We start from the raw sequence: 56716 nt of genomic DNA on the forward strand, positions 1-56716 counted from the left end.
GGGCGCCCCCGGCAGCAGCTGCTGCCGGGGGCGCCCTCGTCCGTGTGCTCAGCGGCCGAGCAGCCGTTCCGCGAGGTCCCGCACGGCGTCGGCGGCCCTGCGCTGGAGCTGCGGGCCGAAGGTGATCCGGGCCGCGCCCAGCTCACCGAGCCGGCGGACGGCGGAGGGGCCGTCGGGGGCGCCGACCGCGTTGACCGGGACCGGTACCGCGGCGGCCAGGCCGGGCAGGGTGTCCGGCGGGGCCATGATCGGATAGACGCAGTCGGCACCGGCCTCGGCGTAGAGCAGGGCCCGGGCCACCGTGTCCGCGGCGACGTCAACGGCGTCCGGGTCCCCGTGGATGTACGTGTCGATGCGGGCGTTGACGAAGAGGCGCCCGCCCGCGGCGGCGCGCACCTCGGCGAGCCGGTCGGCCTGCCGGTGCGGGTCGACGAGGACGCCGTCCGTCGAGTCCTCCAGATTGCAGCCGACCGCTCCGGCCTCCAGGAGGCGGTCGACGAGCTCGCCCGGAGCCAGGCCGTAGCCGGCCTCGACGTCCGCCGACACGGGAACGGAGACCGCCCCGGAGATCCGGGCCACCGCCGCGAACATCTCCCCGGCGGGCGTGTGCCCGTCGGCGTATCCGAGGGAGGCGGCGACGCCCGCGCTCGGGGTGGCCAGGGCGGGGAAGCCGGCCTCCTCGAACACCCGGGCACTCGCGGCGTCCCAGGGGCCGGGCAGGACCAGCGGGTCGCCCGGAGGGCGGCCGTGGTGCAGGGCGCGGAAGACGGACGCGGGGTCGTTCATCGGGGCTCCCGGAGGAAGAGGCGTGGGGGCGGGGCGACGGGGCGGGGCCCCCGCTCGACGAGAGGGGCCCCCGGCGCCCCGGTGCGGCGGCTCAGTGCTTGATGTCGCCGGGCGTGTAGTGCCCCGGGGTCAGCCTGGCGGTCACGCCGAACCGGTTCCAGGCGTTGATCACCGTGATCGCGGCGATCAGCTGGGCCAGTTCGGCCTCCTCGAAGTGCTTCTCGGCCTCGGCGTAGACCTCGTCCGGCACGAAGCCGTCCGTCAGGACCGTCACCGCCTCCGTGAGCCGGATCGCCGCCAGCTCCTTCTCCGTGTAGAAGTGCTGCGACTCCTCCCAGGCGCTGAGCTGGACGATCCGCTCCACGGACTCGCCCGCCGCGAGGGCGTCCTTGGAGTGCATGTCCAGGCAGAAGGCGCAGTGGTTGATCTGCGAGGCGCGGATCTTCACCAGTTCGAGCAGAGTCGGGTCGACGCCCTTACGGGCCGCGGCGTCCAGCCGGACCATGGCCTTGTAGACGTCGGGGGCGAGCTGGGCCCACTGGAGCCGGGCGGGGTGCTCAGGGGCGTTCCCGGTGGTCGTGTGGTCGTGTGTGTGCGTGGTCATGGGTTCGACGCTATCGGTGGGATGGCGCAGCGGTATGGTCCATTTCCATGACAGATTCCTGGGCCGCTTTCGGTGCCGACCTGCACATCGAACCGGTCGGCGCGGGCCTGCGCAGCGGGCTGATGGAGGCGCTGCGGGAGGCGGTGCGCACCGGGCGGCTGACGCCCGGCACCCGCCTGCCCTCCTCCCGGACGCTCGCCGTGGACCTCGGGATCGCCCGTAACACCGTCGCCGACGCCTATGCCGAGCTCGTGGCCGAGGGCTGGCTCACCGCACGGCAGGGTTCGGGGACCCGGGTCGCGCAGCGGGCCAGCGCGCCGGGGCCGGCCGCCCGGGGCGCCCGTGGCCGGCAGGTGCGCCGGCGACCCGTCCACAACCTGATGCCGGGCTCGCCCGACCTCTCCTCCTTCCCCCGCGCCGAATGGCTCAGGGCCGCCAGGCGCGGCCTCACCGCCGCCCCCGACGCGGCCTTCGGATACGACGATCCGCGCGGCCGGATCGAGCTGCGGAGCGCGCTGGCGGACTACCTGGCACGGGCGCGCGGGGTGTACGCGGACCCGGAGCGCATCGTGATCTGCTCCGGGTTCGTCCACGGGCTCACGCTGATGGGGAAGGTGCTGCGGCGTCACCGGGTGCGGGGGGTGGCCGTCGAGTCGTACGGGCTGGACATCCACTGGAACCTCCTGGCCGACGCGGGCCTGCGCACCCCGTGCATCCCGGTCGACGCGCTCGGGGCGGGGACCGGGGCGCTGGCGGGGACACCGGGTGCGGGCGCGGTGCTGCTGACCCCCGCCCACCAGTTCCCCACCGGCGTCCCGCTGCACCCCGACCGGCGGGCCGCCGCGGTCGACTGGGCGCGGTCCTCGGGCGGTCTGATCCTGGAGGACGACTACGACGGCGAGTTCCGCTACGACCGTCAGCCGGTGGGCGCGCTCCAGGGCCTCGACCCCGAGCGGGTCGTCTACCTGGGGACGGCCAGCAAGTCCCTGGCGCCCGGGCTGCGGCTGGCCTGGATGGTGCTGCCCGAGGACCTGGTGGAGGAGGTCTGCGAGGCGAAGGGCGGCTTCGACTGGATGTCCGGCGTCCCGGACCAGCTGACGCTCGCGGAGTTCATCGTCTCGGGGGCGTACGACCGGCACGTACGGGCGATGAGGCTGCGCTACCGGCGCCGCCGCGACCAGCTCGTCGACGCGCTCGCCGAACGGGCACCGGACTTCCGGGTGAGCGGCATCGCGGCCGGGCTGCACGCCGTGCTCGAACTCCCGGACGGGACCGAGCAGTCGGTCGTCCAGGCCGCCACCTGGCAGGGGCTCGCGCTGGAGCGGCTCTCGCGCTTCCGTCACCAGGACGCGGAACCGGGCCGCGAGGGGCTGGTCATCGGCTACGGCACACCGTCGGAGAGCGGCTGGGCGGGGGCGCTGGACGCCCTCTGCCGGGTGCTCCCGTAGGCGGGGGAGACCGGCGGCGCCGGAGGGAGCGGCAGCACCGGGTTTCGGCCGAAGCGGCCGTACATCTAATCTGACTGGCAATGGACGGTGGGCGGGCGGCACACAGAGGGACGCCGGCCCGCGGGTGACGGGGGAGAACAGCACATGGACAGGCGCAAGCTGAGGTCGGGCACCGTCGTGCTCGGCGGCATGGGAGTACTCGCGGCGACGCTCACCGCCTGCGGTTCGGAACCGGACCGGCGGTGCGTCGACCCGGTGACCCAGGAGATCCTGCCGAACTACGAGTGCAAGGACAGCACCGGCAGCGGCACGTACTACTACGGCGGCAGCAGCCACAACAACCGTGTCTCCGGCGGGAGTTTCAACAAGTCCGCGGTCGAGAGCGGCGGATTCGGCTCCTCCCACTCCAGCGGCGGCTGAGACCCTCATGGAGCGCCGCACCACCGAGCCGCGCCCCGGCTGGCAGCAGACCGTCGAGGAGCAGGGGCTGATCTACCCCCTGACCCGCTACCCGGACGGCTCCCTGCGCCCGTACTGGGACGAGAGCGCCTACTACGTCTTCTCGCTGCCCGAGGTCGAGGCGCTGGAGGAGGTCGTGGAGGAGCTCCACACGATGTGCCTGGCCGCCGCCGCGCACATCGTCGACCACGACCGCTTCGCCGATCTCGGCATCACCGACCCCAGGACGGCGCGCCTGGTCGCCGAGTCCTGGCGGCGCCGTGCCGAACTGCCCTCCCTGTACGGCAGGTTCGACCTGCGGTACGACGGGACCGGCCCCGCCAAGATGCTGGAGTACAACGCCGACACCCCCACCTCCCTGGTGGAGGCCGCCAGTCCCCAGTGGTTCTGGATGGAGGACCGCTTCCCCGGCGCCGACCAGTGGAACTCCCTGCACGAGCGCCTCGTCGACGCGTGGAAGCGGCAGGCCCCGCTGCTGCCGCCGGGCCCCCTGCACTTCGCCCACTCCGACGGCGACGAGCTGGGCGAGGACCTGATGACGGTGGCCTATCTGCGGGAGACCGCGGCGCAGGCCGGGATCGACACCGAGGCGCTCTCCGTCGAGCGGATCGGCTGGGACCGGCTGTCCGGCCGCTTCGTCGACGAGCGGCTCCGCTTCATCCGCAGCTGCTTCAAGCTCTATCCGTGGGAGTGGCTGACGACCGACCGCTTCGGCCCGCACGTCCTGGACACCCTCGACAACGGCGGGGGCACCGGCAGCACCTGCTGGATCGAACCCGCCTGGAAGATGCTCCTCTCCAACAAGGCCCTGCTGGCCGTCCTCTGGGAGCTGTACCCGGACCACCCCAACCTGCTCCCCGCCTACCTGGACGGCCCCCGAGGACTGGCCGGGCCGGGCGGAGCGGGCTACGTCGCCAAGCCGCTGCTCGGCCGTGAGGGCGCCGGGGTCACCGTCCACGGACCCGGCAGCGCGCCGGTACGCCGCGACGAGGCCTGCTGCTACCAGGAGCTCGCGCCGCTGCCCGACTTCGACGGCAACCGCGTGGTGCTCGGCGCCTGGGTGGTCGAGGACGAGTCCGCCGGGCTCGGCATCCGGGAATCGGCGGGGCTGATCACGGACGAGTACGCCCGCTTCCTGCCCCACGTCATCCTCTGAGCCCCGGGCGGCGCACCGGTCGGGGCGCCGCGGAGCCGGACCGGTTCAGCCGGCCAGCACGCCCCGGAGCTGGTCCAGGCCCCAGTCCAGGTCCTCCTTGCTGATCACCAGCGGCGGGGCGATCCGGATCGTGGAGCCGTGCGTGTCCTTGACCAGCACCCCGCGGTCCATCAGCTTCTCCGAGATCTCCCGGCCCGTCCCCAGAGCCGGAGCGATGTCGACCCCCGCCCACAGCCCCCGGCCCCGCACGGCCTCCACCGCGCCGCCCCCGGCCAGCAGTCCCAGCTCGTGGTGGAGGTGGTCGCCCAGCTCGGCGGCGCGCTGCTGGAACTCGCCGGTGCGCAGCATCGCGATCACCTCCAGGGCGACCGCGCAGGCCAGCGGGTTCCCGCCGAACGTGGACCCGTGCTCGCCCGGCCGGTGCACACCGAGGACCGCCGCCGAGGACACCACGGCCGAGACGGGCACCACACCGCCGCCCAGCGCCTTGCCCAGCACGTACATGTCGGGCACGACGCCCTCGTGCTCACAGGCGAAGGTCCGGCCCGTACGGCCCAGGCCCGACTGGACCTCGTCCGCGATGAACAGCACGTTCCGCTCGCGGGTCATCTCCCGCACCCCGGCGAGATAGCCCGGCGGAGGGACGAGCACCCCGGCCTCGCCCTGGATCGGCTCGATCAGCACCGCGACGGTGTTCTCCGTCATCGCCTCGGCGAGCGCCGTCAGGTCGCCGTACGGCACGATCTCGAAGCCCGGTGTGTACGGCCCGAAGTCCGCCCGTGCCTCCTGGTCGGTGGAGAAGCTGACGATCGTGGTCGTCCTGCCGTGGAAGTTGTCGGCCGCCACGATGATCTTCGCCATGCCGTCCGGGACGCCCTTGACGCGGTAGCCCCACTTACGGGCCGTCTTCACCGCCGTCTCCACGGCCTCCGCCCCGGTGTTCATGGGGAGGACCATCTCCATGCCGCAGAGCTCGGCGAGCCGCGTACAGAACTCCGCGAACCGGTCGTGGTGGAAGGCACGTGAGGTCAGCGTCACACGTTCGAGCTGGGCCTTGGCCGCGTCGATCAGGCGGCGGTTGCCGTGCCCGAAGTTGAGCGCCGAGTAACCGGCGAGCATGTCGAGGTAACGGCGCCCCTCGACATCGGTCATCCAGGCACCGTCCGCCGTGGCGACGACGACGGGCAACGGGTGGTAATTGTGCGCGCTGTGCGCCTCGGCGGAGGCGATGGCGGTGTCCGTGGTCGACACGGGATCTCCGTTCGTCGTGCGGCGTGGGCGGGGGTGGTACCCACTGTCTATCGTCGGTCGGATCCGGGGAACGGAAACCTTTCCCGCCCGGCGCGCCCCGCCCCGCGTCCCCACATCTTTCCCGCACCGGTTGCCGGAGATCGGTTCGACACCTGAGACAATGAGTGCATGGCCTCTGATCGACCCCGCGTGCTCTCCGGAATCCAGCCCACCGCAGGCTCGTTCCACCTCGGCAACTACCTCGGTGCGGTCCGCCAGTGGGTGGCGCTGCAGGAGTCCCACGACGCGTTCTACATGGTGGTGGACCTGCACGCGATCACCGTGCCGCAGGACCCGAAGGAGCTCCGCGCCAACACCCGGCTCGCCGCCGCGCAGTTGCTGGCGGCCGGACTCGACCCGGAGCGCTGCACGCTCTTCGTCCAGAGCCATGTGCCCGAACACGCCCAGCTCGGCTGGATCATGAACTGCCTCACCGGCTTCGGCGAGGCGTCCCGCATGACGCAGTTCAAGGACAAGTCCGCCAAGCAGGGTGCCGACCGCGCGACGGTGGGTCTCTTCACCTACCCGGTCCTCCAGGTCGCCGACATTCTGCTGTACCAGGCCGACCAGGTCCCGGTCGGCGAGGACCAGCGCCAGCACATCGAGCTGACCCGGGACCTCGCCGAGCGTTTCAACGGCCGCTTCGGCGAGACGTTCACCATCCCGGCGCCGTACATCATCAAGGAGACGGCGAAGATCTTCGACCTCCAGGACCCGGCGATCAAGATGAGCAAGTCGGCGTCCACGCCGAAGGGCCTCATCAACCTCCTCGACGACCCGAAGGTCACCGCCAAGAAGGTCAGGAGCGCGGTGACCGACACGGACACCGTGATCCGCTACGACGCCGAGAAGAAGCCCGGGATCAGCAACCTCCTGGGCATCTACTCCACCCTCACCGGCACCGCCGTCACGGATCTCGAGCAGAAGTACGAGGGCAAGGGGTACGGCGCGCTCAAGACCGACCTCGCCGAGGTCATGGTGGAGTTCGTCACCCCGTTCCGGGCCCGGACCCAGGAGTACCTGGACGACCCGGAGACCCTGGACGCCCTGCTGGCCAAGGGGGCCGAGAAGGCCAGGACCGTGGCCGCCGAGACCCTGGCGCGGACCTACGACCGGATGGGCCTTCTGCCTGCGAAGCACTGAGTCCAAGGACCCTGGCGGGACCACGGCCGGAGGGGCCACACTGACGTCGGCACGACCGACGTACGACCTTCGAGGATTGAGGAGAACGATGTGGGGACCGTAACGCTTGGCGTTTCGATCGCGGTCCCGGAGCCTTACGGCAGCCTGCTCCAGGAGCGGCGCGCGAGCTTCGGGGACCCTGCCGCGTACGGCATCCCCACCCACGTCACCCTTCTTCCGCCGACCGAGGCCGAGGCGGCCGACCTGCCGGCGATCGAGACCCACCTGTCCCAGATCGCCACGGCCGGCCGCCCCTTCCCGATGCGGCTGTCGGGCACGGGCACCTTCCGCCCGCTCTCGCCCGTCGTCTTCGTCCAGGTCGTCGAGGGCGCCTCGGCCTGCTCCTGGCTCCAGAAGCGGATCCGGGAGGCCTCCGGGCCCCTGGTGCGCGAGCTGCAGTTCCCGTACCACCCGCATGTGACCGTCGCGCACGGCATCGCGGAGGAGGCCATGGACCGCGCGTACGAGGAGCTCTCCTCGTACGAGGCGGCCTGGACCTGCGGTTCCTTCGCGCTGTACGAGCAGGGCGCGGACGCCGTCTGGCGCAAGATCAACGAGTTCCCGTTCGGGGGCGGCGGCAGCGCGCCCGCCGTGCCGGCCCAGGGCGGCAGCTCCATGGACCTGCCGTCCCTGCGCCCCTGAGGGCCGCCCGGTCCTGACACCGCCCTAGCGCACCGGCAGCCGCCGGAACAGCGGACGCGGCAGGTGCCGCAGCGCCGACATCACCACCCGCAGCGCCCCGGGCACCCACACCGTCTCCGAGCGCCGCCGCAGCCCCGCCACGATCGCGTCCGCGACCGCCCCGGGGGTCGTGGCGAGCGGCGCCTCCTCACGCCCCGCCGTCATCCGCGACCGTACGAAGCCGGGGCGTACGACCATCACGTGCACCCCGGTCCCCTGCAGGGCGTCGCCGAGCCCCTGCGCGAAGACGTCCAGGCCCGCCTTGCTGGAGCCGTAGATGAAGTCGGCCCGCCGGGCGCGTTCGCCGGCCACCGAGGAGAGCACCACCAGCGACCCGTGGCCCTGCGCCTGGAGCGCGCCGGCGCACACCAGGCCCGCGGAGACCGCCCCCGTGTAGTTGGTCTGCGCCACCCGGACCGCGGAGAGCGGCTCCTCCTCGTCCCGCGCCTGGTCGCCCAGGACCCCGAAGGCCAGCAGCACCATGTCGATGTCGCCCTCGGTGAAGAGCTTCCCGAGCACCTCCTCGTGGGAGGCGGAGTCGAGCGCGTCGAAGGCGACGGTACGGACGTCGGCGCCCAGCTCCCGCAGCTCGGCCGCCGCGCGGTCCAGGGCGGGGGAGGGGCGTCCGGCCAGCCGGACGGTCCGGGTGCGGCGGGCGATCAGGCGCCGTGCGGTGGCCAGGCCGATCTCCGAGGTGCCACCGAGGACGAGCAGGGACTGCGGGGCACCGAAGGCGTCCTTCACGGGATAACTCCTAGCGGGGTGACAAGGCGGTGACGGACAGGCTTCCCGCGCGAGGCGAGGGCGCGGGCATGTGCGAGACCGTATCGCCAGGGAAAACCCATTTGAGGGATTTGTTACAGCACTCACCGAAATGGGTGATTGCCTGTCCAGGCCGCGCCGGACCCCGGTTTTCCGGGCCCGGAAGGGTACGCGTAGGGGATGGACTGGCTGAAAAACCTTCCCGTCATCGGGCCGCTCGTCGCACGGCTGATGGAGACGCACGCCTGGCGCTCCTACGAGACGCTGGACCGGGTCCACTGGACCAGGCTCGCCGCGGCGATCACCTTTCTCAGCTTCCTGGCGCTCTTCCCGCTGATCGCCGTCGGTGCCGCCATCGGCGCCGCCCTGCTCTCGCCCCGGCAGCTCGACAAGATCGAGGACAAGCTCGCCGAGCAGGTGCCGGGGATCTCCGACCAGCTCGGCATCGACAACCTCGTGGCCCACGCGGGCACGGTGGGTGTCGTCGCCGGTGCGCTGCTGCTCTTCACCGGCATCGGCTGGGTCGGCTCGATGCGGGACTGTCTGCGCGCCGTGTGGGAGAAGGACGACGTGGACGAGGGGAACCCCGTCGTCCGCAAGCTGAAGGACGCCGGTCTGCTGCTCGGCCTCGGCGGGGCGGCGCTCGTGACCCTCGCCGTCTCCACCGTGGCGTCCACGGCCATCGGCTGGACGGCCGACCGCCTGGGCATCCCCGAGAACGGTGTGGGCGGGGTGCTGCTCCAGGTGGCCGCCGTGGCCGTCGCCATCTGCGCGGACTTCCTGATCCTGGTCTACATGCTGACCCTGCTGCCCGGGGTGGAGCCGCCGCGCCGCCGGGTGATCGTGGCCGGGCTGGTCGGCGCGGTCGGCTTCGAGCTCCTCAAGCTGCTGCTCGGCAGCTATATGCGGGACGTCGCGTCGAAGAGCATGTACGGCGCGTTCGGCGTCCCGATCGCCCTCCTCCTCTGGATCAACTTCAGCGCGAAGCTGCTGCTGGTCTGCGCCGCCTGGACGGCGACGCCGAGCAAGGACGAGGGCGAGGCCGAGGGCGACGCCGAGGGCGGGAGCACCGCGGTAGGAGCCGGGAAGGACGCCGGCGGCGGCGTCAGCGGCGCGGGAGGCGACGCGCCAGGTCCGGCAGGGGCCAGCGCCGGTTGACCAGGAAGACCCCGGCCGCCAGGACCACCAGCACACCGCCGACGACCGACAGCGCGGTCCAGACCCCGCTGGAGCCCGCCGGGGCGGCCGTGGCCGCCGCGGCCGCGTGCTGCTTCTTCGCGTCCTTGGCCGCACCCGCCGCGGGCTCGGAGCCCTTGGCGGCCACGGCGGACCTCGGCGGTACGAGCTCGCCGACCGGGGTCACCTTGCCGTCGGAGGCGAAACCCCAGTCGAGCAGGTGGGCGGCCTCCTTGTAGACGGCGTGGCTCTCCTCGGACGACGGGTTCATGACGGTCACCAGCAGCACCTTCCCGTCGCGCTCGGCGATCCCCGTGAAGGTGTTGCCCGCGTGTGTGGTGTAGCCGTTCTTGACGCCCGCGATGCCCTTGTACGGATCCACCCCGGTGTCGCCGGTGATCAGCCGGTTGGTGTTCTGGATCTCGAAGGTCTCCCGCTTCTTGCCCTTCTTCTGCTCGCCGGGGAACTCCGCCGTCGCCGTCGCGGCGTACTCCCGGAAGTCCGCCTTCTGCATCCCGCTCCGGGCGAACAGCGTCAGGTCGTACGCGCTGGACACCTGCCGCGGGGCGTCGTAGCCGTCGGGCGAGACGACCGTCGTGTCCAGGGCCTGGAGCTCCTCGGCGTGCCGCTGCATCGCGGCGACCGTCGCCGGCACACCGCCGTACATCTCGGAGAGCACGTGCACCGCGTCGTTGCCGGAGCGCAGGAACACCCCGAGCCACAGGTCGTGGACCGTGTAGGAGTGGTCCTCCTTGACGCCCACGAGGCTGCTTCCCTCGCCGACGCCGGAGAGCTCGTCCTCGGTGACCAGGTGGGTCAGGGTCTTCGGCTGCAGCGCGGGCAGGACCGTGTCGGCGAAGAGCATCTTCAGGGTGGACGCGGGCGGCAGCCGCCAGTGAGCGTTGTGCGACGCGAGCACATCCCCGCTCTCCGCGTCGGCGACGATCCACGACCGTGCGGTGAGCTCCTTCGGCAGGACCGGGGCGCCTGGGCCCAGGGCGACCTGGGTGCCCACCTCGCCCAGCCGCGCGCCGCCCACGGTCGACATCTGACCGCTCGGCTTCGGCTGTTTGTCGTCGGTCTTGTCCTTGTCGGCTGCCCCTGCGGGACTGACGACAGATACGGACAGCAACGCGGCAGAGAGGACCGTCATTACGGTCTTTTTCAGAGCAGGCACGGTCGGAAACGTACATGGCCTTGCTGAGGATGGGGATATGGATGGCCTGACCCGCCGTGCATACCGCCGGGACAGCCCACCCCGGGCGATCGGGCGCGAGGGCGGCGGCGATACTGAACCCATGAAGCTCAGCCGCCCCGTCTCCTGGTTCCTGCTCGTCTTCGGAGCGTGGAGCTGGGTCATCTGGGTCACCTTTGTCAAGAATCTGTGGAAGGACGGCAGCGGGCTCGCGTTCGACGACGCGGGAGACCCGACCGCCTACTTCTGGGTCCATCTCCTGCTGGCCGTCACCTCGTTTCTTCTGGGGACGGCTGTGGGGGTCATCGGGTTCCGTGGCGTCAGGGCTTTGCGTCGCGAAGGCAGATGACGGCCCTGGTGCGGGCGGCCGTCCGTACATGATCGTTTCAGTGGGGGAGCGTACGTGGTCGTGGTCTTCGTACTGGTGGCGGTCGCGGTTCTCGCGCTGCTGGCCGGGGTGCACCGGTATGTGTGGCGCCGGCTGATCGGTGACACGACGGCGAAGGGCAGCCTCGTGCGCCGCGTGGGCACCGTCGCCGCCTTCGTGCTGCCGCTGCTCACCGTCGGGGCCTTCGTCTCCAGCCGCTCCGGGGTGCCCTTCCCGGTGCAGCAGGTGCTCGCCTGGCCCGGCTACCTCTGGCTGGCCGCCCTCCTCTATCTGACCCTGGCGCTGCTGGTGGGAGAGGCCGTCAGGCCCCTCCTGAGCCGGTTCCTCGCCCGCAGGGCCGCCGCACGGCAGGCGCCGCCCGTGGACGTCTCCGCCGGCGCCCCGCCCGTCCAGGTCCCCGCCGCGGCCGAACCGGGCCCCGCGACGGACGACAGCACCCGTACGGACCCCGCGCCGGACACCGAGGCCCCCGCCCCGCCCGTCGCCGACCCCTCGCGACGGCTGTTCGTCGCCCGCGCCGTCGGCGGCGCGGCGGCCCTGGCCGGCCTCGGCACGGTCGGCCTCGGCACCTACGGCGTGCTGCGCGGCCCCCGCACCAAGCGGATCACCGTCCGGCTCGCCGGGCTGCCGCGCTCCGCCCACGGCTTCCGGATCGCCATGGTCAGCGACATCCACCTCGGCCCCATCCTGGGCCGCGCCCACACCCGGCGCGTCGTCGACGCGATCAACGCCACCAGCCCCGACCTGGTCGCCGTCGTCGGGGACCTCGTCGACGGATCGGTCGCCGACCTCGGCCCCGCGGCGGAGCCGCTCGCCGGGCTGGAGGCCCGCCACGGCAGCTACTTCGTCACCGGCAACCACGAGTACTTCTCCGGCGCCGCCGAATGGGTCGACCACGTACGCGAACTGGGGCTGCACCCGCTGGAGAACGCCCGCGTGGAGATCGCCGGCTTCGACCTCGCCGGGGTCAACGACGTGGCGGGCGAGAGCGAGGGCCAGGGCCCGGACTTCGCCCGCGCGCTCGGCGACCGGGACCGCGGCCGCGCCTCCGTCCTGCTCGCGCACCAGCCCGTCGTCATCGACGACGCCGTCGAGTACGGCGTGGGCCTCCAGCTCTCCGGCCACACCCACGGGGGCCAGCTCTGGCCCGGGAACCTGGTGGCGGAGCTCGCCAACCCGACCGTGGCCGGATACGAACGCTACGGCGACACCCAGCTGTACGTCTCGCGCGGAGCGGGCGCCTGGGGGCCGCCCGTGCGGGTCGGCGCCCCGTCCGACATCACCGTGGTGGAGCTCGCTTCCCCGCAGGCCTGAACCCGAAACCTGTGAACGTTCAACCTGGTCTTCCATATGTGAATATCGTGTGATTAGGTGAGGTCGAACATGCGGCGGTGATGTGCCTCTCTGTGCACGCGAGCCGGGGTGGGGTTGGCAAGGGAGCACGGCACATGCGGTTCATCCGTCTACGGATTCTCGCAATTCTGGCGGTATTGGTCATCGCGGGCGTCGGCGCCTGGCAGTTGCTCCCCTCGGACGACGAGAACCTGACCCCGATCACGGTCGGTACGTCCGACGAGGTCACCTCGCTGGACCCGGCCGGTGCGTACGACGCCGGTTCCTGGGCGATCTACAGCAACCTCTACCAGTCCCTGATGACGTTCAAGTCCGGGGCGGTCGTGCCGGAACCGGACGCGGCCGAGAACTGCGGCTTCATCGGCCAGAAGCTCCAGACGTACCAGTGCAAGCTCCGGGACGACCTGACCTTCTCCAACGGCCGCAAGATCACGGCCGCGGACGTCAAGTACTCCTTCGACCGCATGCTGAAGATCAAGGCGGACGCGGGCCCCTCGGTGCTGTTCCCCAGCCTCGACACCATCGTGACCGAGGGCCGCACGATCACCTTCAACCTCTCGGCCCGGGACGCGACGTTCCCGCAGAAGCTGGCCACGGGCGCCGGGTCCATCGTCGACCCCACGCAGTACCCGAAGGACAAGCTCCGCTCGGACGACCAGGTCGACGGCTCCGGCCCGTACACCCTGAAGTCCTTCGAGTCCGGTGTCCGCGCCGAGCTGGTGCCCAACCCTGCGTACAAGGGCGCGATCAAGGGCACCGGCGCCCCGGTCGACATCCGCTACTTCGAGGGGTCCGAGGCGCTCAAGGCGGCCTGGACCGCCGGGGACGTCGACGTCACGCACCGTCAGCTGCCCTCCGAGCAGCTCGCCGAGCTGGACCCGAGCGCCTCCGATCAGCGCGTCACCGAGGCGGACAGCGCCGAGATCCGCAACCTCGTCTTCAACGTCCGGGACGACTCGGCCCTCGCGGACAAGAAGGTCCGCCAGGCCGTCGCCTGGCTCATCGACCGCGGGCCGCTGGTCACCAAGGTCTACCGGAACACCGTCGAACCGCTCTACTCGCTGATCCCGCAGGGCTACATCGGGCACAGCACCCCCTTCTTCGACTCCTACCCGCAGCCTGACCCGAAGCGGGCCAGGACACTGATGGAGGAGGCCGGGGTGGACCTTCCGCTGCACATCACCTTCGCCCACCGCGACGACGACGCCAACAAGGAGGAGTCCACCGAGCTGGTCCGCCAGCTGGAGAAGGACGGACTCTTCAAGGTCACCGAGAAGGCCGTGGAGTGGCAGGCCTTCCAGAAGGGCTACGCGGCCGGTGAGTACGACGCGTACACCGTGGGCTGGCTCCCGGACTACCCGGACCCCGACACCTTCAGCCAGCCGCTGGTCGGCCGTGACAGCTCCCTCCACAACGGCTACACCAGCGCGAAGATGGACGCGCTGATCGCCTCCACGCAGCAGTACAGCGACCGGGGCCGGACCTCGGCCGACTTCAAGGAGCTGCAGCAGCTCGTCGGCCAGGACGTCCCGCTGGTCCCGCTGTGGCAGAAGAAGGACTACGTCGTCAGCAAGCAGTCCGTGTCCGGGTCCCAGTACCTCTCCGACGGCACCGGGATCTGGCGGCTCTGGGAACTCAGCTGGATCTGACGTCCCGCGCCCCGCGCGAGGACGCCCCCGGCAGGAACTCCACCAGCACGTCGTGGACCTGCCGCACGAGCGGTCGCAGCACCCGGAAGCGGGAGAGCGCGATCGCCCGCGCGGCGATCGGCGCGGTACGCTCGACGAGCCGGCGGCTGCGCTCCGTGCCCTCGGACCGGTCGTAGACCCAGAACAGCACCAGGCCCATCTGCATCAGCCACATCAACTGCGGCAGCAGTGCGGCCAGTTCCGGGTCCGCCTTGACCGAGGAACCCGACAGACAGCGCTCGTGCACCGAGATGACCGCGTCGCGGGCCGCGGCCGAGTCCTCCGAGAAGGGGGAGAGCGGGCTGTCCGGGTCCGCGGCGTTCTTGAAGAACTGCGCGGCGAAGCGGTGGTACGGACCGGCCACGTCCAGCCAGCCCAGCAGCACACCCCTGATGCGTACGGCGAGATCCGCGTCCCCGGCCAGCACGGGCTGCACCGCCGTCTCGTGCTCGGCGGCGATCCGGTCGTAGAAGCCCTGGACCAGGTGCTCCTTGGACGAGAAGTAGTAGTACGCGTTCCCGACCGAGACGCCCGCCTCCTGGGCGATCGCCCGCATCGTCGTACGGTCGTAGCCGCGTTCCTCGAAGAGCCGCAGCGCCGTCTCCAGGATGAGGGTGCGGGTCTGCTCGCTCTTCGGCGCCTTGGACTTCCCGGCCGCCCCGTCGCCTCCGGCCGGCTCGGAGCCGTCCGCGTCCGCCACGTTCTTCTCTTGCTTCACCACGGTCCCAAGGCTAACCGGGCGAGGGGGAGCGGCCGGCCCGGGCTCAGGCGCTCATGGAACGCGCGGTGTTCACCTGCGACATGACCCAGTGGAAGGTCTCGGGCCCCGTCGCCGGGATCATCGTCTGGTGGTGCCGGCCGCCGCTGGTGACGGTGATCTGCACGAAGCCGGTCGTGCGCTTCTCCTTCATCAGGAGGAAGAGCAGACCGACCAGGCAGAACAGCGCGAAGACGATCGCCAGCACGATGCCCACGGTCGGGATCTTCTCCTCCGTGCGCGACATGTCGGTCGCCGTCCACACCGCGCCCTTGAGCGGCAGGGTGCCCGACGGGGTCACGATGGAGTCGTTCATCACCGTGATGTCACCGAGCGAGAGCACCGGCACCCCGCCACCGCCCTGCTGGGCCGGCAGGTTGAAGCCCGGCTCGGTCGGCTGGCCGCCCGGGTAGCCGTACCCGGGACCGGGCTGTGCGGCGCCCTCAGGCAGCGGCTGCGGATAGCCGTACGCCGGAGTGGCGCCCGGCGCCGGATAGCCGTAGCCCTGGCCGTCCGGCATCGTGGGCGGATTGCCCGGCGGCTGGGGCGGGCCCCACTTGTATGAGTCGTCCGCGTACGGATTCGGATCGCTCATGACGTTCCCCGTTCTCCATCAAGCCATCTGCTCCCGCGCTGTGCTGCGGCGGGAGAGGCGAGCCGGTCACCGGCTCCGCACGACCGTACCGTCCCGGCCCGCCCGACGCACCAAGAGGCCCCGCTTCCCGCACGGACCGTGCGGGGAACGGGGCCTCCGGGGCGAACGCGTGGGTCAGAAGCGGCGGGTGATGAGCGCGCGCTTCACTTCCTGGATCGCCTTGGTGACCTCGATGCCACGCGGGCAGGCGTCCGTGCAGTTGAACGTCGTGCGGCAACGCCACACACCGTCACGGTCGTTGAGGATCTCCAGGCGCTGCTCCCCGGCCTCGTCACGCGAGTCGAAGATGAAGCGGTGCGCGTTGACGATCGCCGCCGGGCCGAAGTACTGGCCGTCGTTCCAGAACACCGGGCACGAGGACGTGCACGCGGCGCACAGGATGCACTTGGTGGTGTCGTCGAAGCGCTCGCGGTCCTCGGGGGACTGCAGACGCTCACGCGTCGGCTCGTTCCCCTTGGTGACGAGGAACGGCATGACATCGCGGTAGGCCTGGAAGAACGGGTCCATGTCGACCACGAGGTCCTTGAGGACCGTGAGGCCCTTGATGGCCTCGACCGTGATCGGCTTCTCGGGGTTGATGTCCTTGATCAGCGTCTTGCAGGCGAGCCTGTTCTTGCCGTTGATCCGCATCGCGTCGGAGCCGCAGATGCCGTGTGCGCAGGAGCGCCGGAACGTCAGCGTGCCGTCCTGCTCCCACTTGATCTTGTGAAGGGCGTCGAGCACACGCTCCTTCGGGTCGATCGAGAGCTGGAAGTCCTGCCACTGGACCTCGTCGGAGATCTCGGGGTTGAAGCGGCGGATCCGGAACGTGGCCGTGATGTACGGGGTGTCGGCGAAGCCCGCCTCGGCCTTGTCGGTCTTGTCCAGGGTCGGGGTTGCCATCAGTACTTACGCTCCATCGGCTGGTAGCGGGTCGTGACGACCGGCTTGTAGTCGAGCCGGATCGACTCGGTGCCGTCGTCCGCGACCTCGCGGTACGCCATGGTGTGGCGCATGAAGTTGACGTCGTCGCGGTTCGGGAAGTCCTCGCGGTAGTGACCGCCGCGGGACTCCTTGCGGGCCAGCGCGGAGGTCGCCATGACCTCGGCCAGGTCGAGCAGGTTGCCCAGCTCGACGGCCTCCAGCAGGTCGGTGTTGAACCGCTTGCCCTTGTCCTGGATGGACACGTCGAGGTAGCGCGCCCGCAGCTCGGCGATCTTGTCGACCGCCGTCTTGATCGTCTGCTCGGTGCGGAACACCATCACGTTGGCGTCCATGCACTCCTGCAGCTCCGTGCGGAGCGTGTGGACCCGCTCGGTGCCCGTGGAGTTGCGCAGCCGCTCGACCTGGTCCTGGACCAGCCGGGCCGGGTCCTCGGGAAGCTCGACGAAGTCGTTCTTCGCGGCGTACTCGGCGGCGGCGATGCCCGAGCGGCGTCCGAAGACGTTGATGTCGAGCAGCGAGTTGGTGCCGAGGCGGTTGGCGCCGTGCACGGAGACACAGGCGACCTCGCCGGCGGCGTACAGGCCCGGGACGACGGTGGTGTTGTCGGCCAGCACCTCGCCCTCGACGTTGGTCGGGATGCCGCCCATGGCGTAGTGCGCGGTCGGCTGGATCGGGATCGGGTCCGTGTAGGGCTCGATGCCGAGGTACGTACGCGCGAACTCGGTGATGTCCGGGAGCTTCGCGTCCAGCTGCTCCGGCGGGAGGTGCGTGAGGTCGAGGTAGACGTGGTCGCCCTCGGGACCGCAGCCGCGGCCCTCACGGATCTCCGTGTAGATGGAGCGGGACACGACGTCACGGGACGCGAGGTCCTTCATGACCGGCGCGTACTTCTCCATGAAGCGCTCGCCGTCCTTGTTGCGGAGGATGCCGCCCTCACCGCGGGCGCCCTCCGTCAGCAGGATGCCCATGCGCCAGATGCCGGTCGGGTGGAACTGGAAGAACTCCATGTCCTCCAGCGGCAGACCCCGGCGGTAGCAGGCGGCCTGGCCGTCACCGGTCAGGGTGTGCGCGTTCGACGTCACCTTGAAGAACTTGCCGGTGCCGCCCGAGGCGTAGATGACCGACTTCGCCTGGAAGACGTGGATCTCGCCGGTGGCCAGCTCGTAGGCGACGACGCCGGCGGACTTCTTGACGCCGTCCACCTCGACGACCAGCTGGTCCAGGACGTAGAACTCGTTGAAGAACTCCACGCCCTCCTTGACGCAGTTCTGGTAGAGCGTCTGGAGGATCATGTGGCCGGTGCGGTCGCCCGAGTAGCAGGCGCGACGGACGGGGGCCTCACCGTGGTTGCGGGAGTGACCGCCGAAGCGCCGCTGGTCGATCTTGCCCTCGGGCGTACGGCCGAACGGCAGGCCCATCTTCTCCAGGTCGAGGACGGCGTCGATGGCCTCCTTCGCGAGGATCTCGGCGGCGTCCTGGTCGACCAGGTAGTCGCCGCCCTTGATCGTGTCGAAGGTGTGCCACTCCCAGTTGTCCTCCTCCACGTTGGCCAGCGCGGCGGCCATGCCGCCCTGCGCGGCGCCCGTGTGGGAGCGGGTGGGGTAGAGCTTCGTCAGCACGGCGGTGCGGCTGCGCTTGGTCGACTCGATGGCCGCGCGCATGCCGGCTCCGCCGGCGCCGACGATGACGGTGTCGTACTTGTGGATCTGCATGGTTTTCCTCTGGTCCCTCTGTCCCGGCGCCTAGCGGATGTTCGGGTCGAAGGTGAAGATCACCAGCGTGCCCAGCAGGACGGTGAACACCGTGGCGGTGTACAGGAGCATCTTCAGCCAGAACCGGGTGTTGTCCCGTTCGGCGTAGTCGTTGATGACCGTACGGAGGCCGTTGGCGCCGTGCAGCATGGCCAGCCACAGCATCGCCAGGTCCCAGACCTGCCAGAACGGCGAGGCCCAGCGGCCCGCGACGAAGGCGAAGCCGATCTTGGACACACCGCCGTCGAGCACCAGCTGGATCAGCAGGTGGCCGATGACGAGGACGACCAGCACGATGCCCGACAGGCGCATGAAGAGCCAGGCGTACATCTCGAAATTGGTGCGCGAACCCTTGGGGGTCTTGCCCGTGCGCTGACGCGGGGGCTCGATCACCGGGGCCGGGTTGTCGACGCCGTACGGGCTGACGCCCTCGACGTCCCCGATCGCGGAAGTAGGTGTCTCGGTGGACATCGGCCTCAGCTCCCGAAGACTTCACGTACGGCGTGACCGAGGACGGGGTACAGGGCCCCGACCATCAGCACGATCCAGATACCCAGGACGGTCCAGAGCATCTGCTTCTGATAGCGCGCGCCCTTGGACCAGAAGTCCACGGCGACGATGCGGAGACCGTTCAGCGCATGGAAGAGGATCGCGGCCACCAGGCCGTACTCGAGCAGCGCGACGAGCGGGGTCTTGTAGGTGGCCACGACGTCGTCGTACGCCTCGGGGGAGACACGCACGAGAGCGGTGTCCAGGACGTGTACGAACAGGAAGAAGAAAATGAGGACACCGGTGACTCGATGAGCCACCCAGGACCACATGCCTTCCCGGCCGCGGTACAGCGTTCCAGCCGGCACGGAAGAACCCTCCGGGAGCGGGGATTGGGGCCGGCCGGCTTGACTGTCGGTCTGACCCGGCCGGGTACGGTCCACCGGCCCTGGCCATCGTAGCGACGCTTTGTCGGTTCCATGGCGGCGGGGCCTCTGGTGTGATCAAAGCGGCAGGCAAACAGGCACGGACGGGCTACCGGGGGTCATATGCCACCGGGGGGAACGGGCCGGGCGCCAGGCCCGCCTCCGTCACCAGCTCGACGATGCGGCCCCGGGCGAGTCGCCGCATCTCCTCCGCGGTCAGGGCGCGCTCCTCGTCCGGCTCGTGGGCCAGCCGGGTGCGGATGGCGGCCAGCACCTGGTCGACGTGCTGGGAGGGCCGCAGGCCGTCCAGGCAGATCACGAAGGCGTGGCCGAACCGGCTCTCGTACGCGGCGTGCGCGGCGCGCAGCGCCAGATGGGCCGCCCGGGGCGCGTCGTGGTGCAGACAGGGGGCGCTCTCGGCGGCGAGCGCCTCGGAGAGGTCGGCGGGCGCCAGGTCGTACCCCGCCTCGTCGGAGGCGGCGAGCAGGGTGTCCAGGTCCGGGTAGGGGCGGTGGGCCGCCATCCGCTGCGCCCAGCGGCGGCTTCCGCAGCACTCCAGCAGGGCGGTCTCGGCCAGGTCCTGGGGCCAGGCGTTGAAGCGGCCCAGCCCGTTCGAGTGGGCACCGGGACCCGGGCTCACCCACACTGGTTCCGGAACGGGGGCCTCCACCGGGGCCTCGCGAAGGGCCGGGGCGGTGCCCCGGCCCTGGACGGGAACGGCCGTCCACCCGGCCTGCTGCGGTGGTTTCGGCAGGCCGGCGTGGGACTCGCTGGACCTGGACAGCGGGACTCCTCGAATGAATGACATCTGTGACCCTGGAGAGGGGCCGGAGAGCGACGAGGTTGCGCGGAGTGGGAGTGAGGACTGTTTCGTATGTGCTGTCACGCTAACGACGCCGGGCGACGCGCAACCGAAGGATGCGCGAAATTCACCCGGACGGGAGAGTTTCGGAACGCTTGATGGACGAATCGGTGGGGGAAATGCCCACCTTTCTCATCTTCTTTGACCTTCTTTAATCTGTTTCTCCCCCCGATCCGGAGGTTTCTGACCGATGTCGCCCTCACGCGCACCCCTGGTGGCCGGCGCCGCTGTCGCGGTGGCCGCCGCAGTGACCCTCACCGTCGTCGTCTGGCCCGAGGGCTCCGGCCCCGGTGCGGGGAACGGCGCGTCGGCCTCGTCCCGTACGTCGGCCTCGCCGTCACCCACCCGGAGCTATCCGCTCTCCTCGGCGCCGCGGACCATACCGGCGGTACGGGAGCACACCGCCGCGCGCGGGCCCGGCTGGAAGCCCGCCAAGGACAGCACGGTCGTCGCGGCCGACCCCGAGCTCGCCGACGAGGCGAAGCTGCTCGCCAAGGAGCTGAAGATCGGCTACCGGGGCGAGAAGTCCGCCCGGTCCGGTGACGTCGAGCTGGCGCTCGCGGCCTCCGGCAAGGGCGACCCGGAGTCGTACACCCTGAAGACCGCGGACAACCGGGTCACCATCAGCGGCCCCGGCCAGGCCGGCGTCTTCTACGGGACCCGCACGCTCAAGCAGTCGCTGAACGCCGACGACACCGTGCCCGAGGGCGTCGTACGCGACACCCCCGACCGGCCGCAGCGCGGGCTCAACCTCGACATCGCGCGCAAGCACTACACCGCGGACTGGATCGAGGACCGGCTGCGCCAGATGGCCGACCTCAAGCTCAACCAGCTCGGCCTCCACTTCTCCGACGACCAGGCCTTCAGGATCGAGTCCGACACCCACCCCGAGGTGGTGTCCGAGGAGCACCTCACCAAGGCCGAGGTCCGCCGGATCGTGAAGCTGGCGCAGAGCCTCCACATCACGATCGTCGCCGAGATCGACTCGCCCGGACACCTGGGCGCGGTCCTCAAGGCCCACCCCGACCTGCAGCTGCGCAACACGCAGGGCGTCGCGCGGCAGGGCGCCATCGACATCTCGAAGGCGGAGTCGGCGAAGATCGTCGACGACCTGCTCACGGAGTACGCGGAGCTCTTCCCCGGCAACTGGTTCCACGTCGGCGCGGACGAGTACCAGGCGCTCACCGTGAGCGACCCGGCGGCCTCCTACCCCCAGCTGGCCGAGGCCGCCCGTAAGAAGTACGGCGCCGACGCCACCGTCCAGGACCTCACGGAGGGCTGGCTGAACGACCGCGCCGCCGTCATCACCAAGGCGAAGAAGATCCCCAAGGCGTGGAACGACGGCTTCTTCACCGGCGGGACGGTCGCCGGTGACAAGGGCATCGAGGTGGAGTACTGGACGGGCAAGGAGATCGGTGCCCGGCCGCCCCAGGACTACCTCGCCGAGGGCCGCAAGGTGATCAACCTCAACGACGAGTTCCTCTACTACGTGCTCGGCGAGCCCAACGACTTCACGTACCCGACGGGTGAGCGGATCTACGAGCAGTGGACCCCCCTGGTCCTGCGGGGCACCGAGCCGGTGGCGGAGCGCTATTCGAAGCAGATCCTGGGCGCCCGGTTCGCGGTCTGGGGCGACTTCCCGAACGCGCAGACGCAGGCGCAGGTGGCGGAGGGGATCCGGATGCCGCTCAACGCGCTCTCCCAGAAGGTGTGGGACCCACGGGAGCCGAAGCTGACCTGGGCGCAGTTCCAGAAGCTCGCCGACGAGACCAGCTGATCCGCACCGCGTAGGCTCCCGGTTCTCCGTGCCGCGCGCCCTGGGGAGGGGCGCGCGGCTCATGCGTTCGAGAGAACTGATTCCTGGGGGGTCCTTCCATGCTCTGCACCACCTGCGGCACGAGACCGGCGGCATCGGCCGACGGACAGTGCGCCGTCTGCGCGCCGGTCAGCCCCGCGCCGCCGTACGGGCCGATGGTGCCCGGCCGCTCCTTCAGCGGTCTGCGCTCGCCCGTCGGGCTCGGCAGGGCCACGGTCGCCCTGCTCTGCGCCGTCGTCGCGACCGATGTGATCGCCCTCGCGGCGGGGGCGAACCTCCGGCGGGTGTACCCCGGTCCGGACGGCGGGTCGTTCTACGACCTGGCCACGGCGAACCGTGCCGAGGCCTTCTACGGGGTGGCCGGCGGTCTGCAGACCGCCGCGATGCTGGCGACCGTCGTCCTCTTCATCATCTGGTTCCACCGGGTGCGGCTCAACGCCGAGGTGTTCGACGCGGGTCTCCAGCCCATGCGGCCGGGCTGGGCGATCGGCGCCTGGTTCATCCCCGTCGCCAACTTCTGGCTGCCGCACCGGATCGCCATCGGTGTCTGGACGGCCAGCGCACGGCCCGGCACCGACGACGGCCGGCGCACGGTGTCCAAGGTGCCGCTCGACCTCTGGTGGGGGGTGTGGGTCGTGTCGACGCTCTTCACCTGGGTGGCTTCCAAGTACTACGCGTACGAACAGGAGGAGCTCGCCCCCGGCCGGGAGGCGGTGACCCTGGTCATGGCCGCCGACGCCCTCGACATCGTCGCGGCGGCCCTGGCGATCGTCTTCGTACGCAAGCTGACGCGGATGCAGGGCGAGCGCGCGAGCCTCGGCCCGGCACCGCTCTCCTCCGTCTCGCCGGCCGGCCCGGCTTCCGTATGAGTTGACCCGTTTTCGCGCTTCCCCGTGGTCCCGGGCGGGAAGAATGGAGGCCCGGACCGCGGGGGGAGCAGGGCGTGGGTTTCTGGGGCTGCTATCTGGTGGGCCGCAGCGGTGAGCCGCTCATCGGCCATCCCGCCCTACGGGAGGCGCGCGGCCTGCTGACCCTGCGGGAGTACCGCGCGGACGGCTGGCAGGTCTGGTCCCACCCCACCGAGCCCTCGCTCGGCAGCATGACCGCGCTCGCCGACGCCGCGCGGGCCCCGGTGCTCCTCGGGTTCGTCATGGACGGCGCGTGTGTGGCGGTCGAGGCGGCGGCGCCGTACAGCGGTTCCTGGTACGCCTGCCTCGGCCGGGCGCCGATGGCCGCGCTCCTCGGCCGGGACGGGGCGACGGTCGAGGACCTCTTCCTGCCACCCGAGGACGCCGCCGCCCGTGCCGTCGGATGGGCGGCCGAATCCGGCCGTGGAGTCCTCGAAGGGCCCCTGCTCGAACTGCTGCGGATCGAGCGGCCCGAGTGGTCCGCGGAGGAACTTTTCTTCGCTTTCCTGGACCGTCTGGGCATCGAGAGCCTGTCCGACTGAGTCCCGCTGTGATCTCCTGTGTCGCAAGAGTGACGCTTTTCAGCCATCTGACGCTGTACGCGGTAACGGGAAGCGCAGCGCTCCCCGACGAGCGAGGGACCGATGAACCGATCGGGGAGGCGTCGATGAGTCTGCTGGAGCTGATCGCTCGTGCCGACGAGCGTGGTCTGGCGGCGAGCGGGGTCGCCTGTCTGGACCGCTGTCTTCCGCCTCCGGAAGCCGGGGAGGACCCGGAGCCGCTGCGCCCGCTCTGGGCGTGCTGCGAGAGCGGCGCGGACTGGGCCGCCCGGCTCGGCGCCGTGCACACGGCGCTGGAGGCTGCCGCCGCGAGGGACGCCACGGCGGCCCGCATCCGTGCGCAGCTCGACGCCGCGCCCAGGGACTTCGCCGCCGGGCCGCTGCGCGCGTGGGCGGACGCCTGCTCGCTCCTCGCGCTGGACATCCACCGGGAGTCGGACGTCCCCGTCGGTGACGGGGCGCCGACGTCGGAGATCCGGCGGGCCGGTGCGGCCGCGGGCGGCGGTCCGCTCGTCACGGGCGAACTCCGCCGCCAGGCCGAGATCCTGGAGGGCCTCGCCGAGACCGCGGGAGGGGCGGGCGGCCCGACCGGTCTGCGACGTGCCCTGGACCTGTCGACGGAGGGACGGCGGGTGCTGCGCGCGGTGATGTCCCGCCGTGCCCGCGGCCGTGGCAGAACGGGCGGCGTGACCCTGACATGACGTCAGGAGGGGGAGGGGACGACGACCGGGGCCGCCACCCCCCACAGGAGAGGCCCCGGCCGTCTTCCACAGGGCCGCAGAGCGACCCCGTACTCATCTCAGCGTCAACGGTGCGTTTTCTGTCACACCGCACTGTGTCAGGAGACAGTTGCGGGTTGTACAAGTCATGGACGGGGCACCGTCCGACCACGTAGCGTGCTGAGTCGCGCAGCGTGGCGCAGTAGTGGTGACCAGCTACGATTCAGATCAGCAGGGCGGGTTGAGGGAGTGCTGGGGGACGACGCGGAGCTGACCGCCGCGGTGCTCGCGGCACAGGACGGGGACGAGGACGCCTTCCGGACTGTGTACCGCGCCGTGCACCCGCGGCTGCTGGGCTACATACGGACACTGGTCGGTGAACCGGACGCCGAGGACGTGGCGTCGGAGTCCTGGCTGCAGATAGCGCGTGACCTCGACCGGTTCAGCGGGGACGCCGACCGGTTCCGCGGCTGGGCGGCCCGGATAGCGCGCAACCGCTCGCTCGATCACATACGGATGCGGGGCAGGCGTCCCGCGATCGGCGGCGACGAGAGCGAACTGGCCGGTGAGGCCGCCGAGTCCGACACGGCCGGCGAGGCGCTGGAGTCGCTGGCCACCGGGCGCACCATGTCCCTCATCGCCCAGCTGCCCCAGGACCAGGCCGAGGCGGTCGTGCTCCGCGTGGTGATCGGTCTCGACGCGAAGAGCGCGGCCCGGACCCTGGGCAAGCGCCCGGGGGCGGTGCGCACCGCCGCGCACCGCGGACTGAAGCGGCTGGCTGAGCTGGTCGGCGCCGATCCCGGCCCGGAGGACGAGATTCCGGCGGCGGGCGCGGAGCTCGGTGCCGTGCCCGCACAACGCCCCGGCCGTCAGGGCGCGGTGGCGCCCGCCGGTGTGACGCATTCGCGTCCGTGGACGCAGAAGGACATGTGATGGCCGACGAGCAGCACGAGTGGCTCGACGCGGACGCGGCGGAGATGTTGCTCCGCGGCGAGCCCGTCGAGGCCGTCGACGATCACGCCAGGGCCGAGGCCCGCCGGCTGGAGGCCGCGCTGGGCGCGGTGCGGGTCCCGCGTCCCTCCGGCGACGAACTTCCGGGTGAGGCCGCCGTGCTGGCCGCCTTCCGTGAGGCGTCCCGGGGCGGGAAGCGGGCCGGAGCGGCAGGCCCCGCCGGGGCCGCCAGGCAGCAGGACGCCTTGCACACCGTACGGATCGGGGCGGCGCGCACGGCACCGCTGCGGCGCCCGCGCTGGACCCGCCCGCTGCGCTACGGCCTCGCCGTCTCGCTCGCCGGGTGCGCGCTCGGCGGGGTGGCGGTCGCCGGTACGGGCATGCTTCCGGCGCCGTTCGGCGGTGGCGGATCCCCGGCCCCTGCGGCGTCCGTCTCGGCGGCGGCGACCCCCGAGGAACTGGGCGCCGAACTGCCCGACGCCGGTGAGCCCCCCTCGCCGCTGCCCTCCACCTCGCCGGGCGCGTCCAGCTCCCCGTCGGCCACGGAGACCCCGGAGGGCGGGACGGCCGGGGGCGTGGGGCCGACCGGGCAGGACGGCGGAGGGGCGACGGACCGCGAGGACACCGGCCCGGACAGCGGCACCGGCTCCACCCAGGACGACACGGACGGCCGCGAGGTGCCCGGAGGGTCGTCGTCCCGGGCCGAGGTGCTCAAGAAGTCGATCAAGGCGTGCCGCGGCTACCGCGAGGACACCCTGAGCCGGGAGGAGAAGGCACGGCTCCTCGAACTGGCCGACGGGGAACGCAACCTGGACCGCTTCTGCGACCGCCTCCTGGGCGCGGACGACGGTGACGGCCGCGACGACGGGGACGGCCAGGGCGACGGCGACGGCAAGGGGACCGACGGCGGGAGTGGCGGGGGCTCCCTGCCCTCGATCGTCTTCCGTGACCCGTCCGCGGAGAGCACGCGGGACGCCGGCTCGCGGGACGATGCCCCGCGGGACGGCGGTGCCCCGTCGCCGACGGCCGGCGCCTCGGCGGGATCGTTGTCCGGGCTCTCCTCCGGCCTCTCGTCTGTAACGCGCTGACCTGCGCGAACGCGGCAGCTGTAACGTTCTTCGACCGTCCGGCGCAGTAGTGAGTGCCGACTGGTCATCGGCCGCGCAACGAGCCGGGGTTCCCCCCGTACCTTCGGCTCAGCGCATCCGGCGCGGGCGGGACACGTTCCCCCGGTCCCGCCCGCGCCCCTTTTTCGGTTGAACGCTCTACCAGTAAATGACGACCTTGTCGCCGTTCCGCACCTGGTCGAAGAGCGACGCGATCTTCCCCTCGTCCCGCACGTTCACACAGCCGTGCGAGGCCCCGCTGTAACCGCGGGCCGCGAAGTCGGACGAGTAGTGCACGGCCTGGCCGCCGCTGAAGAACATCGCGTAGGGCATCGGGGAGTCGTAGAGCGTCGACACGTGGTGGCGGGACTTCCAGTACACCTCGAAGGTGCCCTCGCGGGTCGGGGTGTACTGCGAGCCGAACCGCACGTCCATCGACGAGACGACCCTGCCGTCGATCATCCAGGACAGCGTGCGGCTGTTCTTGCTGATGCAGAGCACCCGGCCCGTGAGGCAGCGGGCGTCGGGCTTCGCCACCGCCGGTGCGGGCGCCGGCGGATCGAGCTCCTTCGCCGTCGGCTTCCTGGTCATCGCGAGCAGCCGCTCCCAGGTCACGGTGTCGGTCCTGCCGGTGCGGGACAGGCCCCGCTTGCCCTGGAAGGACTGCACGGAGGCGACGGTCGCGGTGCCGTAGTACCCGGTGGGGCTGCGGTCGAAGTGGCCGATCTGGCGCAGCCGGGCCTGGAGCTCCCGTACCCTCCCGCTCCGGTCGCCGACGGACATCAGGGTGCGGGGCGCCGGGGAGGGGCTCGCGCTCGGGGTCCGTGAGGGGGTGGCCGAGGGGCTCGGGGTGCCGCCGCCCGGTTTGCCGTCGTCGGCGGAGGCCGACGCCGCGGGGCGGGCGGTCGCCACGGCCGGGGGAGCGGTGCTCCCCGCGGCGCCCGCGTCCTCGATCCTGCAGCCCGCCGTCAGCATGGCCAGCGCGAGTGCGCCGACGGCTGCCGCTGCCGCCGTGCGCACGCCCCGCGCGTGTCTGCCCGTCCGTGTGCGTCCCATCATCGGCCCCCTGGCTCGCCCGTCGCCGCCCGGTCGCGCGTGACCCGTCACATGACCCGTCGTACGACCTGTCACATGGCCCGTCCCGCGGTACGGATATCTCATGGGACGGATTCCCGTCCTGCCCGGTTGCCGAATCGTGCGCATGATGGGAGACACGTGTCCGGGCGCCCGGACGCGCGCTGTGAGCAAGGTCCCAGCGCAGGGCCCCCGCAGGCCGTGGCGCTCGCCGCTAAAGTCCGTCGCGACGCTTGTTACCGATAAGTAGCTTGAATGAAGTAGCTGAACGGGAGGCACAGCAGATGACGCGTGAGTCCGAGTCGGGACTGCCCATCGAGCCGGTCTACGGGCCGGAGGCACTCGACGGCTGGCGGCCCGAGGAGAAGCTGGGCGACCCGGGCGCCTATCCCTTCACACGCGGTGTCTACCCGACGATGTACACGGGCCGGCCCTGGACGATGCGGCAGTACGCGGGATTCGGCACCGCCACCGAGTCCAACGCCCGCTACAAGCAGCTGATCGCCAACGGCACGGCCGGTCTCTCCGTCGCCTTCGACCTGCCCACCCAGATGGGCCACGACTCGGACGCCCCCATCGCCTCCGGTGAGGTCGGCAAGGTCGGTGTGGCGATCGACTCGATCGACGACATGCGCGTCCTCTTCGGCGGGATCCCGCTGGGCGAGGTCTCCACCTCGATGACGATCAACGCCCCCGCCGCGCTCCTCCTGCTCCTCTACCAACTGGTCGCGGAGGAGCAGGGCGTCCCGGCGGACCGGCTGACCGGCACCATCCAGAACGACGTGCTCAAGGAGTACATCGCCCGGGGCACGTACATCTTCCCGCCCAAGCCCTCGCTCCGGCTGATCGCCGACATCTTCAAGTACTGCAAGGCCGAGATCCCGAAGTGGAACACCATCTCGATCTCCGGCTACCACATGGCGGAGGCCGGCGCCTCGCCCGCGCAGGAGATCGCGTTCACCCTCGCGGACGGCATCGAGTACGTCCGTACCGCCATCGCGGCCGGCATGGACGTGGACGACTTCGCGCCCCGGCTCTCCTTCTTCTTCGTCGCCCGTACGACGATCCTGGAGGAGGTCGCCAAGTTCCGTGCCGCGCGCCGGATCTGGGCGAAGGTGATGCGGGAGGAGTTCGGGGCGAAGAACCCCAAGTCCCTGATGCTGCGCTTCCACACCCAGACCGCCGGGGTCCAGCTGACCGCCCAGCAGCCCGAGGTCAACCTGGTCCGGGTGGCCGTGCAGGGCCTGGGCGCGGTCCTGGGCGGCACGCAGTCGCTGCACACCAACTCCTTCGACGAGGCCATCGCCCTGCCGACGGACAAGTCGGCCCGCCTCGCACTGCGCACCCAGCAGGTCCTGGCGTACGAGACGGACGTGACGGCCACCGTCGACCCCTTCGCGGGCAGTTACGTCGTGGAGAAGATGACCGACGACGTCGAGGCGGCCGCCCTGGAGCTGATGCGCAAGGTCGAGGACATGGGCGGTGCGGTCGAGGCCATCGAACGCGGCTTCCAGAAGGGCGAGATCGAGCGCAGCGCGTACCGCGTCGCGCAGGAGACGGACAGCGGTGAGCGGGTCGTCGTCGGCGTCAACCGCTTCCGCCTGGACGAGGAGGAGCCGTACGAGCCCCTCCGCGTCGACCCGGCGATCGAGGCGCAGCAGGCCGCCCGCCTGGCGAAGCTCCGCGCCGAACGCGACCAGGGGGCGGTGGACGCCGCGCTCGCGGAGCTGAAGAAGGCGGCGGAGAGCGACGCGGGCACGGCCAACGTGCTCTACCCGATGAAGGACGCGCTGCGGGCCCGGGCGACGGTGGGCGAGGTCTGCGACGCGCTGCGGGAGGTCTGGGGCGCGTACGTCCCGACGGACGCATTCTGAGCGGCAGGTCCCGCCGCCGCGTCCTGGCTTCCGCGATGTGAACCACCTGGACGGAGTGTCGTACCCGCGTGCGACACTCCGTTCATGCTAGGTGTCACCGATCTCCCGACCTATCTCGCCGGCCTGGTGCTGATCATTCTGCTGCCCGGTCCGAACTCGCTGTACGTGCTCTCCGTCGCCGCCCGGCGCGGGGTGCGCACCGGTTATGTGGCCGCTGCCGGGGTGTGGACCGGGGACACGGTCCTGATGACGCTGTCGGCGCTGGGCGCCGCGTCCCTGCTGCAGACGACGCCGCTGCTGTTCGCCGTCGTCAAGTACGCGGGCGCGGGCTATCTGACCTGGCTGGCGATCGGGATGATGCGGGCGGCCGTGTCGATGTGGCGTGAGCGGCACCGGCGGGTGGCCGAGCTGTCGGAGGAGAGCGGGACGTCCGGGGCGGCGACGGAACACCCCTACCGGCGGGCGCTCGTGGTCAGCCTGTTCAACCCGAAGGCGATCCTGTTCCTGATCTCCTTCTTCGTGCAGTTCGTCGACCCCGGGTACGCCTACCCGGCGCTCTCCTTCCTGCTGCTGGGCACGCTGCTCCAGATCGGCAGCTTCCTCTACCTCTCGACGCTCATATTCGGCGGCACCCGCCTGGCCACCGCCTTCCGCCGCCGCAAGCGGCTCTCGGCGGGGGCCACTTCGGCGGCGGGTGTGCTGTTCCTCGGGTTCGCGGCGAAGCTGTCGCTCAGCTGAGGAGCCCGGCTCCCCTAGTGGTGCCAGGCCGTGCCGCCGACGTTGTGGATCATGCGCTGGAGGACCTTGAGCGCGGCGACGTACTCCTCGTCGGGGATTCCGGTGTGGATGTCGGCGATCGCCCTGCCTACCCGCTCCGCCGCCTCGGCGCGCAGCGCGTGTCCCTCGGGGGTCATCCGCAGGCGGGTGGTGGGGTCCTCGGTGACCAGGCCCCGGGCGATGAGGCCGTCGATCTCGGGCTCCAGGGAGTCGCCGACGTTCAGGTAGCCGCGGAGCATCGCGACCACCTCGGCGCGCGGGCGGCCCTGTTCGTCCGCCTCGGTGAGCTGGTTGAGGACCCACCAGGGGGGCTGGGTCAGGTTGTGTTCGGCCAGTGCGGCCCTGATGTGGGTCACGGTCGCGTCGGAGGCCGCCCAGCTCCAGTAGCCGATGGGCTGCCGTGCCAGTCCCGCGTCGTCATGTGAGTAGTCCATGCCCTGGACCGTAAAACCTCAAGCGAAGTCGAGGTCAAGGCCCAGGGGTCGTGCGTACTCCGCGAGCCCCGTGGTGTCCTCGCCCGCCCAGCCGATGTAGCCGTCGGGCCGGACCAGGAACAGGCCCTTGCCGTACGCCCCGCCCGCCTCCGTGCGGAAGGTCCGCAGCAGGGCGCCGTCGTGTGCGGGAAGCCGGGCGTCCGTACCGACCGCGAGCAGCGTGAAGTGCGGCCCCCGGAAGACGTCGAAGAGCCGGCCCGCCTCGCCCGCGGGGCCGTCCGGGGCCCGGTCTCCGGCCTCCAGGAGGCCGGCCCGGCCGGATGCCAGCGGGCCTTCGCGGTAGCCGAGGCCCAACTGCTGGGCCGCGGTGCCGCGTTCCTGTTCGCCCCGGTGGATGCGGGTCGAGAGGCCCAGCATCTCGGCGGCTACGGGGCGGCGTTCCTGCTCGTACGTCTCCAGCAGGGCGGCGGGTGCGCCGTGCAGCAGCACCTGGCCGAGCTTCCAGCCCAGGTTGTAGGCGTCCTGCACGCTCGTGTTCAGCCCCTGGCCGCCGGCCGGGGAGTGGATGTGCGCGGCATCGCCCGCGAGGAGGACCCGGCCGTCGCGGAACCGGCCGGCCAGTGCGGCGCGCGGCCGGAAGTCCGACGACCAGCGCACCTCGGTGACGTCGTCCTCGCCCAGGTGGGTGCGGGCGGCGACCACGGCCCGTACGCCCTCCGGTGTGGTGTCGGGTGCCCCCTCCTTGAACTGGGCGACCAGCTGGAAGTCCGGGGTGCCGGGCAGCGGGCAGAGCGTGAGCATGCCGGCCTCGCCCAGGAAGATGTGCCAGTCGTCCCGGTCGAGGGCCGTCCCCGCGATCCGTACGTCGGCCACCAGCGTGGGCGAGGGGTCCACGGTCTCGCCCTCCATCGTGATCCCGAGCGCACGCCGGACCGTGGAGCGCCCGCCGTCCGCCGCGACCAGGTAGGAGGCGCGCACCTCGCCGGTGGTGAGCCGTGCGGTGACCCCGCCGGCGTCCTGCGAGAGACCCGTGAGGGCCGCCGAGAAGCGGACGTCGCCGCCCAGTTCGCGCAGACGGGCGAGCAGGATCTCCTGGGTGCGCCACTGCGGCATCATCCAGGGCTCCCCGTACGGCTCGGCCTCGGTGGGCGCCGCGCGCCGGAACAGGTCGTACGCGCCTTGGCGCTCGCCGTCCTTCCAGGTCATCCCCACCGGTGCGGGGCCGCCGTGCTCCCGCACCGCGCCGCCCACCCCGAGGTCGTCGAACACCTCCCGGGTGCGCGGCTGGATGCCCTTGCCGCGCGAGCCGGGGAAGAGCGAGGGGGCCTGCTCGACGACGAGCGCGGGCACTCCGCGACGGGCGAGGTCGCAGGCCAGGGCGAGGCCGCAGGGGCCCGCGCCGACGATCAGGACCGAGGTTTCCTTAACGCCGTTAAGTTCCATGATTCGGAGTGTGCGCTTAACGCTGTTAAATTGTCAAGGTGGGTACGACGAAGATCGACCGGGCGCGTGTCGCGGACGCCGCGCTGGAGCTGCTGAAGGAGGTGGGCCTCGACGGGCTGACCCTGCGCGCCATCGCCAGGGAGCTGGACGTCAAGGCGCCCGCCCTCTACTGGCACTTCAAGGACAAGCAGGCGCTGCTCGACGAGATGGCCACGGTGATGTACCGCCGGATGCTGTCGGAGGACCTGCCCGGCCCGACGCCCGAGACCTGGCAGCAGCAGATGGTCACGTACCAGAGCGTGCTGCGCCGCGCGCTGCTGCGCTACCGCGACGGCGCCCGGGTCTACACCGGCGCGCGGTTCACCGGCACCGACCACGCCGACGGCCTGGAGGCCCACCTCCGCACGATGGTCGGCGCCGGGTTCGAGCTCCGGCAGGCCGTCCGCGCCGGCACCACCGCCAACGCGTACACGCTGGGCTTCGTCACCGAGGAACAGGGCGTCCAGCCCATGCCGGACGAGCGCCGGGAGGGGTACGACATCGGGGAGCGGGCCGCGCGTCTGGAGCGCTACCCCCTCGCGGCGGCCGCCGGCGCCGAGATCTTCACCCACTACGACGAACGCTTCGAGGACGGCCTGTGGATCGTCGTCGCGGGCATCGAGGCACGGTACGGCGTGACCTGAGGTCTCCGGCACGGGTCACCCCCGCGACGCCCAGAGTTCACCGTTCGTCGGGCCGGGCGACACCCTCCCCTCCCTCCGCGTCACTAGCGTGTGCGGACCATGATCGAAGGTGAGGGCCCGCGTGCCGAAACTGTCCGTTGTCGTTCCGTTCCACAATGTCGGCGCCTACGCCGACACGACGCTGGGCAGTCTTGCCCGTAACGCGGGCCCGGACATCGAGTTCCTGCTGGTCGACGACTGCTCCACGGACGACACCCCGGCGGTCGTCGACCGCTGGGCGGACAGACTCCCGCACGCCGAGGTCATCCGGCACGAGAAGAACGTGGGCATCGCGGCGGCCCGTAACAGCGGCATCGACGCCGCCCGGGGCGACTTCGTCACCTTCCTCGACGGCGACGACTGGTACGCCCCCGGCCATCTGGCCCGGCTGCTGCACGCCGCCGCCGAGCTGGACTGCGACTTCGCCCGCACCGACCACGTCCAGGCCACCGGGACCAGCAGGGTCGTCCGCCGGGCGCCCGCCCGGCTCCGCGAGACCGTGCTGGACCCGCGCGAGGGCATCGCGGCACCCGAGTGGGAGACCATGGTCGACTACCCGTTCGTCTGGGCCGGCGTCTACCACCGGCGGCTCTTCGAGGACGGCGGCCACCGCTTCACCACCCGGCTGCGCACCGCCGAGGACCGGCTGTGGATCTGGCAGCTGCACCTGCGGGCCCGCACCTGCGCGGCGCTGAACCTCTACGGCGTCTTCTACCGGCGCGGTGTCACCACGTCCCTGACCCAGATCAAGGACTCCCGCCAGCTGGACTTCTTCCCCGCCTACGACACGCTGCTCGACGAGATCCGCGAGGACCCCGACGCCGAGCTCTTCCTCCCCAAGGCGGTCCGCACCTACTGCGCGATGATCGCCTTCCACAACGAGAAGGCGGACGCCTACGAACCCGCGACGCTCCGGCGTCTGCGCCAGGAGTCGGCGGCCGCGCTGCACCGCATGCCGCAGCAGGTCCTCGACCACACCTTGACGATGATGGACACCAGGCGCAGCACTCTGCTCCACCGCCTGCGTGACAAGCAGAAGGCCGCCTGACCCATGCCCACGCGCACCCAGATCTTCCAGGTGTCGACCCTGTACGGGGCGGCCACGCTCGCGGCGGCGCTGGACGCCGGCCGGTTCGGACCCGGGCAGGACAGCCACCGTGTCCTGCTGGTCTCCAACAACGCCGCGATCCCCGAGACCGCCCTCCGGCTGGAGGAGATGCGCGGTTACGGGGACATCGCCGCCCGCTTCGACTCCGTCGTCGACTGGAACGACGCCATCAGCCCGCACCACCCCAGCGGCTGGGGCCCGCGCTCCGAGGAGACCGAGCTCTGGCAGCGCGCCTTCCGGCTCGCCTGGGGCATCGACCCCGAAGGGCCCGTCGACCTCGCCGTCGAGTCCATCCAGGTCAACCCGGCCCGCGCGCTGGCCGCGATCTTCTCCGAGAGCGCCGTGCACGTCTACGCGGACGGCCTGATGAGCTACGGCCCGACCCGCAACAAGGTGCCGCGGTCCATCGCCTGCCGCATCCAGCGGGTGCTCCACCTGGACCTCGTACCGGGGCTGCGGCCGCTGCTCCTCGCCGAGTCCGGCGTCGAGCCCGAGCTCGTCCCCGACGAGGCCTTCCGCAAGGTGCTCGGCGAGATCGCCGGGGCGGCGGCCGGTGACCGCAGGCTCGCGGAGGCCGAGGCCGCCGCGCCGACGGCCGTGCTCCTGGGCCAGTACCTCGCGGCGCTGAACATCCTCACGGCCGAGGAGGAGGAGGACCTGCACCTGCGGATGCTGCGCGGCGCGGCGCGGGCCGGCCACACCTCCGTCCTCTTCAAGCCCCACCCCACGGCGCCGGCCCGCTACTCCAGGGCGCTGGACGACGCGGCCGCCGAGCTGGGCGTACGGCTGACCACGCTGGACGGCCCGCTGCTCGCCGAGACCCTCTACGAGCGGTGCGCGCCCACGCTGGTCGTCGGCTGCTTCTCGACCGCGATGTTCACCGCCGCCGTGTACTACGGCATCCCGGTCGCCCGGGTCGGCACCCGCCTCGTCCTGGACCGCATCACCCCGTACGAGAACAGCAACCGCGTCCCGCTGACGATCGTCGACCACCTCGTGCCCGACCTGGACACGCAGGACGGCGGGCCCGTGCCCGCCCTTCCCTCCGCGGCGCCCGAGACCCTCGCGCCCCTGGTCAGTACGGTCGGCTACTGCATGCAGTCCGGACTCCACCCCGCCCTGCGCGCCGAGGCCGAGGACTGGCTGCGGGACCACCTCGACGGCAGCACCCAGCACTACTTCAAACGGCGCCGCCTGCAGAAGCTCACCCTGCCCGGCGGCGGCCCCCGGGGAGCGGCGATCCGGCTGCGCCGCACCGTACGGCGCACCCGCAGCAGTCTCGGCCTCTGACCCCGGAACCGGGGCGCGCCCCGGCCCGGCCACATCACAGAACGGCGGAACGAGCATGGGCCAGACCTTCACCGGGCTGCTCAGGGCGGTGCGGGCGAGAACCGGGCAGGGCGGTACGGCGCGTCCGGCGCCCACGGCCGCCCTGCGCCTCTGCGGCGACTACCTCGCGGGTCTCGCGGCGAGCGGTCCCCTGGACGACGTCCGGCGGACCCGGCTCGTCTCGGCCATCGGGGACCTCACGACCGCCACCGGCACGGACGGCCCGTTCGACGCCCTGCTCCGCACCGGGCAACGGGCCCTGGAGACCGGCGGGGAGGCGGAGACCCGGCTCGCCCTGGACCTCGCCGTCGAGGCCACCGGGCTGCGGCCCCGGTCCAAGGGCGCCTGGCGGCTCCGCGGCGGCGCGCTGGACGCGCTGGGCCGCCGCGCCGAGGCCGTCCATGCCTACGAACAGCACCTGGCGCTCCAGCAGAACCCGGCGGCGGCCGAGGAGATCGCGCGCAGGACGGCCACCCTGAAGGACCTCCGCGCCTGCCTGGACGAGGCCGCCGGGCTGCTCCCCGGCGAGGACGGCGCCCGGCTGCGGGCGCTGCACGACGCACCGGCCGGACAGGCCCGTACCGTCTTCGCCGAGGTCGTCCGCGCTCGGAGCGCCGGGGCCGGCGGCACGGCCGACCCCGCCGTACGCCGGCTCGTCACGCTGTACGCCGCCCACCGCCGGCTGCTGGACCGGGACAGGATGGCCGACCCCCTGCTCGGCGGGGCGGAGCCGGTCGGAGTCACCGGGCTGCGTCGGCTCGTCACCGGCCGCTCGGTCTGCCTGGTCGCCGGAGCGGCCCGCGTCACCGACGAGGAACGCGCCCCCGGGAGCCCGCTCGGCAAGCTGATCGGCGGATACGACCTGGTGGTCCGCTGTGACACCCTCCCGGCGGGCTCCCCGCGCACCGACCTGCACGCGGTCACCCTGCGCGGCGACACCCCCTGGACGGGCCCCGCCTGGCACCGGAAGACCGGCACCCGGCTGGTCTTCGGCGACCCGCTGCCGCACTGGCGCCGCTCGCTGCGCGCCCGCCTCGTCGCCGGCGCCCAGGAGCACATCGGCGACGCCTCGCTGCGGCGCCCGCTGGACGATCCGGCGCTGCTCGGCGAGGACGGCTGGGGCCCGCGGACCAGCACCGCGTTCACCCTGCTCAGGCTCCTGGACTTCCTGGACGCGGCCGACCGCCTCGACCTCATCGGCTTCGGGCTGCCGGGGCAGCTGCCGCCGCGCGAGCACGCGTGGGTCACGGCCCGTGCGACCCACCAGGACGAGACCGAGATGAGGACCGCGCTCCGATGAACACCCCCGCCGAGCCCGCCGACGACAGACGGACCGGGCCGACCGCCCTCCGGGGGGCCGCACCCGACGCCGACGACAGACGGACCGGGCCGACCGCCCTCCAAGGAGCCGCACCCGACGCCGACGACCGGCGCGCCGTCACCGGCAAGCGGCGGATCGCCTTCGCCGCCTGGGCCGACGAGGCCCGGATGCCCGGTCTCCTGGTCCTGCTGCGCAGCCTCGCGCTGGCGGACCCGGCCGTCTGTGAGGACTTCCTCCTCCTGCACCCCGGGCTGCCCGAATCCGCGCTCGACTCCGCCCGCCGGCTGCACCCGCGCCTCGTCCCCCGTACCGCCGGGAGCCGCCTCGACATCTTCCGGACGACCGGCTACGACACCGTGATCGCACTCGGCCCCGGCATGGTCGTCCTCGGCTCGCTCCAGCCGCTGCTGGCCCTGCGCACCGGGGTGGCCGCCGTGGTGCGGCCCGGCCCCGGCGGCGTACGGCCGGTGCGGGACGGCGGGCCGCTGGTGATCCAGCACCAGGACGTGACGGACGCCGTACGGGACGCCCTGGCCGCGGGCGAGGAAGCGGTGGACCGCGCGCTGGCCGAGGCGGGCGTCCTCGAACCCCTCGGCTCCCGTTACGACGTCCCGGCCGGCCCACCGCACGACGACACCCCCGTCCCCGGGAGCACCGTCGTCCTGCGCTTCGCCGATGACGCCGCCGCCGGCACCCCGGCGCGCGAGGCGCGCGAGCGGTTCGAGCTGGACGACGAGGCGTTCCGCGCCGCCTGCCGCGCCCTGCCGGGCACCCTCCACCCCGAACTGCTCCTGCACTGCGCCCTGCCGCTCCCCGAAGGGGGGCGTGCGCCGGTGGACCTGGTCCGCCGGGTCGCGGAGGTGCACCGGCAGCAGGGCCGCCACGACGAGGCCGTCGCCCTGCTGACCGCCGCCGTGGCGGACCGGCCCGACCTGCCGCGCTGCCACGAGACGCTGGGCATCAGCCTGATGGCGCTGTCCCGCTACGAGGAGGCCGAGGCCCACCTCCAGCTGGCCACCGTGTCACCGGACTTCGCCGCCCGCGCCTACGGCCAGCTCGCCCGGCTCGCCTGGCTGCTGGGCCGGACCGAGGACGCGCACGCGTACGCCCGCGAAGGGCTCGACGCCGACCCCACCGACGGCAACTGCCATGCCTGGTACGCCCGTACGCGCCCCGCTGCGGCACCCGCCACCGGCACCCCGGGCGAACAGCTCGCCCATGTCGCCCTGTTCGCCGACGGCCACGAGAACGCGGGCGACAAGGTGCTCCCCGAAGCCGTACGCATGTGCTTCGGCCCCGACACCGGCCCCGCCCGCTGGCACGAGCGGCACGTGCACCGGCTGGTCGACGAGCCCGGCCTGGAGGAGCTGAACGCCCGGCGCGGCATCGTCGTCGGCGGTGGCGGGCTCTTCCTCCCGGACACCGCGCCCAACGGCAACAGCGGCTGGCAGTGGAACATCCCCGACGGCGTCCTGGCCCGGATCACGGCCCCGCTCGCCGTGTTCGCGGTCGGCTACAACGTCTTCGACGGCCAGCGCTACCGCCGTGAGCGCTTCGCGGCGAGCCTCACCGCCCTGGTCGCGAAGGCGTCCTTCTTCGGCCTGCGCAACCAGGGTTCGGTGGACCGGGTCAGGGAGCTCCTGCCCGAGGAGCTGCGGGACCGGGTGCGCTACCAGCCCTGCCCCACGACCGTGGCCCGCCACCTCGACCCCCGCCTGGACGACGGCCCGGGCGGCGGCGCGGACCGGGACGACACCGTGCTGGTCAACTGCGCCTACGACCGCGCGGGGCTGCGCTTCGGCCACGACTACGGCCACTTCCTGGCCGAGACGGCCGCCGCCGTACGCGCCATCGGCGAACGCGCCGAGGTCCGGTACGCGGCCCATATGCCGGCCGACGAGAAGTTCGTCCACGACCTGCGCCGGGAGCACGGCATCGCCCTCCCGGTGGAGCCCCTGTACCTCTTCTCCAACGACCGCATCCGCGCGCTCTACCGGCGTACGCGCCTGGTCATCGGCGCGCGCGGGCACGCGGGAATGATTCCCTTCGGCTGCGGCACACCGGTCATCAGCCTGGTCTCGCACCCCAAACTCGCCTACTTCCTCAGCGACATCGACCGCCCCGACTGGGGCCTCTCGGTCCACGACCGGTCCCTGGGCGCCCGGCTCGCCGAGCGTGCGGCGGCCGTGCTGGACGACCACCGGGCGGCCGTGGCCGATGTGCACGGCCGGCAGGAGCACCTGTGGTCGGTCACCCGCGCCAACCTCGCCGAACTCCGGGACACCTTCGGGCTGACCGATCCCCCTGCCGCGCCGCCCGCCCCGCAGGTCCCCGGCCCCCGGACCGCCGAGCCGGCACGGGGCCTTCACCTGCCCGACACCCGGACGAAGTGACTGTTCACCCGAGCGGAGTTCACCCGGGACCCGCCCGTTCGTAGCCTTCGATGACCATGCCTTCCTCCGTCTCCCAGGCCGGCCCGCCCGCCCCCGCGCAGCACCCCGAGCCCGCCGCCGAACCCCGCCCGCACCGCGAACACCGGTACGACATCGATCTGATCCGGCTGCTCTGCTCGGTCGGTGTGATCCTCTGCCACACGGGCTCCGCCTTCGTGAACACGGCGGGGCGCGAGGCCGCGCGAGGTCCCGGCACCTACTGGGCGGGGCTGGTCGCGGACTCGGCCGGCCGCTTCGCCGTACCGCTGTTCTTCGCGATCGCCGGCTGGGTCGTCCTCGTCGGCGCCCCGGTCCGGGACGGCCGGCAGCTGTGGCGGCGGATCGTCCGCATCCTGGTGCCGCTCGCCGTCTGGACGCTGCTCTACGTGGCCTGGGGCCGGCTGCGCGGCACCAACGAAGCGCCCGCCGGCGAACTGACGCTCGACGCGCTGTTCGCCTCGGTCCGCCCGGCGTACCACCTCTGGTACCTCTACGCCTACATCCCCGTGATCATGCTGCTGGCCTTCGCCGCCCTGGTGAGGTCGGGCAAGCGCCCCTGGGGCCTGGGCGTCGCACTCCTCGTCCTGGGCGCCGCGCCCAGCCTGTCCGGCGACCTGGCCGAGGTCACGGGCCTGGAACTGCCGCGCTTCGGCTGGGGCTTCGGCCCGTACCAGCTGATCTACGCCGTCCTCGGGGCCCTGCTCCTCGCACTGCCCGCAGGCACCTTCGGGAGGCGGAGCCTGTGGTGGCTGCTGCCCGCCGGCGCCTTCCTGGCCGCGATCGTCGCGTACCAGCACGAGGTGCACTACGCGATCCCGTACGCGAGCGTCCTGGTGGCCCTCTTCAGCGCCGGCGTGCTGCTCTCCCTGCACCGGCTGCGCGTCCCGGAACGGCTGCGTCCGGCGCTGACCCGGCTGGCGGGGGCCTCGTTCGGCGCGTACATGATCCACGTACTGGTGCTGGGCGTCCTCACCGACGCCCTGGTCGACGCCGACCTGACGCTTCCCGTGGCGGCGGCCCTGGCCCTCGCCGTCACCGCTGCCACGACGGCCCTGTCCTTCGGCGCGGCACTGCTGTGGGCCCGCCTGGGACTGACCCGGCTGCTGGGCTGAGCGCCGGCTCAACTCCGGCGCTCAACTCCGGCGCTCAACCCCGGCGCTCAACCCCGGTGCTCAGCCCCGCTTCAGCGCCCGCGCGCGCCGTGCGAGCCGGCGCAGTGCGGCGTTCCGGCGTACGAAGGCGAGACGGGCGGGTACGACGCCGGGGAGGGCGAGGGAGCCGAGGCGGCGGCGCTTGAAGTAGCGCCAGGTCCGGGCGTTCAGACGGGTGGAGAGGTAGCGCTCGGCGGCCGGGCGGAGATCCGGGCGGACGCGCGGCTGCATGGCGAAGGCCACCGCAGGCAGCAGACCGTCGAGCGCCTCGGCCACCGAGGCCTCCGTCGGCGCGGGCCGTTCCGCCACGGCAGCGGGTTCGGCCAGGTCGGGCAGCAGGGCGTCGACGACCGTGACCGGGATCCTCGCCGGGTGCTCGTACGGGGTGAGGTGCTCCAGGAGGGTGCCGGTCCCGGCCCTGGCGACCGGCAGACCGTGGTGCACGGCCGCGCTCAGCAGGGCCGGCGAGCAGGTGCCGACGACGAGCGCGGGGCGCAGCCGCTCGCACAGGACCTCGGCCAGGACCGGCGCGCCCGGGTCCGGCACGGTCAGCTCGACCCCGAGGCGCGCGGCCTCGGCCCGCAGGGCCGGGGAGGCGGGCGTGGGGCCACCGGGATCGGCGTGGAGCACGAGGTGGGTGTGGCCGAGGGCGGCCGTGCCGCGGACCATCCGCAGGCGCAGCTCCGCCTCCTCGGTGGCGGGGAGTGTCCCGGGCCCGGAGAACAGCAGCAGCGCGGCGCCCTCCGGGGCCCCGGACTCCGGGGCGTCCTGCGCCAGTTCGCCGAGGACCTTCAGCAGGGCCGGGCCGGGCACCGGACGGGGTGCCGCGCCGAACTCGCCGAGCAGGAGCGGTGTCACCCCGGGGAGCAGGTCCGGGTGGAGGAGCTGCCGGACGCGGGTGCCGATCAGCGGCGGGATCTTCCCTCCGGTCGGGCCGTAGGCGGTCAGGCCGTCCGCGTACACGGTCACCGGCCCACCGGGGAGGACCTGGGCGACGGCCAGGGCGGGGGCGGCGTCCGGGGACTCCAGGACCAGCTCGACCTCCTCGTCCCCGAGGTCCCAGGCGCGCCGCAGATGCCGTTCCCACAGGGGCACGTCGTCGGGTCGGGGGGTCCAGGCGGCCGGGTGGAGCGGGTGGACGGCGTCGTTCCACGAGAGCACCTCGTCGAAGCGGGCGGTCAGCCGCCCGAAGCCGGGTGCCTGCCGGAGCGGGACCGACGCCTCGGGCACCGCCGAGGTGTCGCAGAGCAGCAGGATGCGGCGGTCGGCGTCCCCGAGGAGGCCCGAGTCGAGGGCTGCGGCCAGCACGGCCGCGGAGCGGAGGCCGGAGGCGGCGAGGATCTGGACGGTCACGCGGCGGACGCTCCCTCGGTGAGGGCGGGCCGGCGGCGCAGCCTGCGCAGCACGGTCGCCCGTTCGGTGTCCATGGAGTCCAGGACGTCGTCGAGCACGGCCTTCGGCATGTTTCTCAGTGCCGCCGCCGCGAGTGATTTCAAGGTGCGGGCCACGGACGGTTCGAATTTCTCCGGCGAACCGAGGTGGTGGGAAATGACCGCACAATAGGTCCGTACGGCTTTCGGCATAAGGATCTCCGCATCGCGGTCCGCCGCCGTATCCGCGATCACCTGGTCGTACGCCCGGATGAAATCCAGCTGGCGTTCGTCGCCGATCTGCGTGAGGGAGGAGGCGACACCCCGCCGGTAGAAATGGCTCAGCGTTCCCAGGACCGCGAAGGATTCCGCCTCCCGGTGCAGCCGCCAGATCCACGGCCGGTCCTCGGCGGTCCGCAGTCCGTCCGTGAAACGGAGCAGCCCCCGGTCGAGCAGGCTGCGGTGGTAGAGGCCCGCCCAGGCGAACGCGTAGTCCACGGACGTCGTCCGGCCGGCGGGCAGGATCGCGTCCCGGGGGTCGCTCACCACGTCCCGGAGGCCGTGCGGCACACGGCGCACCGTACGCGCCGTACCGGTGACCTGGACGTGGTCCGTGCGTACGAACGCGCAGCCCAGGGCCTCCGTACGGGCGAGCAGAGCGGCGTAGTGGCCGGGCGCCAGCCAGTCGTCGCCGTCCAGGAAGGCGATGTACTCGCCGCGGGCCGCGTCCAGACCGGTGTTGCGGGCGGTGGCCAGACCGGCGTTGCGCTCGTGTCTGCGGACCACCACCCCCTCGATCTCGTCCTGGGCCCGGCGCAGCAGATCCGGCGTCCCGTCGGTCGAGCAGTCGTCGACGAGGATGAACTCGAAGTCCTCGCGGGTGTTGGACCGCAGGCTTCTGAGCGTGTCGGGCGCGTATGCCTGGACGTTGTAGAACGGCACGATGACGGAGAGCTTGACCACCCGCATCACGCTAGGGGCGGCCCCGGCATTCGTTTCGACACCCGCCCGTACGGAAAGTGAACGGCGCGCGGCGGAAAAGTGAACCCACCCGTTTCCGGAGCCGATTCACCCTTCCGGTACGCCTGATCCCCAAGCGTCGACCGGCTGTTAACCATCTGTTGCCACCGCGTTGGGCCGCGGATCGAAATGGCTTCCTAGCTTTTACGACGTGCCCCCTCGTACCGATGACGCGGCCTCCCCGGCCGCCACCCCAGCAGCCGGCCGTGCGGCCCTCCGCATAGCCGTGCTCGCCGACTCAGACACCCGGTGGAAATGGGGCGCGCTCACCGCGCGCCGCCTCTCCGGGGACCCGGAGACCGGCGCGGCGGAACGCCCCGTCGAGATCAGCGGGCTGCTGCTGCGCGGAAGGGCCACCCCGACGCCCCGCCAGCTCGCCGAGGTCGGCGAGGTCGGTGTCGACACCGGCCGGGTGCGCGAGGTGACCGCGGTCGAGTTCCTGCACACGGTGCGCGACGAGGCGTACGACGTCGTCGTCCTCGCCCTCGTGGGCGGCGCCGTCCAGGCGATGCTGCACGGCCTGGCCGTACTGGAGCTGCCCCGCAGGCCCGTCGTCGTCACCGGCTATGTCGGGGTCGTCTACGAGAAGCTCGCCGACGGGCTCCTGCTGCGCCACGGCGCGGACGTCGTCCTCGCCAACTCCCGCCACGACGGCGAGCGTTTCCGCGCGGTCTACGAAGGGGTCGGCGCCGACGCCTCGGCCGTCACCGAGGCGGCCCTGCCGTTCCTCGGCGGCGAGCCGCACCGGGCCCAGGAGGGCCGCGACACCGTCGTGTTCGCCGCCCAGCCCTCCGTACCGGCGTCCCGCGCCGACCGTACGTACCTGCTGCGCCGGCTCGTCGAGCACGCCCGGCTGCACCCGGGCCGCGAGGTGCTGCTGAAGCTGCGCTCCAAGCCGGGCGAGCACACCACGCACATCGAGGAGCTGCCCTACCAGCGGCTCGCGGAGCGGATCCCCGGCGGCCTCCCGCCCAACCTCCGCCTCGTGTACGGGCACATGGGCGAGGTCCTGGACCGCACGGACCTGCTGGTCACGGTGTCCTCGACCGCCGCACTGGAGTCCCTGCACCGGCGGATCCCGACCGCGATCCTCTCCGACCTCGGCGTACGCGAGACCCTCGGCAACCACCACTTCATCGGCTCGGGACTCATCACGTCCTGGGACCACCTCGACGGCGGCTTCCGCCCCGAGCCCGACGAGAAGTGGCTCGCGGGCCAGGGAGTCGCCGCCGACGGGACGTACGGGGCGGCCTACGACACCGCCCGCGCCCGGGTCGCCGCGCTGCTCGACGCAGGGCCGCTTCCCCGCCTCGCCCCCTACTACACGCCCGCCACCGCGCCCGGATACCTCCCCGGCATCCTCGCCCGCCACCACCTGGGCCCCGACGGCCACCCGCTCCCGGGAGCCGTCACGCCCAAGGAGACGGGCCGGGTCCGGGGCGCGGTCCGCGACACCGTACGCAACGCGGCGCGCGGCGCCTACCGCCACGGCGTCCAGCGGGTCGCCCCCGTGATCCGGCGGATGGGCGAGCTGTGACCACCGATTCAGGAGCAACCATGACCCCGCCCCCCACCGTGCTCGCCGTGATCCCCGCCCGCGGCGGGTCCAAGGGCGTGCCCGCGAAGAACCTCGCCCGGGTCGGCGGCGTGCCGCTCGTCGCCCGCGCCGTCCGCGCCTGCCTCGCCTCGCCCGAGGTCACGGACGTCGTCGTCACCACCGACGACCCGGCCATCGCCGCCGCGGCCAGGGCCGAGGCGGAGGCACTGGGGGAGGACCCCCGGCTGCACTGCGTGCAGCGTCCCGCCGCCATAGCCGGTGACACGGCCACCAGCGAGGACGCGGTCCTGCACGCCCTGCACACCTACGAGACGACGGCGGGCGGCCGGAAGACGGACGTGGTGCTGCTGGTGCAGTGCACGAGCCCCTTCATCACCCGCGAGGACATCGACGGCGTCGCCGCCGCGGTCTCCCGCGACGGCGCCGACACCGCCGTCACCGTCGCCCCCTTCCACGGCTTCGTGTGGCGCGACGGCAGCGCGGTCGAGGACGACACCTACGGCGTCAACCACGACAAGGCCGTACGCCCGCGCCGCCAGGACCGGCCCCAGGACTACCTGGAGACCGGCGCGGCGTACGCGATGGACGTCGAGGGCTTCCGCACCCACCGCCACCGCTTCTTCGGCCACACCGCGCTCGTCCCGACCGACCCCGCCCGGGTCCTGGAGATCGACGATCCGCACGACCTGGCCCGAGCCCGCGCCCTCGCGCCGCTGCTCGACCCCTCCCCGTACCCCACGCGCGCGGACATCGACGCCGTCGTCCTCGACTTCGACGGCACGCAGACCGACGACCGCGTCCTCATCGACTCCGACGGCCGCGAGACCGTCGCGGTGCACCGCGGCGACGGCCTCGGCATCGCCGCCCTGCGCCGGGCCGGCGTACCGCTCCTGATCCTCTCCACGGAACAGAACCCGGTCGTCGCCGCCCGCGCCCGCAAGCTCCAGGTCCCCGTCCTGCACGGCATCGACCGCAAGGACCTGGCACTCAAGCAGTGGTGCGAGGAGCAGTCCATCGCTCCCGACCGCGTGCTCTACGTCGGCAACGACGTCAACGACCTGGCGTGCTTCGGCCTGGCGGGCTGGCCCGTCGCCGTGGCGAGCGCCCACGACTCGGTACGCGCCGCCGCGCGCGCCGTGACCACCAACCCCGGCGGCTCCGGCGCCATCCGCGAGATCGCGGCCTGGCTCCTGGGCCCCACCCTCACCCTCTCCACCGAAACGACCCACACCCCCACCAGGTAAGGAAGCACCACCATGAGCAGCACCTCCCGCCTGCGCACGTTCGGCACCCGCACCGCCGGCCCCGGCCACCCCGTCTACGTCACCGGCGAGATCGGCATCAACCACAACGGCGACCTCGACAACGCCCTCGCGCTGATCGACGCGGCCGCCGAAGCCGGCTGCGACGCCGTCAAGTTCCAGAAGCGCACCCCGGAGATCTGCACCCCGCGCGACCAGTGGGACATCGAGCGCGACACCCCTTGGGGCCGGATGACGTACATCGACTACCGCCACCGCGTCGAGTTCGGTGAGGCCGAGTACACCGCCATCTCGGAGCACTGCGCCAAGCGCGGCATCGACTGGTTCGCCTCCCCGTGGGACACCGAGGCCGTCGCCTTCCTGGAGAAGTTCGACGTCCCGGCCCACAAGGTCGCCTCCGCCTCCCTCACGGACGACGAGCTGCTCCGCGCGCTGCGCGCCACCGGCCGCACCGTCATCCTCTCCACCGGCATGTCCACGCCGAAGCAGATCCGGCACGCGGTCGAGGTCCTCGGCAGCGACAACATCCTGCTCTGCCACGCCACCTCGACGTACCCGGCGAAGGCCGAGGAGCTCAACCTGCGCGTCATCAACACGCTCCAGCAGGAGTACCCGAACGTCCCGATCGGCTACAGCGGCCACGAGACCGGCCTCCAGACGACCCTCGCCGCCGTCGCCCTGGGCGCCACGTTCGTCGAGCGCCACATCACCCTGGACCGCGCCATGTGGGGCTCCGACCAGGCCGCCTCCGTCGAGCCGCAGGGCCTCACGCGACTCGTCCGCGACATCCGCACCATCGAGGCGTCCCTCGGCGACGGGGTCAAGAAGGTGTACGAGTCGGAGCTCGGCCCGATGAAGAAGCTCCGCCGGGTCGCGGGCGTCGTCGCCGAGAGCGAGAACGCCCCGGCCGCCGAGCCGGTCGCGGTCTGACGGGCCGACCGGTGAACCTCGCCTTCGTCGAGAGCCCGGTCCAGCTCCTGAACGTCCTGGAGTGGACCCACACGCGGGGAGGACCCGACACCACCGTCGTCGTCCTCCCCCCGGTCGACCCGATGTCGCGCGGACAGCTGCGCAGGATGGCGGAGCTGGCCCGCGACGAGGGCATCACCGTCCGCTGGCAGGAGGCGCGCGGGGAGACCGGCGCGCCTCTGAAGGCCCTGCGGGCGCTGACCGGCCTGATCCGCAAGGCCGAGCGCATCGTCATCGGGGACCCGTTCTCCCGGTACGTGCAACTGCTCCTCACCCTGGTCCGCGCCCGCCGGATCACGGTCGTCGACGACGGCACCGCCACCATGGAGTTCGTCGCCCAGCTGGCGCGCGGCGAACGCCTGGTGCGCTGGCACCGCCGGGGGAGCGGCGGCCCGCGCGAGCTGCTCCTGGCCCCGGTCACCACCGCGGCCCGCCGCAGCTTCACCCCGTCGGCGTCCCGCACGGTCGAGGTGTTCACGGCGATGCCGGTGGAGGCCCCCGACGGCATCGAGGTCACGGCGAACACCTTCGCCTGGACCCGGGACCGCTTCGGGCCGCCCCTCATCACCAAGGGCGCCGACCTGGTCGGCACCTCCCTGGTGGAGACGGGCGTGGTCGACCCCGTCCCGTACGAGGAGGCGGTCACCTCACTGGCCCGTGCCCACGGGGCGACCCGCTACTTCGCCCACCGCCGCGAGTCGGCGGACAAGCTCCACGCCCTGGAAGCCGCCACCGGCCTGGAGATCGTCCGCCCCGACCTGCCGCTGGAACTCATCGCCCGCAGAGGCCCCATCGGCCACACGGTCCTGAGCTTCCCGTCCACCGTGGTCCACACCCTCCCGCTGGCCCTGGCGGGCACGGGCGTGAAGGTCGCGGTGTGCGACATAGCCCCGGAATGGCTGCGCGACACGGCGTCCCCGCGCGCGCAGGGCTTCCTGAGCGGCGTCACGGAGACGGCCAAGGACGTACAGCGGCTGGCGCCTTGGCGGGTCACGGCGGTCACGGAGGGCTGAGGGGGCCCGCCGCCCGGGCGTCCCCGCGGCGGGGCCCCTACCGGTCCGCGTTCCGCCAGACGGTCAGGTCCCCCTGGAGGAAGGCGAGGTCCGGCAGGGCGGTGGACTTGGTCTGGATCACGTAGAGCCCGATGTTGCCCTTGTCGTCCTTCATGCAGATCTCGGTGCCGGCTGCCGCCCCGGCCAGCGGCCACTCGTGCTTCGTGGCGCTGCCGAGCATGAGACGGCACTCGTCGAGGGTGGTGCCGTGGCCACCGGGTATCTGCACGAACACGGTGTGGCCGCCCTTCAGTTCGCAGCCGGCCGACTCACAGCCGAAGCGGACATCCCCCTTGCGGTTCTCCTGCGACGGCTCGGTGCCCGCGAGACTCAGCGAGTTCTTCGCGTCCATCCACACCAGAGGGAACCCCTCGGGACGGGGATCCGCGGGCGGCGCCGCGACGTCCTCGGCTGCGCCGCCCTGGGCCCCGGCCGCCGAGGAACCGGCGGAATCCGAGGCACCGGAGGGGTCCGAGGCGTCGGAGGCACCGGAGGAGGAGCCCGAGGAGGACCCGGGGGCGGATCCCGGAGCGGATGCGGACGGCTGCCCGGCCGGTCCTGTCGCCGACGTCCTGGACCCGGCCTTGTCCCGGTCGTCGAGCCGGTCCATCGCGTCCATGAGCGACCACGCCAGGGCGACCACCAGCAACGCGCCTCCCGTCACACCGGCGGCCGTGATCAGCGCGGTGCGCCTTCTTCGGGCTCTGCGCTGCTCCTGCGTCAGCTGCGGCCGGCCGGACGGCGGCTGAGGGAACCCCGGGGCGGGCACCGGCATCGGCGCGGACGTGAGCTGGGACGTGGACGCGGACGCGGACGTGGACGTGGAGAGGGAGGGGGGCCCGGGCACGGCCGCAGGCACCGGGGGCTGCGGGTAGGCCGGGGTCGGCTCCGGTACCGGCGCCGGGACCGCGGTCTCCGGCCCGGTGAACTCCCGCCACACGGCTGGCCCCCCGCCCGCTTCGGCCTCCGCCCCCAGCCGGTGCCGGCACCACTCCACGATCTCCTCGGGCGTGGCCCGCTCCGCCGGGTCGGCGGCCAGGCACCGGGCGAACAAGGGGCGCAGGGCCTGCGGCAGCAGGGACAGATCGGGTTCGGAGTGCACGATCCGGTACAGCACGTTGACGGCCGGCCCGTCGCCGTACAGCGGCTTGCCCAGAGCCGCGTACGCCGCCGTCTGGGCGAGCGCGAAGACATCGGCCGCCGCAGTGACCTCGTCCCCGGCCGCCTGCTCCGGGGCCATGAAGGAGGGCGTTCCGATCGTGCCCCCGGTCGCCGTGTACGCGGTCCCGCCGGCGGCCAGCGCGATACCGAAGTCGATCACCCTCGGCCCGTCCGCGGCCAGCAGCACGTTCGACGGCTTCAGGTCCCGGTGCACGATGCCCTCGGCGTGGATGGCCTTCAGCGCCTCGGCCACCCCCGCCATCAGCCACAGCACCGCAGGCACCGGCAGCGGCCCACGCCGGGTCACCGCCTCCGTCAGCGACGGCCCCGGCACGTACAGCGTGGCCAGCCACGGGGGCACCCCGTCCGCGTCGGCGTCGATCAGCTCCGCGGTGTACGCCCCGCGGACCTGCCGGGCCGCCTTGATCTCCCGCCCGAACCGCCGCCGGAAGTCCGGATCGTCGGCCAGCTCCGGCCGCACCACCTTGATCGCCACGGGGCGGCCGCCCTGCGTGTGCGACAGATACACCCGCCCCATGCCACCGGCGCCCAGCCGCGCGGCGAGCCGGTAGCCCGCCACCACGGCCGGATCATCGGTCTGGAGTGGCTCGAATACATCCCTCGCACGGCTCATCAGCCCTGTACCCCCCACAGTGATGCGTTGGCCAACGGCAGCAGCCTATGCCGGGTGTTGACCATCCGGTCACAGGATCTCCCCATGACCGGACCCCGGGGAGAGACGGGCAGGAGACGCCGCTGCCCCTATGTCAGCTGCTGCTCCCCGGATTCCGCGGCGGAGCCGGGTGCGGCGCTCAGGGGCTGGAGCAGGGGGCGTTTCGCGGTGCGGCCGTCGCCCGAGGAACGGCCGCGCAGACGGCGTCCGATCCAGGGGCCGAGGAAAGCGGCGGCCCAGCGCACCTCGGCGCCCGCAGCCTGCCAACGCGAGGGAATCGGCTGCTCCGGCAGGGGGCGGGTCCAGGCGTCGTCGCTTCCGGGCAGCTGGATGGCCTGGGCGACGGCGGCGGCGATCCGCTCGTGGCCGAGGGGGCTGGTGTGGAGCCGGTCCGTGCTCCACAGACGTGGATCGGCCGCGGCGGCGTGCAGGTCGATCTCGGCGACCGCGACCCCGTGGCGGGCGGCCGCGGCGCGGATGCGGTCGTTGAGCTCGAACACGCGGCCCCGGACCGGCCGGGCCAGGGGCGCGATCTTCCCCACGTCGGGGAACGTCATCGTCGCCACCCGGGCCCCGGCGGCCGTGAGTTCGGCGAACATCTCCTCCAGGTGCCCGGCCACCTCCGCCGCGTCGAACCGGGGCCTGAGCACGTCGTTGACCCCGGCGACGACCGTGGCCAGGTCGGGCCGCAGGGCCAGGGCGGGCCCCAGCTGCCCGGCGCGGACCTGGCCCGCGACACGGCCGCGTACGGCCAGGTTCGCGTACTGGAGACCGGGGCTGACGGCTGCGAGCTGCTCGGCGAGCCGGTCCGCCCAGCCGCGCAGGCCCACGGTGTCGTCCCCGTCGCCGACACCTTCGGTCTGACTGTCGCCCAGGGCGACGTAGCGCACGTACTCACCGCTCGGCACGGGTGGACTTCCTTTCCTTGAGGACGGATCTCTCCTTGAGGGCGGACCTCTCCTTGAGGACGGACGCGATCCGCAGGCACCAGTCCCGGTGTTCCTGCTCGAAGGACAGACCGCGCAGGCACGTCAGGTACGGTCCGATCCGCTCGCCGTGGCGGAGGAACTCCTCCTCGTCCACATCGCCGCGGAGCTGCCGGAGGAGCGCGCCGAGAAGCTCGATCTTGCCCTCGGCCGCCGAGGCCCGCTCCTCCAGCTGGCCGATCACCGACGCCGTGCCGACCCGGTCGGCGACCTGCACCTTGACCAGCAGATCGTCGCGGATGGACGACGGCTTCGACACGGCCGCGGCGAAGTCCTCCAGCTCGGCGCGGCCGGCCTTGGTGACCTGGAACAGGCGTTTGTTGGGCCGGGTCTCCTGGACCACCTGCCGGCCCGCGATCAGCCCTTCCTTCTCCAGCTTGGTCAGCTCGGCGTACAGCTGCTGCGGCAGGGCGTGCCAGAAGTTGGCGACGCCGATGTCGAACGCCTTCGCCAACTGGTATCCGCTGTACTCGCCGTCCAGCAGCGCCGCCAGTACCGCATGTCGCAGGGCCATGGAGGCACCCCTTTCCCTCTCCCCGCCACATCGTACTCAAGAATGTGACTAATCAAATTCTTGAGTAGTGGAGCGTGACGGGGAGCAGCGGGGAGCGGCGGGGAGACGAGGGCGTGTGAGGCGCCCTCCTTCAGCGGCGGGCCGCGCCCCTCCCGGCCGGGTCGATACGCACCCGCTCCGTGGCCGGTGCGGCCTCCAGGTCGTCCAGCTGCGCGACGATCGTGCTGCGCAGGTCGTCGAAGTCCTCGAAGCGGTGGTCGTTGAACAGGGTGTAGCCCGTCCACATCAGGTTGGCGCACACCCGCGCCGGCACCCTGCCCGTACGGGCGCCCATGCCGACCAGCGCCACCGACCCGATGCTCCCCGGCGCCTCCCTGTTCTGCCGGTGGATCGCCTGGAAGGCGGCGGCGCAGGCCAGGGCCACGTTCAAGGTCTCGCTGACGTTCTGCGAGGACCCCTCCATCGTCGGCGTCGGTATGAGGAACTTCGGGTTGACCGCACCCGACGGCACGCACACCGCGCTCCCCACCGGAAGGCTCCCGCCGAACCCGTCGCGGATCGCCCGCTGGACGCGCAGCTGGATCCCGGCGCCGAGGTGCCGCTTGATGGCCGCGTCGGTGCCACCGTCCATGCGTCCACGGGAGTTGGTCGGGCTGACCCAGGCATCCACCGTCTCGTCGAGGATCGATCCCTTGCGGATCTCGACCTCCGGGGTGTCGGCGAACGCCGCCCGCCACGCCTCCACGACGTCGCTGCTGAGGTCGGTCAGCACCACCCGGACAGGCTGCGGCTGCATGCGGTTCGCGGTCATCGTCCACTCCGATCGGGAGGTGGTTCCTCCACTGATCGGGACGCTACAGCGCACCACTGACAACGCCCCTGGAGGCGGCAGCAGTTGGTCCGCCCCGTTGTCAGTGGCGGGGGATACAACTCGTCATGTGCGGGTCCACGGTGCGTACGGCGCCGGGCCGGCCCCGAGCACACCTCTGCCCTCATCACGGACCGACACCGCGGAGTGCCTCCACCATGAACGACGCCCCCACCCCGGCCCAGCCCGGCCCGAACGACCCGCTGGCCCTTGCCGAACTCTTCGCGGGCGGCGGCGAACCATGGCTCCCGCTGCTGAAGCCGGCCATCGAAGCGCGGGCGGTCGCGGCCGAGTTCATCGGACCGGGCCGGGGCCCTGGAGTCGTTCCCGTGCGCGAGCTGACCTTCCAGGCGCTCAAGCCGAACCCGCCGCACAAGTGGAAGGTCGTCGTCTTCGGCCAGAACCCCTACCCGCGGCAGGAGAGCGCCACCGGCATCGCGATGTTCGACAACACCTTCCACGACTGGAAGGACAGCCAGTTCGGCCGGGTCGTCAGCATCCGCTGCATCATCAAGGCGGCGGCGATGTGGAAGTACGGCATACCGAAGAAGACCCCGATCGCCGACGTACGCGCGCTCCTGAAGAAGCAGGACACCGTCCAGCCGCCGGAGTGGTTCCAGGCGATGCTCACGCAGGGCGTGCTGCTGCTGAACGCGGCGCTCACCGCCAGCAGCGACGGGGCGATGGCCACCGATCAGCACACCCGGTTCTGGCGCCCGGTGGTCGAGCGGATCGTCGAGGAGATCCTCAGGGCCAAGCAGAACGCCGAGGAGGAGGACCGCTACGTCGTCTTCGCCTGGTGGGGTGCGCACGCGCGCAGCCTGAAGAACGTCGTCCTCCGGCTCCAGAAGAAGTACCCGGAGGTCGAGGTGCGGCACATCGACCACCCCAACCCCGCCGCGCAGGGCGACATCTTCTGCGAGGGGGAGCACTTCGGCACGGTCAACGCCGCCCTCACCTCGCTCGGCGCCGACGAGATCGACTGGCTGCCCGGCAAGGGGTGGAACGAGGCCGCGGAAGGGTCCGGCGGAGCGGACGACGGGACCGCCGACCGCATGGGCGCGTTCATCGCGTCGACCATGGAGCTGCATCAGCTGTATCTGGACCGCCTCGCGGGGGTCAAGGACGAGGGACTCGTCCTGCCCGCGATCACCGGGGTGTTCGACACCCCGCTCCTGGAGTTCCAGGAGGCCGTGGGGCCGGTCGTCTCCCTGCTGCCCGGTATCGACCGGCACGCGGGGCGCTCGTACGAGTTCGGGAAGAGGCGCGCGGACGAGGAGGCCGGCGAGCTGTCGGCCGACGCCGTCGCCGCCCTCCACCTCTACACCTGCGAGTCCGCGTTCTACCGTGAGATCAACGCGGTCCTGCGCTCCCCGGACCGGACGAAGGTCGTCCCGTACCTCCCCTACCTGCGGCTGCTGTTCTCGGCCGTCTCCCGACTCCCCGCCCACACGGCGCCGTTGTGGCGCGGGGTGTCGCTGGACCTGCGCGCGCAGTACCCGCTCGGCAGGACGGTGACCTGGTGGGGCGTGTCCTCGTGCACGTCCGAGGCCGCCGTGGCGCGCTCGTTCCTCGGCAGCCGGGGCAAGCGCACGCTCTTCGAGGTAACCCCCGCCAGGGCGGTGGGCATCCGGCGCTACTCGGCGTTCACGGGTGAGGAGGAGTTCATCCTGTCGCCCGGTACGCAGCTGAAGGTGACCGGTGTGAAGGCCGAGCGCGGGGGCCTGTGCACGGTGCGGCTGACGGAGCTGGAGGAGCAGACCCTGGTGTCCTGAGGCGTGCGGTCACTGCACGTCCTCGTGGTCACCGCGCATCCGCGCCGTCAGTGTGCGTCCTCGCTGTCAGTGGCCGGGGGAGCCGCCGCCGGGCCCGCCTCCGGACGCGGCGCCGTGCGCTCCACGCTCCAGCGCCGCCACGCGAGGGCGAAGCCGACCGCGGCGAGCAGCGCCGGAGCGGCCGACTGTGCCGTCAGCGACGCCACCCAGCCCGGGTTCATCCGCTCCGTCATGCCACTGGTGTACTGACAGGTCGCCTGGGGCGGGAAGAAGCTGTACTCCAGCGTCGCGGGCGCGTTGCTGCCCCAGTCCGCCCCCGTCGAGCAGGCCGATGACGGCCCCACGAGCAGCTTCCAGCCGGCCAGTGCGTACAGGAGGAGGAACAGGGAACCGGTCACGGTCAGCGCCGTCCCCGTCCGGCGGAGCTTCTCCGTCCTGGACATCGGCATCACCAGCGGGCTCCCGGGGCCCGGATCGAAACACTCCGCGAGGAGGGCCAGGAACAGGCAGGCCACCATGATCAGCAGGGTGCTCCACAGCAGCAGGGCCAGTACCCCGTGCCCGCCGAACGAGACGATGTCCCCACCCGTGTACTCACAGACGGTGGCCGGGGGAAACGCCTGGTCCCGTGTCCGCAGGAGCCGGCCCGGCCCCTCCGTGATTCCCTGCATGCACCGCTCGTCGAACTCCAGCATGGCGAACAGGGCGACCGCCGACCCGGCGATCAGCGCGGCGAACGAGATTCCCGCGGCGGCCCACAGGCCACCCGTCCGATAGCCGCTGTGCGTACGTGCGTGTGACATGGGCGCAGAGTATTCGAACGCAACGCCGGTCAGGGCTCGGCTGCTTGATCTCGCCGGGGCTCGACGCCCGAAAGGCGACAGAGGAGTTTACCCATCCGGGTGGCCCGTCACACGCCGCAGCGCCCTCTTTTGATCCGCTGAGCGGCTGAACTTTTGTTGATCTGTGGCCAGTTGTGGGTACCGGGGGCCTACCCTTGACTAGGTGAACCAGTTGAAGTCCCGTGCGCCCCACGCCGAGGCCGTCCTGCCCGGCGCCCTGCCCGACGACCTGCGTGCCGAGCTCATCGCCTTCCGCCGTGATCTGCACATGCACCCGGAGCTCGGCAACCAGGAGTTCCGTACCACCGCGGCGATCAAGGCCCGCCTCGAGAAGGCGGGGCTGGAGCCCCAGGTACTGCCCGGGGGCACGGGACTGGTCTGTGACGTGGGGGAGTGGGACGGCGTGACGCCGATGCTGGCGCTGCGCGGCGACATCGACGCCCTGCCGATCCCGGACACCAAGGAGGGCGTCCCCTACCGGTCCACCGTGCCCGACCGGGCCCACGCCTGCGGGCACGACGTCCACACGACCTGCGTCCTGGGCGCGGGGCTCGTGCTGAGCGATCTCGACCGGCAGGGGCTGCTGCCCCGCCCGGTCCGGCTGCTGTTCCAGCCCGCCGAGGAGGTGCTGCCCGGCGGCGCCGCCGACGCGGTGGCCGCCGGCGTCCTGGAAGGGGTGGGGCGCATCATCGGGGTGCACTGCGACCCCAAGGTCGACGTGGGCAGGATCGGGCTCCGGATCGGGCCGATCACCTCCGCCTGCGACCGCGTGGAGGTCTCCCTCGACGGCCCCGGCGGCCACACCGCCCGGCCGCACCTCACCACCGACCTGGTCACCGCCGCGGCCCGGGTGGCCACCGACGTACCCGCGCTGCTCGCCAGGCGCGTCGACGCGCGCGCCGGCCTCGCGGTCACCTGGGGCCGGCTCCAGACCGGCCACGCCCCCAACGTCATCCCGCAGCACGCCGAACTGTCGGGGACGGTCCGCTGCCTCGATCTGGAGAGCTGGCGGCAGGCACCGGACCTGGTGCAGGAGGCGATCGACGAAGTGGCCGGAATGTACCGGGCGAAGACGATGGTCGACTACGTCCGTGGAGTCCCGCCCGTGGTGAACGAGGCCGAGACGATCGGGCTTCTCGACGCCGCGATGACCATCCGCCGCGGATCGTATGCGATCGAGGACACCGAACAGAGCCTCGGCGGCGAGGACTTCTCCTGGTACCTGGAGAAGATCCCCGGCGCCATGGCCAGGCTCGGCGTACGGGCGCCGGGTGACACCCGCGGTCTCGACCTGCACCGGGGCAACTTCGACGTGGACGAGGAGGCCATCACGGTCGGGGTGGAACTGTTCACGGCGGCCGCGCTGCTGGACGCCTGACCGCGACGGAGCCGGGTGGCCGCGGACGGGTGGTGTGGCCTGCTGTTCCCTGCTGGTAACGGCTCGTAACCGGACAGGACACCTCCTGTTCGCGACGATCCGATAACGGCTTCCGTAGGGGTCCTTATCTGACATCTACGCGCGTTACGATCGCCGCGAAACCAGCGCCGGAAGAGGCGCTTCGGTCAGGTTTGAAGGAGCCTTCCCTTGCGCCGCGTATCCAAGATCGCTGCTGCGTGTACCGTCTCCGCGGCTCTCGCCTTCACCGCTACCGCGTGTGGTGAATCGTCCACCGAGAGCACCGGTTCCGACAAGGACCAGATGAAGATCGGCATGGCCTACGACGTCGGTGGCCGTGGCGACAACTCGTTCAACGACTCCGCCGCCCGTGGCCTGGACAAGGCCAAGAAGGAGTTCAAGGCCGAGACCAAGGAGCTCACCGCCAAGAGCGGCGAGACCCCGGCCGACCGTGAGCAGCGCCTCGCGTCGCTCGCCGAGGGCGGCTACAACCCGGTCATCGGCGTCGGTTTCGCCTACCAGGCCGCGCTCGAGAAGGTGGCCAAGGCTCACCCCGAGACCACCTTCGGCCTGATCGACTCGGTCTCCGAGGCGAAGAACGTGTCCTCCATCGTCTTCACGGAGGAGCAGGGCTCCTACCTCGCCGGTGTCGCGGCGGCGCTGAAGTCCAAGGACGGCCAGGTCGGCTTCATCGGCGGTGTCGACCTCCCGCTGATCAAGAAGTTCGCGGCCGGCTTCCAGCAGGGCGTCACGGACACGAACCCCAAGGCCAAGGTCCAGATCCAGTACCTGTCCACCGGTTCGGACCTCTCCGGCTTCGGCAGCCCGGACAAGGGTGAGGCCGCCGCCAAGGGCATGCTGGACAAGGGGGCCGACGTCGTCTTCGCCGCCGCGGGCGGCTCGGGCGCCGGTGCGATCGAGGCCGTGGCCGGCAAGAAGGGCGCCTGGTCCATCGGCGTCGACTCCGACCAGGCCAAGGACCCGGCCCTGTCGAAGTACGCCGACACGATCATGACCTCGGTCGTGAAGAACGTCGACAGCGGTGTCTACGACCTGGTGAAGTCCGTCAAGGACGGCAAGCCGCTCACCGGCACGCAGACCTACTCCCTGGCCGAGGACGGCGTCAGCCTGACCACCACGGGTGACCACCTCAAGGACATCCAGTCCAAGATCGACGAGGCGAAGAAGAAGATCGCCGACGGCTCGATCAAGGTCAAGACCACGACCTGACCGGCCCGCTGAAGTCGGGGTCCGCAGGCGCGGTTTCCGCCGCGCCTGCGGACCCCGATTCACGTATACCTCCGGGCCGAGGTCCCTCGGCATGTGTCGGTATCGTGCCCCTGGTTCGCCACCTGTCGCCGGGTGGCCGACGATTCGGTGGCGCTACGCGCGTAGTGCCCATCGAGCGCGGTATTTTTCGCCACCGGTCCCCGCGCTGTGTCCGTACATCGCCCGCCCTCCGCTCCTGCCAAGGAGAGTGCGCCATCAAAGCGTCCAGCAGTCCTCATGCCGTA

The 56716-nt window shown here is 72.0% G+C and carries 53 protein-coding genes (1 of these 53 cut by a window edge); 31 read left to right on the plus strand and 22 right to left on the minus strand.

Going from position 1 to position 56716, the window contains the following annotated elements; translation table 11 throughout:
* Positions 1-48: 48 nt before the first annotated feature.
* Positions 49-786: an isocitrate lyase/PEP mutase family protein gene (locus JKV81_RS30535; protein ID WP_202078893.1), complete on the minus strand. Its 738-nt coding sequence runs from the start codon at positions 784-786 to the stop codon at positions 49-51.
* 91 nt (positions 787-877) lie between these two features.
* Positions 878-1390 (minus strand): carboxymuconolactone decarboxylase family protein, encoded by a 513-nt coding sequence (locus JKV81_RS30540; RefSeq protein ID WP_202078894.1) that lies wholly within the window; start codon positions 1388-1390, stop codon positions 878-880.
* A 47-nt stretch (positions 1391-1437) separates the two neighbouring features.
* Here JKV81_RS30540 and pdxR point away from each other — a divergent pair, with 47 nt between their 5' ends.
* The 3 genes from pdxR (at position 1438) to JKV81_RS30555 (ending at position 4453) form a co-directional block, all read left to right on the plus strand.
* Entirely contained in the window at positions 1438-2838 is a 1401-nt protein-coding gene (gene pdxR / locus JKV81_RS30545; protein ID WP_129265130.1) for a MocR-like pyridoxine biosynthesis transcription factor PdxR, read from the plus strand.
* A gap of 144 nt (positions 2839-2982) precedes the next feature.
* On the plus strand, positions 2983-3258 hold the full coding sequence (locus JKV81_RS30550) for a hypothetical protein (protein WP_129265131.1): 276 nt from the start codon (positions 2983-2985) through the stop codon (positions 3256-3258).
* A 7-nt stretch (positions 3259-3265) separates the two neighbouring features.
* Entirely contained in the window at positions 3266-4453 is a 1188-nt protein-coding gene (locus JKV81_RS30555; RefSeq protein WP_129265132.1) for a glutathionylspermidine synthase family protein, read from the plus strand.
* A 45-nt stretch (positions 4454-4498) separates the two neighbouring features.
* On the opposite strand, the gene rocD is transcribed toward JKV81_RS30555, so the two are convergent.
* Positions 4499-5704: an ornithine--oxo-acid transaminase gene (gene rocD, locus JKV81_RS30560; RefSeq protein WP_202078896.1), complete on the minus strand. Its 1206-nt coding sequence runs from the start codon at positions 5702-5704 to the stop codon at positions 4499-4501.
* A gap of 168 nt (positions 5705-5872) precedes the next feature.
* Between rocD and trpS the strand changes: the two genes are divergently transcribed.
* Together trpS and JKV81_RS30570 are read left to right on the plus strand one after the other, a co-directional pair.
* Entirely contained in the window at positions 5873-6886 is a 1014-nt protein-coding gene (gene trpS / locus JKV81_RS30565; protein ID WP_129265134.1) for a tryptophan--tRNA ligase, read from the plus strand.
* A 90-nt stretch (positions 6887-6976) separates the two neighbouring features.
* Positions 6977-7567, plus strand: a complete 591-nt coding sequence (locus JKV81_RS30570; protein ID WP_099173752.1) for a 2'-5' RNA ligase family protein — start codon at positions 6977-6979, stop codon at positions 7565-7567.
* 24 nt (positions 7568-7591) lie between these two features.
* Here JKV81_RS30570 and dprE2 read toward each other — a convergent pair whose 3' ends face one another.
* Positions 7592-8350 (minus strand): decaprenylphospho-beta-D-erythro-pentofuranosid-2-ulose 2-reductase, encoded by a 759-nt coding sequence (gene dprE2, locus JKV81_RS30575; protein WP_129265135.1) that lies wholly within the window; start codon positions 8348-8350, stop codon positions 7592-7594.
* Between the two features lie 198 nt (positions 8351-8548).
* On the opposite strand from dprE2, the gene JKV81_RS30580 reads away from it, so the two are divergent.
* The gene (locus tag JKV81_RS30580) at positions 8549-9526 is read left to right on the plus strand and encodes a YihY/virulence factor BrkB family protein (RefSeq protein WP_202078898.1); all 978 of its coding nucleotides are present in this window, start codon (positions 8549-8551) and stop codon (positions 9524-9526) included.
* Here JKV81_RS30580 and JKV81_RS30585 read toward each other — a convergent pair.
* The gene (locus JKV81_RS30585) at positions 9474-10721 is read right to left on the minus strand and encodes a D-alanyl-D-alanine carboxypeptidase family protein (protein ID WP_241195084.1); all 1248 of its coding nucleotides are present in this window, start codon (positions 10719-10721) and stop codon (positions 9474-9476) included. The two genes, JKV81_RS30580 and JKV81_RS30585, sit on opposite strands and share 53 nt — an antisense overlap.
* Before the next feature lie 121 nt (positions 10722-10842).
* On the opposite strand from JKV81_RS30585, the gene JKV81_RS30590 reads away from it, so the two are divergent.
* The 3 genes from JKV81_RS30590 to JKV81_RS30600 all read left to right on the plus strand — a co-directional run bounded on the left by JKV81_RS30590 (position 10843) and on the right by JKV81_RS30600 (position 14129).
* Entirely contained in the window at positions 10843-11088 is a 246-nt protein-coding gene (locus JKV81_RS30590; RefSeq protein ID WP_099173748.1) for an SCO4848 family membrane protein, read from the plus strand.
* Positions 11089-11142: 54 nt separating this feature from the next.
* Positions 11143-12441 carry a metallophosphoesterase gene (locus JKV81_RS30595; protein ID WP_307820632.1) on the plus strand — a complete coding sequence of 433 codons (1299 nt, stop codon included), beginning with the start codon at positions 11143-11145 and terminating at the stop codon, positions 12439-12441.
* Positions 12442-12575: 134 nt separating this feature from the next.
* Positions 12576-14129: an ABC transporter substrate-binding protein gene (locus tag JKV81_RS30600; protein WP_202078902.1), complete on the plus strand. Its 1554-nt coding sequence runs from the start codon at positions 12576-12578 to the stop codon at positions 14127-14129.
* On the opposite strand, the gene JKV81_RS30605 is transcribed toward JKV81_RS30600, so the two are convergent.
* The 7 genes from JKV81_RS30605 to JKV81_RS30635 all read right to left on the minus strand — a co-directional run bounded on the left by JKV81_RS30605 (position 14116) and on the right by JKV81_RS30635 (position 19839).
* A complete protein-coding gene (locus JKV81_RS30605; RefSeq protein ID WP_129265140.1) occupies positions 14116-14889 on the minus strand; it encodes a TetR/AcrR family transcriptional regulator in 774 nt (257 codons plus the stop codon). The two genes, JKV81_RS30600 and JKV81_RS30605, sit on opposite strands and share 14 nt — an antisense overlap.
* A gap of 43 nt (positions 14890-14932) precedes the next feature.
* The gene (locus tag JKV81_RS30610) at positions 14933-15520 is read right to left on the minus strand and encodes a hypothetical protein (RefSeq protein ID WP_129265141.1); all 588 of its coding nucleotides are present in this window, start codon (positions 15518-15520) and stop codon (positions 14933-14935) included.
* A gap of 174 nt (positions 15521-15694) precedes the next feature.
* A complete protein-coding gene (locus JKV81_RS30615; RefSeq protein ID WP_202078904.1) occupies positions 15695-16462 on the minus strand; it encodes a succinate dehydrogenase iron-sulfur subunit in 768 nt (255 codons plus the stop codon).
* The gene (sdhA, locus tag JKV81_RS30620) at positions 16462-18216 is read right to left on the minus strand and encodes a succinate dehydrogenase flavoprotein subunit (protein ID WP_129265142.1); all 1755 of its coding nucleotides are present in this window, start codon (positions 18214-18216) and stop codon (positions 16462-16464) included. Before sdhA ends, JKV81_RS30615 begins: the two co-directional genes overlap by 1 nt.
* A gap of 30 nt (positions 18217-18246) precedes the next feature.
* Positions 18247-18726 (minus strand): succinate dehydrogenase hydrophobic membrane anchor subunit, encoded by a 480-nt coding sequence (locus JKV81_RS30625; protein ID WP_099173741.1) that lies wholly within the window; start codon positions 18724-18726, stop codon positions 18247-18249.
* A gap of 5 nt (positions 18727-18731) precedes the next feature.
* Entirely contained in the window at positions 18732-19112 is a 381-nt protein-coding gene (gene sdhC / locus JKV81_RS30630; RefSeq protein WP_104788456.1) for a succinate dehydrogenase, cytochrome b556 subunit, read from the minus strand.
* 166 nt (positions 19113-19278) lie between these two features.
* Positions 19279-19839: a 2-oxo-4-hydroxy-4-carboxy-5-ureidoimidazoline decarboxylase gene (locus tag JKV81_RS30635; protein WP_129267101.1), complete on the minus strand. Its 561-nt coding sequence runs from the start codon at positions 19837-19839 to the stop codon at positions 19279-19281.
* Positions 19840-20221: 382 nt separating this feature from the next.
* On the opposite strand from JKV81_RS30635, the gene JKV81_RS30640 reads away from it, so the two are divergent.
* The 6 genes from JKV81_RS30640 (at position 20222) to JKV81_RS30665 (ending at position 26073) form a co-directional block, all read left to right on the plus strand.
* The gene (locus JKV81_RS30640) at positions 20222-21808 is read left to right on the plus strand and encodes a beta-N-acetylhexosaminidase (protein WP_129265143.1); all 1587 of its coding nucleotides are present in this window, start codon (positions 20222-20224) and stop codon (positions 21806-21808) included.
* Between the two features lie 98 nt (positions 21809-21906).
* The gene (locus tag JKV81_RS30645; RefSeq protein ID WP_202078906.1) at positions 21907-22716 is read left to right on the plus strand and encodes a DUF4328 domain-containing protein; all 810 of its coding nucleotides are present in this window, start codon (positions 21907-21909) and stop codon (positions 22714-22716) included.
* Positions 22717-22790: 74 nt separating this feature from the next.
* Complete coding sequence (locus JKV81_RS30650) at positions 22791-23297, plus strand: hypothetical protein (RefSeq protein WP_129265145.1); 507 nt, start codon at positions 22791-22793, stop codon at positions 23295-23297.
* A gap of 125 nt (positions 23298-23422) precedes the next feature.
* Complete coding sequence (locus JKV81_RS30655) at positions 23423-24016, plus strand: hypothetical protein (protein WP_129265146.1); 594 nt, start codon at positions 23423-23425, stop codon at positions 24014-24016.
* 267 nt (positions 24017-24283) lie between these two features.
* Positions 24284-24967: an RNA polymerase sigma factor gene (locus JKV81_RS30660; RefSeq protein WP_124274329.1), complete on the plus strand. Its 684-nt coding sequence runs from the start codon at positions 24284-24286 to the stop codon at positions 24965-24967.
* Entirely contained in the window at positions 24967-26073 is a 1107-nt protein-coding gene (locus tag JKV81_RS30665; protein WP_202078907.1) for a hypothetical protein, read from the plus strand. Before JKV81_RS30660 ends, JKV81_RS30665 begins: the two co-directional genes overlap by 1 nt.
* Positions 26074-26250: 177 nt before the next feature.
* Here JKV81_RS30665 and JKV81_RS30670 read toward each other — a convergent pair whose 3' ends face one another.
* Positions 26251-27147, minus strand: a complete 897-nt coding sequence (locus JKV81_RS30670) for a L,D-transpeptidase family protein (RefSeq protein WP_202078909.1) — start codon at positions 27145-27147, stop codon at positions 26251-26253.
* Between the two features lie 302 nt (positions 27148-27449).
* On the opposite strand from JKV81_RS30670, the gene JKV81_RS30675 reads away from it, so the two are divergent.
* Positions 27450-29039: an acyl-CoA mutase large subunit family protein gene (locus JKV81_RS30675; protein WP_202078911.1), complete on the plus strand. Its 1590-nt coding sequence runs from the start codon at positions 27450-27452 to the stop codon at positions 29037-29039.
* Positions 29040-29123: 84 nt separating this feature from the next.
* A complete protein-coding gene (leuE, locus tag JKV81_RS30680) occupies positions 29124-29777 on the plus strand; it encodes a leucine efflux protein LeuE (RefSeq protein WP_129265149.1) in 654 nt (217 codons plus the stop codon).
* Positions 29778-29791: 14 nt separating this feature from the next.
* On the opposite strand, the gene JKV81_RS30685 is transcribed toward leuE, so the two are convergent.
* The gene (locus tag JKV81_RS30685) at positions 29792-30250 is read right to left on the minus strand and encodes a MarR family winged helix-turn-helix transcriptional regulator (protein ID WP_202078913.1); all 459 of its coding nucleotides are present in this window, start codon (positions 30248-30250) and stop codon (positions 29792-29794) included.
* A gap of 18 nt (positions 30251-30268) precedes the next feature.
* On the minus strand, positions 30269-31693 hold the full coding sequence (locus JKV81_RS30690; RefSeq protein ID WP_129265151.1) for an FAD-dependent monooxygenase: 1425 nt from the start codon (positions 31691-31693) through the stop codon (positions 30269-30271).
* Between the two features lie 38 nt (positions 31694-31731).
* Here JKV81_RS30690 and JKV81_RS30695 point away from each other — a divergent pair, with 38 nt between their 5' ends.
* The 6 genes from JKV81_RS30695 (at position 31732) to JKV81_RS30720 (ending at position 39717) form a co-directional block, all read left to right on the plus strand.
* The gene (locus JKV81_RS30695; RefSeq protein ID WP_202078915.1) at positions 31732-32376 is read left to right on the plus strand and encodes a TetR/AcrR family transcriptional regulator C-terminal domain-containing protein; all 645 of its coding nucleotides are present in this window, start codon (positions 31732-31734) and stop codon (positions 32374-32376) included.
* 121 nt (positions 32377-32497) lie between these two features.
* A complete protein-coding gene (locus JKV81_RS30700) occupies positions 32498-33463 on the plus strand; it encodes a glycosyltransferase family 2 protein (protein WP_202078917.1) in 966 nt (321 codons plus the stop codon).
* Between the two features lie 3 nt (positions 33464-33466).
* Positions 33467-34813, plus strand: coding sequence for a polysialyltransferase family glycosyltransferase (locus JKV81_RS30705; RefSeq protein WP_202078918.1), 1347 nt, complete (start codon positions 33467-33469; stop codon positions 34811-34813).
* Between the two features lie 55 nt (positions 34814-34868).
* Positions 34869-36152: a tetratricopeptide repeat protein gene (locus tag JKV81_RS30710; RefSeq protein WP_202078920.1), complete on the plus strand. Its 1284-nt coding sequence runs from the start codon at positions 34869-34871 to the stop codon at positions 36150-36152.
* Complete coding sequence (locus JKV81_RS30715; RefSeq protein ID WP_202078922.1) at positions 36149-38566, plus strand: polysaccharide pyruvyl transferase family protein; 2418 nt, start codon at positions 36149-36151, stop codon at positions 38564-38566. The genes JKV81_RS30710 and JKV81_RS30715 overlap by 4 nt, the downstream gene beginning before the upstream one ends.
* 50 nt (positions 38567-38616) lie before the next feature.
* Positions 38617-39717 (plus strand): acyltransferase, encoded by a 1101-nt coding sequence (locus JKV81_RS30720; protein WP_372444267.1) that lies wholly within the window; start codon positions 38617-38619, stop codon positions 39715-39717.
* Positions 39718-39777: 60 nt separating this feature from the next.
* On the opposite strand, the gene JKV81_RS30725 is transcribed toward JKV81_RS30720, so the two are convergent.
* Together JKV81_RS30725 and JKV81_RS30730 are read right to left on the minus strand one after the other, a co-directional pair.
* The gene (locus tag JKV81_RS30725) at positions 39778-41109 is read right to left on the minus strand and encodes a polysialyltransferase family glycosyltransferase (protein WP_129265158.1); all 1332 of its coding nucleotides are present in this window, start codon (positions 41107-41109) and stop codon (positions 39778-39780) included.
* Positions 41106-42089, minus strand: coding sequence for a glycosyltransferase family 2 protein (locus JKV81_RS30730; RefSeq protein ID WP_129265159.1), 984 nt, complete (start codon positions 42087-42089; stop codon positions 41106-41108). Before JKV81_RS30730 ends, JKV81_RS30725 begins: the two co-directional genes overlap by 4 nt.
* A gap of 208 nt (positions 42090-42297) precedes the next feature.
* On the opposite strand from JKV81_RS30730, the gene JKV81_RS30735 reads away from it, so the two are divergent.
* From JKV81_RS30735 to JKV81_RS30750, 4 genes are read left to right on the plus strand one after another with little or no spacing between them, the layout of a single operon-like run.
* Positions 42298-43683 (plus strand): DUF6716 putative glycosyltransferase, encoded by a 1386-nt coding sequence (locus JKV81_RS30735; RefSeq protein WP_129265160.1) that lies wholly within the window; start codon positions 42298-42300, stop codon positions 43681-43683.
* A 20-nt stretch (positions 43684-43703) separates the two neighbouring features.
* Positions 43704-44948 carry an acylneuraminate cytidylyltransferase gene (locus JKV81_RS30740; RefSeq protein ID WP_129265161.1) on the plus strand — a complete coding sequence of 415 codons (1245 nt, stop codon included), beginning with the start codon at positions 43704-43706 and terminating at the stop codon, positions 44946-44948.
* Positions 44949-44960: 12 nt separating this feature from the next.
* Positions 44961-45896: an N-acetylneuraminate synthase family protein gene (locus JKV81_RS30745; protein ID WP_129265162.1), complete on the plus strand. Its 936-nt coding sequence runs from the start codon at positions 44961-44963 to the stop codon at positions 45894-45896.
* An 11-nt stretch (positions 45897-45907) separates the two neighbouring features.
* Entirely contained in the window at positions 45908-46948 is a 1041-nt protein-coding gene (locus tag JKV81_RS30750) for a hypothetical protein (protein WP_129265163.1), read from the plus strand.
* A 37-nt stretch (positions 46949-46985) separates the two neighbouring features.
* Here JKV81_RS30750 and JKV81_RS30755 read toward each other — a convergent pair whose 3' ends face one another.
* From JKV81_RS30755 to JKV81_RS30770, 4 genes are all read right to left on the minus strand, one after another.
* Entirely contained in the window at positions 46986-48782 is a 1797-nt protein-coding gene (locus JKV81_RS30755; protein ID WP_129265164.1) for a serine/threonine-protein kinase, read from the minus strand.
* A gap of 128 nt (positions 48783-48910) precedes the next feature.
* Positions 48911-49729, minus strand: a complete 819-nt coding sequence (locus tag JKV81_RS30760; RefSeq protein WP_129265165.1) for an SGNH/GDSL hydrolase family protein — start codon at positions 49727-49729, stop codon at positions 48911-48913.
* Positions 49716-50321 carry a PadR family transcriptional regulator gene (locus JKV81_RS30765; protein ID WP_129265166.1) on the minus strand — a complete coding sequence of 202 codons (606 nt, stop codon included), beginning with the start codon at positions 50319-50321 and terminating at the stop codon, positions 49716-49718. The genes JKV81_RS30760 and JKV81_RS30765 overlap by 14 nt, the downstream gene beginning before the upstream one ends.
* Positions 50322-50451: 130 nt before the next feature.
* Positions 50452-51132, minus strand: a complete 681-nt coding sequence (locus tag JKV81_RS30770) for a macro domain-containing protein (RefSeq protein WP_129265167.1) — start codon at positions 51130-51132, stop codon at positions 50452-50454.
* A 215-nt stretch (positions 51133-51347) separates the two neighbouring features.
* On the opposite strand from JKV81_RS30770, the gene JKV81_RS30775 reads away from it, so the two are divergent.
* Complete coding sequence (locus JKV81_RS30775) at positions 51348-52964, plus strand: ADP-ribosyltransferase domain-containing protein (RefSeq protein ID WP_202078926.1); 1617 nt, start codon at positions 51348-51350, stop codon at positions 52962-52964.
* 47 nt (positions 52965-53011) lie between these two features.
* Here the strand turns inward: JKV81_RS30775 and JKV81_RS30780 are convergent, their stop codons facing one another.
* Positions 53012-53767 (minus strand): hypothetical protein, encoded by a 756-nt coding sequence (locus JKV81_RS30780; protein WP_129265169.1) that lies wholly within the window; start codon positions 53765-53767, stop codon positions 53012-53014.
* Between the two features lie 202 nt (positions 53768-53969).
* Between JKV81_RS30780 and JKV81_RS30785 the strand changes: the two genes are divergently transcribed.
* From JKV81_RS30785 to JKV81_RS30795, 3 genes are all read left to right on the plus strand, one after another.
* Complete coding sequence (locus JKV81_RS30785; RefSeq protein WP_129265170.1) at positions 53970-55184, plus strand: amidohydrolase; 1215 nt, start codon at positions 53970-53972, stop codon at positions 55182-55184.
* A 207-nt stretch (positions 55185-55391) separates the two neighbouring features.
* Positions 55392-56432, plus strand: coding sequence for a BMP family lipoprotein (locus tag JKV81_RS30790; protein WP_129265171.1), 1041 nt, complete (start codon positions 55392-55394; stop codon positions 56430-56432).
* 254 nt (positions 56433-56686) lie between these two features.
* On the plus strand, positions 56687-56716 hold the 5' end (the start) of the coding sequence (locus JKV81_RS30795; RefSeq protein ID WP_129267102.1) for an ABC transporter ATP-binding protein. The gene runs 1587 nt beyond the window's last position; the window shows 30 of its 1617 coding nt (coding positions 1-30); its start codon is at positions 56687-56689; its stop codon lies beyond the right edge, outside the window.

The organism is Streptomyces silvae (assembly GCF_016745505.1).
Lineage (GTDB): Bacteria > Actinomycetota > Actinomycetes > Streptomycetales > Streptomycetaceae > Streptomyces > Streptomyces silvae.

What these genes read in the sequence shown, in the direction of transcription:
- trpS (WP_129265134.1), top strand. Translation starts at nt 5,873, where the DNA reads ATGGCCTCTGATCGACCCCGCGTGCTCTCCGGAATCCAGCCCACCGCA.
- JKV81_RS30610 (WP_129265141.1), bottom strand. Translation starts at nt 15,520, where the DNA reads ATGAGCGATCCGAATCCGTACGCGGACGACTCATACAAGTGGGGCCCG.
- JKV81_RS30675 (WP_202078911.1), top strand. Translation starts at nt 27,450, where the DNA reads ATGACGCGTGAGTCCGAGTCGGGACTGCCCATCGAGCCGGTCTACGGG.
- JKV81_RS30765 (WP_129265166.1), bottom strand. Translation starts at nt 50,321, where the DNA reads ATGGCCCTGCGACATGCGGTACTGGCGGCGCTGCTGGACGGCGAGTAC.
- JKV81_RS30670 (WP_202078909.1), bottom strand. Translation starts at nt 27,147, where the DNA reads ATGGGACGCACACGGACGGGCAGACACGCGCGGGGCGTGCGCACGGCG.
- JKV81_RS30665 (WP_202078907.1), top strand. Translation starts at nt 24,967, where the DNA reads ATGGCCGACGAGCAGCACGAGTGGCTCGACGCGGACGCGGCGGAGATG.
- JKV81_RS30720 (WP_372444267.1), top strand. Translation starts at nt 38,617, where the DNA reads ATGACCATGCCTTCCTCCGTCTCCCAGGCCGGCCCGCCCGCCCCCGCG.
- JKV81_RS30550 (WP_129265131.1), top strand. Translation starts at nt 2,983, where the DNA reads ATGGACAGGCGCAAGCTGAGGTCGGGCACCGTCGTGCTCGGCGGCATG.
- JKV81_RS30600 (WP_202078902.1), top strand. Translation starts at nt 12,576, where the DNA reads ATGCGGTTCATCCGTCTACGGATTCTCGCAATTCTGGCGGTATTGGTC.
- JKV81_RS30655 (WP_129265146.1), top strand. Translation starts at nt 23,423, where the DNA reads ATGAGTCTGCTGGAGCTGATCGCTCGTGCCGACGAGCGTGGTCTGGCG.
- JKV81_RS30685 (WP_202078913.1), bottom strand. Translation starts at nt 30,250, where the DNA reads ATGGACTACTCACATGACGACGCGGGACTGGCACGGCAGCCCATCGGC.
- JKV81_RS30615 (WP_202078904.1), bottom strand. Translation starts at nt 16,462, where the DNA reads ATGGCAACCCCGACCCTGGACAAGACCGACAAGGCCGAGGCGGGCTTC.
- JKV81_RS30580 (WP_202078898.1), top strand. Translation starts at nt 8,549, where the DNA reads ATGGACTGGCTGAAAAACCTTCCCGTCATCGGGCCGCTCGTCGCACGG.
- JKV81_RS30715 (WP_202078922.1), top strand. Translation starts at nt 36,149, where the DNA reads ATGAACACCCCCGCCGAGCCCGCCGACGACAGACGGACCGGGCCGACC.
- JKV81_RS30740 (WP_129265161.1), top strand. Translation starts at nt 43,704, where the DNA reads ATGACCCCGCCCCCCACCGTGCTCGCCGTGATCCCCGCCCGCGGCGGG.
- sdhA (WP_129265142.1), bottom strand. Translation starts at nt 18,216, where the DNA reads ATGCAGATCCACAAGTACGACACCGTCATCGTCGGCGCCGGCGGAGCC.
- JKV81_RS30540 (WP_202078894.1), bottom strand. Translation starts at nt 1,390, where the DNA reads ATGACCACGCACACACACGACCACACGACCACCGGGAACGCCCCTGAG.
- JKV81_RS30590 (WP_099173748.1), top strand. Translation starts at nt 10,843, where the DNA reads ATGAAGCTCAGCCGCCCCGTCTCCTGGTTCCTGCTCGTCTTCGGAGCG.
- JKV81_RS30770 (WP_129265167.1), bottom strand. Translation starts at nt 51,132, where the DNA reads ATGACCGCGAACCGCATGCAGCCGCAGCCTGTCCGGGTGGTGCTGACC.
- JKV81_RS30625 (WP_099173741.1), bottom strand. Translation starts at nt 18,726, where the DNA reads ATGTCCACCGAGACACCTACTTCCGCGATCGGGGACGTCGAGGGCGTC.
- JKV81_RS30555 (WP_129265132.1), top strand. Translation starts at nt 3,266, where the DNA reads ATGGAGCGCCGCACCACCGAGCCGCGCCCCGGCTGGCAGCAGACCGTC.
- JKV81_RS30640 (WP_129265143.1), top strand. Translation starts at nt 20,222, where the DNA reads ATGTCGCCCTCACGCGCACCCCTGGTGGCCGGCGCCGCTGTCGCGGTG.
- JKV81_RS30535 (WP_202078893.1), bottom strand. Translation starts at nt 786, where the DNA reads ATGAACGACCCCGCGTCCGTCTTCCGCGCCCTGCACCACGGCCGCCCT.
- JKV81_RS30755 (WP_129265164.1), bottom strand. Translation starts at nt 48,782, where the DNA reads ATGAGCCGTGCGAGGGATGTATTCGAGCCACTCCAGACCGATGATCCG.
- JKV81_RS30645 (WP_202078906.1), top strand. Translation starts at nt 21,907, where the DNA reads ATGCTCTGCACCACCTGCGGCACGAGACCGGCGGCATCGGCCGACGGA.
- JKV81_RS30745 (WP_129265162.1), top strand. Translation starts at nt 44,961, where the DNA reads ATGAGCAGCACCTCCCGCCTGCGCACGTTCGGCACCCGCACCGCCGGC.
- leuE (WP_129265149.1), top strand. Translation starts at nt 29,124, where the DNA reads ATGCTAGGTGTCACCGATCTCCCGACCTATCTCGCCGGCCTGGTGCTG.
- JKV81_RS30690 (WP_129265151.1), bottom strand. Translation starts at nt 31,693, where the DNA reads ATGGAACTTAACGGCGTTAAGGAAACCTCGGTCCTGATCGTCGGCGCG.
- JKV81_RS30705 (WP_202078918.1), top strand. Translation starts at nt 33,467, where the DNA reads ATGCCCACGCGCACCCAGATCTTCCAGGTGTCGACCCTGTACGGGGCG.
- JKV81_RS30775 (WP_202078926.1), top strand. Translation starts at nt 51,348, where the DNA reads ATGAACGACGCCCCCACCCCGGCCCAGCCCGGCCCGAACGACCCGCTG.
- JKV81_RS30710 (WP_202078920.1), top strand. Translation starts at nt 34,869, where the DNA reads ATGGGCCAGACCTTCACCGGGCTGCTCAGGGCGGTGCGGGCGAGAACC.
- JKV81_RS30780 (WP_129265169.1), bottom strand. Translation starts at nt 53,767, where the DNA reads ATGTCACACGCACGTACGCACAGCGGCTATCGGACGGGTGGCCTGTGG.
- pdxR (WP_129265130.1), top strand. Translation starts at nt 1,438, where the DNA reads ATGACAGATTCCTGGGCCGCTTTCGGTGCCGACCTGCACATCGAACCG.